This window comes from Streptomyces sp. DSM 106670 (assembly GCF_055792845.1).
In genome coordinates, this window is the sequence record NZ_CM147704.1 from 6,083,401 (window position 1) to 6,140,197 (window position 56,797).

The window sequence follows — 56,797 nt, forward strand, 5'->3', positions numbered from 1 at the left end:
CACACCGTCGCGCGCGAAGGCCCCGCCGTCGTACAGGGGCATGGCGGCGGAACCGTTCCGCAGGGAGCCTCCGTGGATCCACACCAGCACCGGCAGAGGTCCCAAAGCCCTCTCGGGCGCCCAGACGTTGAGGTTGAGGCACTCGTCCCCGGGAACGTCCACCTCGGGAATCAGCCGGTCCAGCGGTGGCCGGTAGGGGCGCTGCGGCGCGGTCGGCCCGAACTCCAGCGCGTCGCGCACCCCCTCCCAGGGCTCGACGGGTGCGGGGGCGCGGAACCGGTGGACCCCATAGGGCGCGGCGGCGTACGGGATTCCCCGGTAGGAGGCGATGCCCCGGCCGACGCGGCCGCGTACCTTCCCGTGGCGCGTCGTCGCGATGATGTCCATGCCGGTCCGATCGGTCGAGGCGGGTTACGCAGTGGTGGCCGGGAGGCCCAGGGCCAGGCTGTTCCGGCGGACGTCGGACCAGGTGGCGGTGTCGGCGCAGATGCCGCAGCCGGGTCCGAAGAACTGCGCACGCGCCTCCTGGTCGCCCATGAGATGGGCACGGAACCAGGCGGTGGTCGGCGCCGCGAACGGGCCGGGGTCGCCGACGACCGTGAAGTGGTCGGCGCCGCGCAACTCGCCGTAGAGGGCCGGAATATGGTCGGCGGCGTTGTAGAACGCCCGGACGAGGGCGGGGAAGACGATGCTGTCCTTCTGGCCGGCCAGCAGCAGCGCGGGCACGTGCACCGCGTTGATGTCGGCCAGCGGACCTGGCTGGATCGGCAGGATGGTGTCGATACGGGGATCCGCGCCGACGACGATGGCGGCCGCGCCGCCCTGCGAATGACCCGAGGTGCCGATGTGCTCCAGGTCGACGCGGTCGAAGAAGGCGCTGCCCGGGTCGGCGTTCCGGCCGGTGAGCAGGTCGATGCCCGCGCGCATGGAGATGCCGAGGTTGGACTGCGGGGTGTTCGCGGCGGCGACGATGAAGCCCTGCCCGGCCCAGTGGAGCAGCAGCTCCCGGTAGACGAGGGGGACGCCGCCGGTGCCGTTGCCCCACACGATCACCGGGTGGCGGCGGTCGCTGTCGGCGATGTCGCGCGGGTAGTACAGGGTGGTGACCGCCCCGACCTCCACCGCGGTGGCGTACGGGCCGGGGGCGCCGAAGTCGGCGGCGGCCGAAGCGGTGGGCGCGGTGGCGGCCACGGTGGTGTCCGGGGCCGCCACCGCCGTGCCCGCGCCGGTCGACGCGGTCAGGGCCAGGGCGAGCGCGGCCAACGGGACGAGCAGATTCCTTCTCCACAGCACGGCGACTCCTGACGTCGGGGTGGACCGGGTGACGCGTCCGGATCACATCGGTGTCCGACCGCACATCCTGGGCGAGCGACCGGTGGCCGTCTCTGCGCAATCGCGGCAATCACCGACGGCGGAGTTTGTGCAACCTGCCGAGAGACCGCCCCCGCCGACCGCGGCCGCGCCGACGGCCCCCGGAGTTCCTGCCGCTGTCCTGGAGTGTTCGCACACCCGTCGCATAGCCTCCTGACCATGACTGCGACGACTGCCGATGTGTGGCTGCCCTTCCCGGCCGAGGAGATCGACGGGCTGCCCGATGGCCTCAACTACCTCTTCTGGGACGGCGAACCGGACTACCCCGCGGACCCGGCCCACTGCGCCTACTACGTCGTGCCCTACATGAAGGGCCCCGAGATCGCGGTGCGCCCGCTCGCCGAGATGGGCGCCGTCCAGGTGGTGCAGACGCTCTCCGCCGGCATCGACCATGTGGAGCCGGGCCTCGGCCTGCTGCCCGCCGGCGTACGCCTCTGCAACGCCAAGGGGGTCCACGAGGCGTCCACCGCCGAGCTGACGATCGCGCTCGTCCTCGCCTCCCTGCGCGGCTTCCCCGGGTTCGTCCACGGACAGGACAAGGAGGAGTGGCGGTCCGGCTTCTACCCCGCGCTCGCCGACAAGTCCGTTCTCATCGTGGGCTACGGCTCCATCGGATCGGCCATCGAGGACCGGCTCGTCCCGTTCGAGTGCGCGCGGGTGGCGCGCGTCGCGCGCTCCGCGCGGACCACCGCACGCGGCCCCGTACACACGCTCGACGATCTGTCCGCCCTGCTGCCCGAGGCGGACATCGTGATCCTCTCCACCCCGCTGAACCCGTCCACGCAGGGGCTGGTGGACGCCGACTTCCTCGCCGCGATGCCCGACGGCGCGCTCCTCGTCAACGTCGCACGCGGCGGAGTCGTCGACACCAAGGCCCTGTTGTCCGAACTGGAATCCGGCCGGCTGCGGGCCGCACTCGATGTGACCGACCCGGAACCCCTGCCCGCGGGCCATCCTCTCTGGCATGCTCCGCATGTCTTGATCACGCCCCATGTGGGCGGCAGCACCTCGGCGTTCGAACCGCGCGCCAAGCGGCTGCTGGCCGCGCAGCTCACCCGGTTCGCCGCCGGAGAGCCCGTGCATAACGTGGTCCGCACCACCGGCTGAGCCGCCGAGGCGGCCACGCTACGGGGTGGTTCGGATGCACGCGGTGCCGCTCACCTCGCCTTTCGTTACGGAGCGTAGAGAATCTATGGCCCTGAGTGACGGATCTGGTGTATCGTCCGATCCGGGGGGCTGCGCCGTGGAAGGGACGGCGCGGGGGGAGCACCGGAACGCGAGGGGGCGACGGGCGATGTGCTGGCCATGGAGAGACGATCCGAAGCGGACGGACGGACGGTCGCTGCCGTCCACGACGACGGACCACAGCACCCGCGGATGGCCGGATTCCTGCCCCGGACCGGCATCGCCGACGCCGCCCGGGCCGAGCCGGAGCGAGCGGCGCCCCGGGCGCCCCGCGAGGCGCCGGACGCCGGGCCGCACCTGCCCGGCGGGCCCGGGGCGGGGAGCCCTCCGGTGAGCGCGCTGGGGGCCCTGCTCGCCCCGCGGTCCGCCTCCGGCTCCACGGGGATGCGGTCCCGGATCCTGCTGGGCTTCGTCTGCGCGGCGTATTCGGTGGGCGCCGCCGTGGGCTGGGGCTCGCCGCAGGTCGCCGTCTTCATGGGGGACTTCGGTCTCGCGGCGGCGGCGCTGATCGCCGCGGTCTCCTGCTTCCTCTACGCACGGACGGGCGCGGGCCGACTGCGGCCCGCCTGGCTGCTGTTCTCGCTCTCCTCCGCCATGGCGGCCTGCGGAAACGCCGTCTGGGGCTGGTACGAGGTGATCCTCGGCGTCCCCGTGCCCACGCCCTCCCTCGCCGACGTCTTCTTCCTCTGCTTCGCGCCGCCCGCCATCGTCGGGCTGCTGGTGCTCGCCAAACGGCCCGTCACCCGCGCCGGCTGGGTGTGTCTGGCCCTGGACGCCTGGCTGATCGGCGGCTCGCTGCTGACGCTCGCCTGGAGCCTGGCCCTCGCGCACACCACGCACCTGGCGGGCTTCCAGGACACCAGCGTGGCGCCCGCGGCCCTCTCGCTGGCCTACCCGCTGCTCGACATCGTGCTGGTCTCGATGGTGCTCGCCCTGCACTTCCGCCGGGCCGGGGTGAACCGCTCCGCGGTCAACACCGCCATCGCCGCCCTGGCCCTCACCGTGCTCAGCGACGCGGTGTTCACCTCGCCGCTGCTGCGCTCCACCTACCACTCGGGCCAACTCCTCGACGCCGGCTGGTTCGCCGGGTCGCTGCTCCTCGCCTACGCCCCGTGGGGCGCCCGGCGCGCGGCCCGGCCGGCCGCCCGCCCCGGGCCCCCGCGCGCCATCGCCAGCCGGCCCATCGCCGGCTCGCTGGCCGCGCTGACCCCGTATCTCGCCGCCGCCGTCTGCACGTTGGGCATCCTGTACAACGTGGTCGAGGGCCGCCGGGTGGACCGGGTCGTCATCTTCACCGGCTGCACCGTCGTCCTGGCGCTGGTCGTCCGGCAGGGCATCATGCTCCTCGACAACATCTCCCTCACCCAGGAACTGGCCCAGAAGGAGAACCACTTCCGCTCCCTGGTGCAGGGGTCCAGCGACGTCATCATGATCGCCGCGCCCAACGGCACCCTGCGCTACGTCAGCCCCGCCGCCGCCGGGGTCTACGGGCGCGAGGCGGAGGATCTCGTCGGCTCCGAGCTGTCCTCGATCATCCACCCCGAGGATCTGGGCCGGTTCGTCCACGAGGTGCGCCGTTTCCTCGCCGCCCCGCCGCACGAGGAGCCCACCACCCGGATCGAGTGCCGCTTCCGCTCCGGCACGGGCGACTGGCTCAACGTCGAGTCCACCGTCAACCGCCACCAGGGCGGCCTCCTCCTCAACAGCCGGGACGTCACGGAACGGGTCCGACTCCAGGCCCAGTTGCAGCACAACGCCGAGCACGACCCGCTCACCGACCTGCCCAACCGGGCCCTGTTCACCGCCCGGGTCCGCCAGGCGCTCGGCGGCCGCCGCTCGGGCGACCCCGGCACCGCCGTCCTCTTCATCGACCTCGACGGCTTCAAGCAGGTCAACGACACCATCGGCCACCAGGCGGGCGACGAACTGCTCGTCCAGGCGGGCCGCCGCCTCCAGGACTCCGTCCGGGCCGGCGACACCGCCGCCCGGCTCGGCGGCGACGAGTTCGCCGCGCTCATCGTGGGCGACGGCACCCGCGACCAGGGCGCCCGCGAATACCAGGTCCACGAGATCGCCGACCGGCTGCGGCTCACCCTCTCCCAGCCCTACCGGATCGGCCCCAGCGAGGTCCGGGTGGCCGCCTCCATCGGGGTGGCCTTCGCGGAGCCCGCCATCAGCCCCACCGACCTCATGCGCAACGCCGACCTCGCGATGTACCGCGCCAAGGCCGGCGGCAAGGACCGGGTCGAGCTCTACGCCCCGCAGATGCAGGCCGACGTCGTACGCCGCTCCGAGCTGGCCACCCGGCTGCGCACCGCCCTGCGCGACGGCGAGTTCGCCCTGCTCCACCAGCCCGTCGTCCACCTCGCCAGCGGCTCCGTCGCCGCCGTCGCCGCCCAGGCCCGCTGGCGCTCCGCCCAGGGCATCCTGTTCACCCCCGCGGAGTTCCTGCGGGTCACCGGCGACGACGACCGCACCGCCGAGCTCGGCCGCTGGCTCCTGGAGGAGGCCGTGAAACAGGCCGCCGACCGGGCCAGGGCCGGCCACCCCGTCGCCGTCTCCGTCCGGCTCTCCGCCGCCCGGCTGCTGGACGCCGGCCCGCCGCCCGGCTCCATCGAGGCGCTGCTGACCCGCCACGGGCTGCCCTCGGGCGCCCTGATGATCGAGGTGGCCGACAGCGACCCCCGGGTCTCCTTCGACGCCCTGGAGCAGCGCCTGGTGGCCCTGCGCCGGCTCGGCGTACGGATCGCGCTCGACGGCTTCGGCAGCGGCTTCGCGGCGATCAACGCCCTGCGCCGGCTCCCCATCGACGTACTGAAGCTCGACCGGAATCTGGTCGAGGGCGTCGTCGAGTCGGCCCGGCTGCACAAGATCACCAGCGGCCTCCTGCGGATCGCCTGCGACCTCGGCCTCCAGTCCGTCGCCGACGGCGTCGACGTGCCCGAGCAGGTCCTCGCCCTGCGCGCCATGGGGTGTACCCACGGCCAGGGGATGGCCTTCTCCGGACCGCTCGACGAGTACCGGCTGCGACGCGCCCTGGTCCGCGGGGAGTTCCCCGTACCGGGCATTCCGAGCCCCCGGCCGGTGATGGCGGGCGGCTCGATCCCGCTGCTCACCGGATCACATACTGAGACGCCCGTCCCACCCACTTGACACGTCATGCGTGCCGGAGAGAGGGTCAATGCCATGCGCACCCGAATTCTCGTACTTGGAAAGCGCGTCGGCTGAAGCAGAGTCACTCCACGACACTCTGCGGACCGCACCCGGCGCGCTCCCCTCGCTTGCCTCACGGCACGAGGGGTTTTTTGTTGCACTGACACCGCTCAAAACGCTGCAAAACACCCGCGAAAACCCTCAGCTTCGAGAAGAGAATGCCGATGACCGAGCAGGCCACCGGGGCCCACCACCCGCAGCCGCGCGCCCGTACCGGCGGACAGCCGTCCGTCACCGTTGAGCACGTCACGGGCGCGCAGTCCCTCATCCGTTCTCTCGAGGAAGTCGGCGCCGACACGGTATTCGGCATTCCCGGCGGTGCGATCCTCCCCGCCTACGACCCGATGATGGACTCCACCCGGGTCCGCCACGTCCTGGTCCGCCACGAGCAGGGCGCCGGTCACGCCGCCACCGGGTACGCGCAGGCCACCGGCAAGGTCGGCGTCTGCATGGCCACCTCGGGCCCCGGCGCCACCAACCTGGTCACCCCGATCGCCGACGCGCACATGGACTCCGTGCCGCTCGTCGCGATCACCGGCCAGGTCGCCTCCAAGGCGATCGGCACCGACGCCTTCCAGGAAGCCGACATCTGCGGCATCACGATGCCGATCACCAAGCACAACTTCCTGGTCACCAAGGCCGAGGACATCCCGCACACCATCGCCGAGGCCTTCCACATCGCCTCCACCGGCCGCCCCGGACCGGTCCTCGTCGACATCGCCAAGGACGCCCTCCAGGCGAAGACCACCTTCAGCTGGCCGCCCACCCAGGACCTGCCCGGCTACCGCCCGGTGACCAAGCCGCACGCCAAGCAGATCCGCGAGGCCGCCAAGCTGATCACCCAGTCCAAGCGGCCCGTGCTGTACGTCGGCGGCGGCGTTCTGAAGGCCGGCGCCACCGCCGAGCTGAAGGTCCTCGCGGAGCTGACCGGAGCGCCCGTCACCACCACCCTGATGGCGCTCGGCGCCTTCCCCGACAGCCACCCGCTGCACGTGGGAATGCCGGGCATGCACGGTGCGGTCACCGCCGTCACCGCGCTGCAGAAGGCCGACCTGATCGTCGCCCTCGGAGCCCGCTTCGACGACCGCGTCACCGGCAAGCTGGACAGCTTCGCCCCGTACGCCAAGATCGTCCACGCCGACATCGACCCGGCCGAGATCGGCAAGAACCGCACGGCCGACGTCCCGATCGTCGGCGACGCCCGCGAGGTCCTGGCCGATCTGGTCCAGGCCGTCCAGGCCGAGCACACCGAGGGCAACACCGGCGACTACAGCTCTTGGTGGAAGGACCTCAACCGCTGGCGCGACACCTACCCGCTGGGCTACGACCTGCCCGAGGACGGCAGCCTCTCCCCGCAGCAGGTCATCCAGCGCATCGGCAAGCTCGCCCCCGAGGGCACGATCTTCGCCGCGGGCGTCGGCCAGCACCAGATGTGGGCCTCCCACTTCATCGACTACGAGCAGCCCGCCACCTGGCTCAACAGCGGCGGCGCCGGAACGATGGGGTACGCGGTCCCGGCCGCGATGGGCGCCAAGGCCGGCATGCCCGACCGCACGGTCTGGGCCATCGACGGCGACGGCTGCTTCCAGATGACCAACCAGGAACTGACCACCTGCGCGCTCAACAACATCCCGATCAAGGTCGCCGTCATCAACAACGGCGCCCTCGGGATGGTCCGCCAGTGGCAGACCCTCTTCTACAACCAGCGCTACTCCAACACCGTGCTGCACTCCGGCGCGGACACGGACGGCAACGCCGCCAAGGGCACCCGCGTCCCGGACTTCGTCAAGCTGTCCGAGGCCATGGGCTGCTACGCCATCCGCTGCGAGGACCCGGCCGACCTGGACAAGGTCATCGAAGAGGCCAACTCCATCAACGACCGCCCCGTCGTCATCGACTTCATCGTCCACGAGGACGCCATGGTCTGGCCGATGGTCGCCGCCGGCACCTCCAACGACGAGGTCCAGGCCGCCCGCGGCGTCCGCCCCGACTTCGGCGACAACGAAGACGACTGAGAGACAGAGAGAGAACGACTCCCATGTCCGAAAAGCACACGCTCTCCGTCCTGGTCGAGAACAAGCCCGGTGTCCTCGCCCGGATCACCGCCCTGTTCTCCCGACGCGGCTTCAACATCGACTCGCTCGCGGTCGGTACCACCGAGCACCCCGACATCTCCCGCATCACCATCGTCGTGAATGTCGAGGGCCTGCCCCTGGAGCAGGTGACCAAGCAGCTCAACAAGCTGGTCAACGTCCTGAAGATCGTCGAACTCGAGCCGTCCGCCGCGATCCAGCGGGAGCTCGTCCTGGTGAAGGTCCGCGCCGACAGCGAGACCCGCTCCCAGATCGTCGAGATCGTCCAGCTGTTCCGCGCCAAGACCGTCGACGTCTCCCCGGAGGCCGTCACGATCGAGGCGACCGGAGGGGCCGACAAGCTGGAGGCGATGCTCAAGATGCTGGAGCAGTACGGCATCAAGGAGCTCGTCCAGTCCGGCACCATCGCCATAGGGCGCGGCGCGCGCTCGATCACCGACCGGTCCCTGCGCGCCCTCGACCGCTCGGCCTGAGCGGACGGACCCCGGGCGGAGACGCACGCTCCGCTCGCATGGCGAGACCCGACAACGCATACGACGCACCCCGCCGTACGGTGGGACGCAACACCTGCACACCAAGGAGAAGACCCAGTGGCCGAGCTGTTCTACGACGACGATGCCGACCTGTCCATCATCCAGGGCCGCAAGGTCGCGGTTCTCGGTTACGGCAGCCAGGGCCACGCCCACGCGCTGTCGCTCCGCGACTCCGGCGTCGACGTCCGCGTCGGTCTGCACGAGGGCTCGAAGTCCAAGGCCAAGGCCGAGGAGCAGGGCCTGCGCGTGGTGACCCCGTCCGAGGCCGCCGCCGAGGCCGACGTCATCATGATCCTCGTCCCGGACCCGATCCAGGCGCAGGTCTACGAGGAGTCCGTCAAGGACAACCTCAAGGACGGCGACGCGCTGTTCTTCGGCCACGGCCTGAACATCCGCTTCGGCTTCATCAAGCCGCCGGCCAACGTCGACGTCTGCATGGTCGCCCCCAAGGGCCCGGGCCACCTGGTCCGCCGCCAGTACGAGGAGGGCCGCGGCGTTCCCTGCATCGTGGCCGTCGAGCAGGACGCCTCGGGCAAGGGCCTGGAGCTCGCCCTCTCGTACGCCAAGGGCATCGGCGGCACCCGCGCCGGCGTCATCAAGACCACCTTCACCGAGGAGACCGAGACCGACCTGTTCGGTGAGCAGGCCGTCCTCTGCGGTGGCACCGCCGCCCTGGTCAAGGCCGGTTTCGAGACGCTGACCGAGGCCGGCTACCAGCCGGAGATCGCGTACTTCGAGTGCCTGCACGAGCTGAAGCTCATCGTCGACCTCATGTACGAGGGCGGCCTGGAGAAGATGCGCTGGTCCATCTCGGAGACCGCCGAGTGGGGCGACTACGTCACCGGCCCGCGGATCATCACCGACGCCACCAAGGCCGAGATGAAGAAGGTCCTCGCCGAGATCCAGGACGGCACCTTCGCCAAGAACTGGATGGCCGAGTACCACAACGGTCTGCCCAAGTACAACGAGTACAAGAAGGCCGACAGCGACCATCTGCTGGAGACCACGGGCCGTGAGCTGCGCAAGCTCATGAGCTGGGTGAACGACGAAGAGGCCTAGGCCTCGGGGGAGCGGGGCGGGTCCTGGCCACAGGATCCGCCCCGCTCCGCAGCACCGGAGGAGTCGCTCCGTACGGGGGTCCGGAGGGGCTGTTCCGTACGGGTGTACACGACGTCCACCCTCGTGCGGGTGATCCTTCCACCGGGGCGCAGTACGAAGCCCGTCGCATGACTACACTTCTCAACACATACACGCGTCAGGGCCCACAGTGTCGTGCGTCTACCACGCGGCTAGCCCCTCCACCGCCTGCGGCCGTCGGGACGGCCGTCCGCACTGGACTTGTGAGGACTCACGTGAGCTCGAAGCCTGTCGTACTCATCGCTGAAGAGCTGTCGCCCGCCACGGTCGACGCTCTGGGTCCGGATTTCGAGATCCGGCACTGCAACGGCGCGGACCGCGCCGAGCTGATCCCCGCCATCGCCGATGTCGACGCGATCCTGGTGCGCTCCGCCACCAAGGTCGACGCCGAGGCGATCGCCGCCGCCAGGAAACTCCGGGTCGTGGCCCGCGCGGGCGTCGGTCTGGACAACGTCGACGTCTCCTCGGCCACCAAGGCCGGCGTGATGGTCGTCAACGCCCCGACCTCCAACATCGTCACCGCCGCCGAGCTGGCCTGCGGTCTGCTGGTCGCCACCGCGCGCAACATCCCGCAGGCCAACACCGCGCTCAAGAACGGTGAGTGGAAGCGCTCCAAGTACACCGGCGTCGAGCTCAGCGAGAAGGTCCTCGGCGTCGTCGGCCTCGGCCGCATCGGCGTCCTGGTCGCCCAGCGCATGTCGGCCTTCGGCATGAAGATCGTCGCCTACGACCCCTACGTCCAGCCGGCCCGCGCCGCGCAGATGGGCGTCAAGCTCCTCAGCCTGGACGAGCTGCTGGAGGTCGCCGACTTCATCACGGTGCACCTGCCCAAGACCCCCGAGACCCTCGGTCTCATCGGCGACGACGCGCTGCACAAGGTGAAGCCCTCGGTGCGCATCGTCAACGCCGCGCGCGGCGGGATCGTCGACGAGGAGGCGCTGTACTCCGCACTGAAGGAGGGCCGCGTCGCCGGCGCCGGCCTCGATGTGTACGCGAAGGAGCCCTGCACGGACTCCCCGCTGTTCCAGTTCGACCAGGTCGTCTGCACCCCGCACCTCGGCGCCTCCACCGACGAGGCGCAGGAGAAGGCGGGCATCGCGGTCGCCAAGTCGGTGCGCCTCGCGCTCGCCGGTGAGCTGGTCCCGGACGCGGTCAACGTCCAGGGCGGCGTCATCGCCGAGGACGTACGCCCCGGTCTGCCGCTCGCCGAGAAGCTCGGCCGGATCTTCACCGCGCTCGCGGGCGAGGTCGCGGCCCGGCTCGACGTCGAGGTGTACGGCGAGATCACCCAGCACGACGTCAAGGTGCTGGAGCTCTCGGCCCTCAAGGGCGTCTTCGAGGACGTCGTCGACGAGACCGTCTCCTACGTCAACGCCCCGCTGTTCGCGCAGGAGCGCGGTGTCGAGGTCCGCCTCACCACCAGCTCCGAGTCGCCCGACCACCGCAATGTGGTCACCGTGCGCGGCACCCTCTCCGACGGCCAGGAGGTCGCGGTCTCCGGCACGCTGGCCGGCCCGAAGAACCTCCAGAAGATCGTCGCGATCGGTGAGCACGACGTCGATCTGGCGCTCGCCGACCACATGGTCGTCCTGCGCTACCAGGACCGTCCCGGTGTGGTGGGCGCGGTCGGCAAGATCCTCGGCGAGGCCGGGCTGAACATCGCGGGCATGCAGGTGTCCCGGGCCGCGGAGGGCGGCGAGGCGCTGGTCGTCCTCACCGTCGACGAGACGGTCCCGCAGCCGGTGCTGACCGAGATCGCCGAGGAGATCGGCGCGTCCTCGGCCCGCTCGGTGAACCTCACCGACTGACCCACCCCGCACGACCCCGGCTGCCGGGCGCCCCTTCACCGGGGGCGCCCGGCAGCCGTTTTTTCTGCGGCTCAACCCGCCCGGATGGGCCCGGGGTTGGGTCCTGGGGCCCACGACGTGAAGGGGCGCCCGACTCTAGGGTGACCGGTTGTCATGTCACTCATGGGCACCGGGGGTCGGATCACGTATGTCTGCTGTCGGTGGCATACCCGTAGCGGGAGGACCGGCCCCGGCCGTCGCCCCGCGGCGTGACCTCCCGGGCCCGCTCACCGCGGTCCGGGTGGCTCTCCTCGTCCTGTTCGGCGCCACGGTGCTGGGCGCGATCGGCCTGTCCGGCTCGGCGCTCGCGGTGGACGCGATGGGCGCCGAGGTGCTCGGCATCCTGCTGTACGCCTCCGCGCCCGGGGTGCTCGCGGCACTGCTGGCCCGGCATGTCAGGACCGGTGGCGCACGGGTGCGGTGGGGCATCGTCGCCGTCCAGATCTGGCTGATACTCGGCGGTCTCGCCAACCTCGGCGACGGCTCGCCGGACGGGCTGACCCAGCTGGTCCTGCCGGTCCTGATCCTCGTCCTGGTCAACCGCCGGGGAAGCCGGGAGTGGTTCCGGCTGCCGCCCGGCGAGCGCGGGCAGCCGCCGAAGTTCTCGCTCCCGCACATGATCACCTGGAAGCGGGACCGGGGCCAGACCGCGCTGGAGTACCTGGGCCTGGTCCTGATCGTCGTCGCGCTGATCGCGGCCCTGACGGTGGGCGGCCTCGGCGGCCGGATCACCGAGGGCCTCCAGTCCGCGATCTGCTCGCTGACCGGCAGCTCCTGCCCGGTCTCGCCGGGCAGCGGATCGGTCGAGGCGGGCGAACAGCCGGGCGGCGGCACGGACGGTGGCGGCACGGACGGCGGGGGAGCGGACGGCGGTACGTCGGGGAGCGCGGACGGCGCTACGGACGGGGGAGCCGACGGCGGCTCGACGACGACGGGCGGCACCACCGGCGGCACGACCGGCGGCGACGCCACGGGCGGCACGGGCGGCACGGGAGGGTCAGGCGGCACCGGCGGATCCGGCGGATCGGAAGGCACCGGCGGCACGACCGGCGGCGACGCCACCGGAGGCGAGAGCTCCGGCGGCCCCGGCTCCACCACGACGAGCGGCGGCACCGGCGGACCCGACGACGCCGACCGCCCCGGCACCGGCGAGGACACCTTCCCCGAGGACAACGAGGAGCCCGAGGCCGCCTACGACGTACAGGCGTCCGACGACGGCGACGGCGAGGGCGGCGAGCAGGCCGAGGAGAAGGAGGACTGCGGCGGCTGGGGCTTCTTCGGCTGCGCCTGGGACCGTACGACGCAGGTCTTCAAGGGCCTCGTGGTCGACGGGATCTGGGGCGACATCTCCGGGATCATCGACCTGTTCAAGCCGGAGACCTGGTCGGGTCTGGTCGACTACGGAAAGCAGCTCGGCGACCAGTGGGTCAAGGACTCCTCGGGCGCGGGCGACAAGTGGGCCGACGGCGACTACCTGGGCGCGCTCTGGGAGTGGGGCGGGGCCTCCGTCAACACCGTGGTCTCCGTGGGCGACGACATCTTCGTCGGGGACGAGGTCCGCGAGCGCTGGAACAACGGCGAGAAGACCCGGGCCGTCACCGATGTGATCTGGAACGTCGGATCGATCTTCATCCCCGGCTACAACGTCGGGAAGGTCGTCGGCAAGGTCGGCAAGCTCGGGGTGCTGGGCAAGGTCGCCGGAGCCGTCGGCCGCGCCGCCGACGACGCGGGCGCGGCGGCCCGCCGGGCCCGTAAGGCCGCGGAGGCCGGCGACCTCGACGGCGTACGGAAAGCGGCGAAGGAGGCCGACGAGGCGGCGGACACCGCCGAGGACGCGGCGCGCCGGACCGGCTGCGCCATCGCGGGCGGGCCGGCCCTCGTCCCGTACGGCGGAGGCGGTGGACACAGTTCCGGCGGCTCCGGCGGTGTGCCGGGCGCGGGCACCGGTGTGCTGGCGGCCGGTTCCGCGACCCGGGTGATCCTCGCCGAGGGCGGCTGCGACGAGGCGGCCAAGGCGGCCGCCGCCGAGGCGCGGGCGGCGGAGCGGGCCGCCCACCTGGAGCAGAAGCGGCTGGAGGAGCCGGAGCGGGCGCGCAAGGCGGAACTGGACAAGAAGAAGTACCCCGAGGCGCAGCGCAACGACACCTCCGACCCGCGCAACTACAACAAGCCGTCCTGGGCCGACGACCTCAAGGACCGTACGCTCGGGGACGCCGACGCGGGCGACGGCTACTGGGCGAGCCGGGACCGCAACCCCGCGCCGAACTGGAAGAACGAGTCCTGGCTCCGCTACCAGGAGCAGATCACCGGTACCAACCGGGGCCAGGAGTACGTCGTCCCGCATCCGCGCGAGGGCAAGCCCGCGGTGGAGTACGACGGATGGGACTCCTCCCGGCAGACGTTCCTGGAGGCCAAGAACGGCTACGGCAGCTATCTGTCCAAGACCGACAGCGGCACCCTCACCCCGTCCGGCAAGGACAAGTTCGTCACCGAGGCCCGCGCCCAGGTGGAGGCGTCCGGCGGCCGGACCGTGGAGTGGCACTTCTCCGACCCGGACGTGGCCAAGGCCGCGCGCAAGGCGTTCCGTGACGAGGGGCTGCCCATCAAGGTGGTCCACAGCCCGACGAAGCCGAACGACAGCACGAGGAAACCGGGAGCCTTCGACGAGTAGCAGAGTAGCCTGCAACGCGTGGTGATCCCGGCCGCCGTCCGGCCGGGGGACCGCGGGTGCCAGCGGGCCGGGCGACGGAGGAGAGACGAGCATGCGACGTGTAGTGCGGGGCTTCTGGGGTCCCAGGCCGGAGCCGGCCGAGGCGCTGGCCGACCGGTGGCGGCGGACCCTCGACGGACTCGCCGAACTGGTCCCGCAGGCGGCCGACGTCTGGAGCCAGGTCCACGGGAACGGGCCCGCCACCGCGTTCACCGCCGACGGCGACACCCTGCTCGCGGCGCTCCGCACCGCCCAGAGCGCGGCCGACTGGTCGGATCTGACCGGCACCGGGCTGCGGCTCGTCGGCACCGGGGCGCGCGGCTGGCAGGCGGAGGTCAGCGGACTGGCCGGGGGAGCACCGGAGTTCCTGCTCCAGTCGCTCGCGATCATCCTGCACGCCCCGGACGAGGCCGTGGTGCCCGAGGAGGCGCTGCTGTCCCTCGTCGCCCGGGTGTGGGAACCGGACTTCGGCGATGTGAGCGACGACGACGTGCTGGACGCGCTGGAGGACGACGCCGGGTACTCCGTCGGCGACCCGGTCGTCGGCCGGACCGGCTATCTCTCCCCGGCCCGCGCCGCCCTGGTCCCCGGCGATCTGGAGACGGTCCGCGAACCCCTGCCCGGCGGCGGGGAGTTGCTGAGCATCGCGGCCCCGGGCGACAGTGCGACGGTGGTACGGGTGTACGAGCGGCTGCGCGAGGCGGGGGCGCTGGCCCCGCTGCCCCGCCCGATGGACCGGCCCGTCCTGTGACCGCCCGGGCGGGCGAGGCCTTCGACGCGGAGCGGGCGGCCGCCGAGGTCGGGGCGCTCCTCGCCGCTCCCGTACCGGCCGGAGGACCCACCACCGCCGAGGGCGACCCGGCCACCGGCGAGTGGACGGTCACCGTCGGGGCGGGCTTCCGGATCGTGCCGCTCTGGGAGGGCGACCCGCTCACCGGTGTGTACGCCCCCGAGTGGAACGACGCCGAGGAGGCCGCCGAGGCCCATCTGACGGCGCTGGCCGAGGAGTTGGACCGCCACTGGGGCGCGCACCGCACGGTGCGGCTGCATGTGCCGCTGATGCGGTGGCAGACCGGTTCGCCCGTGGAGCCGCTGTTCGCCGCGCTGTTCGCCGAGGACCTGTACGGGGACCTGGAGGTCTGGGGCCCGGTGGACCCCGGCGGGCGGTGGATCGCCCTGGCGCTGGGCCACAGCGACGGCGACGCGCCGCTGGTGCTGGCCGCCCTGGTCAGCGACCGCCCGGTCACCGAACCGCCGGACGGCGACAGCCCGTTGTGAGCCCCGCCGCCGGCCCGGCAGGAGCCGGCCGGAGCCGCTGATAAGGTCCTTCGACATCAGCCGTCCCGTGTTGGAGAGGGTTCATGAAGCTGCTCCCCCTGTTCCTCCGACGGCCGATCGAAGCGGTGTACGAGCGGCGGCTCGCCGCCACCCTGGTGGGCCTGCCGCGCCCCCAGCACGTCGGGATCATGGTCGACGGCAACCGGCGCTGGGCCCGCAAGGCCGGGCACGCGGACGTCCGGGAGGGCTACCGGGCGGGCGGCGCCAAGGTGACCACGTTCCTGGGCTGGTGCACGGCCGCCGGGATCGAGCACGTGACCCTCTTCATGCTCTCCGACGACAATCTGGGCCGCCCCGCCGAGGAGCTCGGCCCGCTGATCGAGGTCATCGAGGAGACCGTCCGGGACATCACCGCCGAGGGCCGGGACTGGGAGGTCCGGGCGATCGGCTCGCTGGACATGCTGCCCGGCACCAGCGCCCGGGTGCTCAAGGAGGCCACCGCCGCCACGACCGGCCGCGGCGGCCTCAAGGTGGACGTGGCGGTCGGCTACGGCGGCCGGCGCGAGATCGTCGACGCCGTGAAGAGCGCCTTCGAGGAGCACATCGCGGCCGGCGGCGACCCGGCCGAGCTGGTCGCCCGGTTCGGGATCGACGACATCTCCCGGCACCTCTACTCACCCGTGGCCGACCACACCGACTTCATCATCCGCACTTCAGGCGAGCAGCGGCTGTCCGGCTTCCTGCTCTGGCAGTCCGCGTACGCCGAGATGCACTGGGTCGACTGCTACTGGCCGGCCTTCCGGCACGTGGACTTCCTGCGCGCGCTGCGCTCGTACGCCAACCGGGAACGCCGCTTCGGCAAGTGAGCGCCGCCGGACCGGCTACAGCCGGGCCCGCTTCACCGCCATGTGCAGCAGCAGCCGGTCCTCGCCGTCGTTGAGATCCAGGCCGGTGATCTGCTGGATCCGGGAGAGCCGGTAGTAGAGCGTCTGGCGGTGGATGCCCAGCGCGGCGGCCGTCCGGCTCGCCTGGCCCGCGCAGTCCAGGAACACCTCGGCGGTGTGCGCCAGCTCCCGGTGCAGCGGGGTCAGCAGCGAGGCGACCGCCGGGTCCCCGGGGTCGTTGCCGGTGCCCGGGAGGGCGGTCAGCAGGCGGTACGGGCCGATCGCCGACCAGCGGGCGACCGGGCCGAAGCGGGTCTCGGCGCGGGCCGCGCGCGCCGCGGCCGTGGCCTCGCGCCAGGAGACCGTCAGCTCGTCCAGACCCCGGCGCGGCGCGGCGATCCCCCCGGTGGCGGCCGGTCCGGCGCCGGTGCGCAGCCGGTCCGCGGCGCTCAGGGCCGGGTCCAGCCGGTCCGGTGAGCGCAGCCGGACGAGCGCGGCCAGCGACCGGGGCCCGGCGGCCCCCGGCGCGGTGACCGTCGCCAGCGCGGCCGCCGAGGCCACTCCTCGTACCGAAGGCGTGTCGTCCGCCCACGGGGTCACGCACACCACCGTGTGCAGCCCCTCCGCGTCCCGCCCCAGCGCCTCGCCCAGCGCGGCGACGGCGGTGTCGCGCTGCCGGCCGGGCCCCGCCGTGAGCACCGCGCCGAACTCCCGCGAGAGGTCCGCGCCCGCCCGTGCCTCGTCGGAGAGCAGCGCCCCGATCCGGGCGGCGACCTCCATCGCGGCGGCCAGCTGATCGTCGGTGGGGCCCGGGTCCGCGTCGAGCAGCCAGACGTAACCGAGGACGACACCCCGATGGCGTACCGGAAGGCAGATGCGGTCCCGGAACACCCCGGCCTCCGGGGCGGCGGGAATCCGGACCGGGCCGGTCGCCCGGGTGATGCCGAACCCCTCGAACCAGGCGCGCACGGCGGGCGTGGAACGCCGGGTCAGGATCGAGCGGGTGCGGACCGGGTCCATCGCGGTGTCGTCGTCGCTGTCGTGGGCTCCGAAGGCGACCAGGCCGAAGTCCCGGTTCTCCAGGGTGGCCGGAGCGTCGAGGAGGGCCGAGATCTCGTCGACCAGTTCCTGGTAATCGCCTGTCACTCCGCCATTCTGCACCCGTTCGCGGTCTTCTTCAGACAGATGTCTGAGATGGCGGCCACGGATGCGTGACAGGTGTCGATGGCACAGGATCGGACCGGTCCCTAGATTTCACGGTGGTTATCCGTGCCGTACCGGTCCGTTCACGTTCGTACCGTTACGGCCCTTCGTCCGTACATTCGTGGAGGTGCCCCGTGCTGGGTCCCGTGATTCTCGCCGCATCGCGCAGCGACAGGATGCGCCGGTTCGTCTCGGCCGCGCCCGGCACCAAGCAGGTCGTCGACCGCTTCATCGCCGGGGAGACCGTCGACGAGGTCGTGCCGATCGTCGAGGACGCCGCGGACCAGGGCCTGGAGGTCACGCTCGACGTCGTCGGCGAGGACATCACCACCCCCGCGCAGGCCGAGGCCGCCCGCGACGCCTACCTGGAGCTCATCGAGCGCCTGAGCGCCCTGGACCTGGGCACCCGCGCCGAGATGTCCGTGAAGCTGTCCATGTTCGGCCAAGCGCTGGAGGGCGGCCACGAGCTGGCCCTCGCCAATGTCCGCCCGGTCGTCGAGGCGGCCGCCGCCATCGGCACCACGGTCACCCTGGACGCCGAGGACCACACCACCCTCGACTCGATGTTCGCCATCCACGAGGAGCTGCGGAAGGACTTCCCGCAGACCGGCTGTGTCATCCAGTCCTATCTGTTCCGCACCGAGGACGACGCCCGCCGCCTGGCCGCCGCCGGCAGCCGCGTACGCATCGTGAAGGGCGCCTACAAGGAGCCCGCCTCCGTCGCCTACCAGGACAAGGCCGAGATCGACAAGGCGTACGTCCGGATCACCAGGATCCTGATGGAGGGCGAGGGCTACCCGATGATCGGGTCGCACGATCCCCGTCTCATCGCCATCGCCCAGGAGCTGGGCCGCCAGGCCGGGCGCAAACTGGACGAGTACGAGTTCCAGATGCTGTACGGCATCCGCAGCGACGAGCACATCCGGCTCGCGGCCGAGGGCCACCGGATGCGCGTCTACACGGCGTACGGCACCGACTGGTACGGATACTTCATGCGCCGCCTCGCGGAGAAGCCGGCCAACCTGCTGTTCTTCGGCCGCTCGATCCTCACCAAGGGCTGAGCAGCCCCCGGGCTGACCCACACCCCCGCCGACACCAAGGAGACAAGGCAATCATGGACGCCGTCACCCAGGTCCCCGCGCCGGTCAACGAGCCGGTCCACTCCTACGCCCCGGGCTCCCCGGAGCGCGCCCGCCTGGAGGTGAAGCTCAAGGAGCTCGCCGACAATCCGATCGACCTGCCGATGACCATCGGCGGCGAGAAGCGGATGGGTGGCGGCGAGCGGGTCAACGTCGTACAGCCGCACAACCACAAGGCTGTCATCGGCACCTTCGCCGGCGCCACCGAGCAGGACGCCCAGGACGCCATCGACGCGGCCCTCGCCGCCGCTCCGGCCTGGCGCGCGATGTCCTTCGACGACCGTGCCGCGATCATCCTGCGCGCCGCCGAGCTGCTGTCGGGCCCCTGGCGCGAGACGCTGGCCGCCTCCACCATGCTCGGCCAGTCCAAGACCGCCCAGCAGGCCGAGATCGACACCCCCTGCGAGCTCATCGACTTCTGGCGCTTCAACGTGCACTACGCGCGCCAGATCCTCGCCGAGCAGCCCCCGGCGAACTCCCCGGGCGTGTGGAACCGCATGGACCACCGCCCGCTGGAGGGCTTCGTCTACGCGATCACGCCGTTCAACTTCACGGCCATCGCGGGCAACCTCCCCACCGCCCCGGCCCTCATGGGCAACGTCGTGGTGTGGAAGCCGTCCCCGACCCAGACCCACGCCGCCGTGCTGCTGATGCAGCTCCTGGAGGAGGCCGGGCTGCCCAAGGGCGTCATCAACCTGGTCACCGGCGACGGCATCGCCGTCTCCGAGGTGGCGCTGAACCACCGCGACCTGGCGGGCATCCACTTCACCGGCTCGACCCCCACCTTCCAGCACCTGTGGAAGACGGTCGGCAACAACATCGCCAACTACCGCACCTACCCGCGGCTCGTCGGCGAGACCGGCGGCAAGGACTTCGTCGTCGCGCACCCCAGCGCCGACCGCGCGATCCTGAAGACCGCGCTGACCCGCGGCTCCTTCGAGTTCCAGGGCCAGAAGTGCTCGGCGTCCTCGCGGGCGTACGTCCCGGCCTCCATCTGGAACTCCGGTTTCCAGGAGGAGTTCGCGGCCGAGGTCGACTCCATCACGATGGGCGACGTCACCGACCTGTCGAACTTCATCGGGGCCGTCATCGACGAGCGCTCGTTCGCCAAGAACAAGGCCGCGATCGACCGCGCCAAGTCCGACCCGAGCTGCACCATCATCGCGGGCGGCACCTACGACGACTCGGTGGGCTACTTCGTCCGCCCGACCGTCATCGTCTGCTCCGACCCCGAGAACGAGGTCTTCACGACCGAGTACTTCGGTCCGATCCTCGCGATCCACGTGTACGAGGACGAGACGTACGACGCCATGCTGGAGCAGATGGAGTCCGTCTCCGACTACGCGCTGACCGGCTCGGTCATCGCGGGCGACCGTGCGGCCGCCGCGTACACGATGGACAAGCTCCGCTACGCCGCGGGCAACTTCTACATCAACGACAAGTCGACCGGCGCCGTCGTCGGCCAGCAGCCTTTCGGCGGCGGCCGTGCCTCCGGCACCAACGACAAGGCGGGCGCCCCGCAGAACCTCCAGCGCTGGACCCTGACCCGGGCCATCAAGGAGACGCTGGTCCCGCCGACCGACTACACCTACCCCCACCAGGGCTGACGCCCTCCCGGGGCGCCGCAGCACGACGCCCCGGACCCGGGGTCTCCGCTGCGGAGCCCCCTCAGAGCACCGCCCCCCGACCGGCCCCCCTGCCGGCCGGGGGGCGGTTTCCATGTGCGCACCTGTACGGGGCCCTCGGCGCGGTCCCGGGTCACGCGGTCTTGTGGTTTAGGTAATGGGCATGTCAAATTCCTTCTCGGTACGTCCCCACACGTCACCCCAGAAGGAGCTCCCCCATGAGACGCAACTCCCGCGCGCGCCTGGGCGTTTCCCTGCTGCTCGTCGCCGGCGCCCTCGGCCTCGGAGCCACCCCCTCCACCGCCGCCGACACTCCCGCCGCCGCACCCTCGGCGATCCCCGCCCCGTCCGCGTACGCGCTCGACGCCGCCGTCGAACGACAGCTCGGGGCCGCCACCGCCGGAACCTACCTCGACGCGAAGACCGGGAAGCTGGTCGTCACCGTCACCACCGACCGGGCCGAGGAGCAGGCCCGCGCCGCCGGAGCCACGGTCCGCCGGGTGGCCCGCAGCGCCGCCCAGCTCGACGCCGCGATGGCGACCCTGGAGGCCGAGGCGAAGATCACCGGCACCTCCTGGGGCATCGACCCGCGCACCAACCGGGTCGCTGTCGAGGCCGACTCCTCCGTCTCCGCGCGGGACCTGGCCCGCCTCGAAGCCGTCGCCGAACGGCTCGACGGCGCGGTCGACATCAAGCGCGTCCCCGGTGAGTTCCGCCGCGAGGTGCTGGGCGGCGGAGCGATCTACGGCGGCGGCAGCCGCTGCTCGGCCGCCTTCAACGTCACCAAGGGCGGGGCCCGTTACTTCGTGACCGCCGGACACTGCACCAACATCTCCGCCAACTGGTCGGCCAGCTCCGGCGGTTCGGTCATCGGCGTCCGGGAGGGCACCAGCTTCCCGACCAACGACTACGGCATCGTCCGCTACACCGACGGCTCCTCGCCCGCCGGAACGGTCGACCTCTACAACGGCTCCACCCGGGACATCACCTCCGCCGCCAACGCCGTCGTCGGCCAGGCGATCCAGAAGAGCGGCTCCACCACCAAGGTGACCAGCGGCACCGTCACCGCCGTCAACGTGACCGTCAACTACGGCGACGGGCCCGTCTACAACATGGTCCGCACCACCGCCTGCTCGGCCGGCGGCGACAGCGGCGGCGCCCACTTCGCCGGATCCGTCGCCCTCGGCATCCACTCCGGCAGCTCCGGCTGCTCGGGCACCGCGGGCTCGGCCATCCACCAGCCGGTCACCGAGGCGCTCTCGGCGTACGGCGTGACGGTGTACTGACCTGCGGGCAGCTGAGGCAGCCGCACGAGCCCGACGCCCGCCCGGACCACCGCGCACACGGTCCGGGCGGGCCTCGGCGCACGCGGGCGCCGGTCACCGGCCGGCCTCAGTCGGCGATCTTGATCAGCATCTTTCCGGTGTTCTCGCCCCGCAGCATGCCGAAGAACCCGTCCACCGTCCGCTCGAAGCCGTCCACGACGGTGACGTCCGGCGCGATCAGACCGCTCTGCAGATGCGGCACCAGAAGCGCTTCCAACTCCGCCTGCGCGTACCCGTAGTCGCGCACCAGCACCCCTTCCAGCCGCAGGCTCTTCCCCACGATGTCGAACAGGTTGCGCGGAGCGGCGGGCGGCTCGTGGGCGGAGTGGTACTGCGAGATCGCGCCGACCCAGGCGATCCGGCCGTGGTCGCGGAGGACCGAGATCGCGCCCTCCAGATGGTCCCCGCCGACGTTGTCGACATAGGCGTCGATGCCGTCCGGGGCGGCCTTCGCCAGCAGTTCGCCGACCGGCCCGTCGTGGTAGTCGAAGGCCGCGTCGAAGCCGAGCTCCCCGGTCAGCCGGGCGACCTTGGCGGGCGTGCCCGCGCTGCCGATCAGACGACCGGCGCCGAGCAGCCGCGCGATCCGCGCCACCGCCGTGCCGACCCCGCCCGCCGCCGCCGAGACGAAGAGGTCCTGACCGGCCCGGAACTCCAGCGTCCGGGTGAGCGCCACATAGGCGGTGAGCCCGGTGCCGCCGAGGATCGAGAGATGGGCGGCGAGCGGGACCCCGTCGTACGAGGGCACCGTCCGCACGCCGCCCTCACCGGGCGTCACCACGGCGTGGGTCCGCCAGCCCGCACGGTGGAAGACGAGGTCGCCCTCCGTGAGGCCGGGGGCGCGCGAGGCCGTCACCCGGCCGATGGCGCGGCCCTCCAGCGGGACGCCCAGCTCCCAGCCGCCCTCGTCCATCAACTCGCGGTGGTACGGGTCCACCGAGAGGTAGACGTTCTCCACCACGGCCGTGCCGGGAGCCGGTTCCGGTACGGGTGATTCCGCGACGGTGAAGAGGTCCGCGGTCGGGAAACCGTGCGGGCGGGCGGCGAGTTGGAAGGCGCGTGCGGTGCGCTGTGTCGTCATGCCGACGACGGTAGGAGGGAACGCGACGGCCGGACAGGGGGCGTCGTCGATGGAACAATCCTTTCCATGAACAGCATTCATGCGGGGGGCCCGGGGGCGGGATCACATGAGGTACGGGGCACGGGTCGGGCGGAGCGGTGACCGATCTCCTGCCGCAGGAACTCCGTGTCATCGCCGCCGTCGCCGACGCCCGTGGATTCTCCGCCGCCGCCCGGGCCCTCGGCATGACGCAGTCCGCCGTCTCCCACTCCGTACGCGCCAGTGAGCGCAAGGTCGGCGCGGTGCTCTTCGAGCGCGGACGCCTCGGCGCCGCGCCCACCGCCGCCGGTGACGTGGTCGCCGGGCACGCCCGGCGCATCCTCAGGCTGCTCGATGTGCTGGGCGCCGAGGCCCGGGGGGTGTCCGCCGGATCCGGCGGCGCGGACACGGTGAGCGGTCCGCTGCGGATCGCCGCCTTCCGCAGCGCCGCCCTGTATCTGCTGCCGCCGGCGCTGGAGCGTCTCACCGCCCGCCATCCGGGGATCGAACCGGTGGTCCGGATGGTCCGCGAGGTGGGCCGGGGCACGGCCGGCGAGGTGCTGGACGGGCGGGCGGACCTGGCCGTCGCGACGCTCGGGACCACCTCGCCGGTGCCGCAGGGGCTGGTCGGCGGCGTACTGCTGGAGGAGGAGTACTCCCTGGTGCACCCGGCCGGACACGCGGCGCCCCGCACTCTGCCGCTGGTCGACTGGGTCGAGAACTGCACCTCGTACACCCGCGACTGGTGGGCGGCCCAGGAGTGGATCCCCCGGGCGACGGTCGAGGCCGAGGACGACGGGGCGGTGCTCTCGATGGTCTCCCGTGGCCTCGGCATGGCGATCATGCCCGGTCTGTCCCTGTACGGAGCACCCGCCGGAACGGAGATCACCGCTCTCGGCCCCGACCGTCCCACCCGCTCGATCGGCTATGTCACCACCCCTGAGCAGGCACGATCGCTCGCGGTGCGGGCGCTGATCCGGGAGCTGCGGGCAGAACGCGTGGAGGCGGCCGTCTCAGATAGTAGGAAGTCCGACTAACTGTGGAGACAGAGCGGCCCGACTGTCCTAGCTTTGTAGGAGCCGAACGAATCGCTCGATCGAGCGACTGTGGCGGTTGCGGGCGCGCGCCCCGAAGCAGGTAACCCCTGCGGCGTACGCTCCCCGCTCCTTCCGGCACCTCGAAATCCGATCCTGATCCCTCGGCACCGTGACGCGCCGTGTCCCTGGCGCCCGGTCCCGACATCCACGCGATCTCAAGGAGTCGATCCATCATGGCCACCTCCACCGCACGCCGCGTCCGCCACACTCCCCGTCAGTCGGAGTCGGACCGCAAGAACGCCGCCGCCGCTCTCCAGCGCGCCCTCGACCGCCGCGACAACGGCGGCTCGACCGGCCACTGAACCGCCGCCCTCCCACCCCACGCTCCGCCCGCCCGTACACCGAACACCCTTGCGTCCTGTCCGAATGGTGGACGTAGGATGTCATGGGGTGGGACGCACCGTTAGGCTTCCGGCATGTCTCGCAGCATCGATCTCGCAGTGATCCCCGGTGACGGAATCGGCCAGGAAGTCGTGGCCCAGGGCCTCAAGGTCCTCAACGCTGTCCTCCCGCAGGATGTGAAGCTGGAGACCAAGGAGTACGACCTCGGCGCCCAGCGCTGGCACCGCACCGGCGACACCCTCCCGGACGCCGAGCTGGAAGCTCTCAAGAACCACGACGCCATCCTCCTCGGCGCGATCGGCGACCCGTCCGTGCCGTCCGGCGTCCTGGAGCGCGGGCTGCTGCTGAAGCTGCGTTTCGCCTTCGACCACTTCATCAACCTGCGCCCCTCCAAGCTGTTCCCGAACACCGCGACCCCGCTCGCCGGCCGCCCCGACATCGACTTCGTCGTCGTGCGCGAGGGCACCGAGGGCCCGTACACCGGCAACGGCGGCTCGCTGCGCACCGGCACCCCCGCCGAGGTCGCCACCGAGGTCAGCGTCAACACGGCGTACGGCGTCGAGCGCGTGGTCCGGGACGCCTTCGAGCGCGCGGCCGCCCGGCCCCGCAAGAAGCTGACGCTGGTCCACAAGAACAACGTCCTCGTCTACGCCGGCCACCTCTGGAAGAACACCTTCGACAAGGTCGCCGCCGAGTACCCGCAGGTCTCCACCGACTATCTGCACGTCGACGCCGCGACGATCTTCTTCGTCACCCAGCCGGAGCGCTTCGACGTCATCGTCACCGACAACCTCTTCGGCGACATCCTCACCGACCTCGCCGCCGCCGTCACCGGCGGAATCGGCCTGGCCGCCTCCGGCAACATCAACCCGACGGGCGCGTTCCCGTCGATGTTCGAGCCGGTCCACGGCTCCGCCCCCGACATCGCGGGGCAGGGCAAGGCCGACCCGACCGCCACGGTCCTCTCCGTCGCCCTCCTGCTGCGCCACCTCGGCTACGAGGCCGAGGCCGCGCGCATCGAGGACGCCGTCTCCGCCGATCTCGCGGAGCGCGACGGGGCCACTGCGCGTACGACCGACGAGATCGGCGACGCCCTCGCGGTACGCGTAGCGAGCTGACCCGACGACTCCACTTCGAAGCCGCCGGGTCGCATCAGCGCCCGGCGGCTTCACCTCTGCGGCCCCCGGGTGCCACCATCGACCCCTGGACCGCATTCACCCCATTTCGTGCACGGCCCCCCGCAAGTGATAATCGAACGCGGGGCCGTGGCTCGCGGTAAAGCTCGGACGTCCTAGGACCTGACCGAAAACGTCGGGCGGAAACGGGCGTGAGCGCGGTCCATCACACACAAGACCGGTGAAGGACACGCACTCATGACGACGCCCACGATCGAGCTCAAGCCCTCCTCGAACCCGCTGTCCGACGCGGAGCGCGAGGCGATCCTGGCCAACCCCGGATTCGGCCGGCACTTCACCGATCACATGGTGACCATCCGCTGGACCGAGGGCCGCGGCTGGCACGACGCCGAGCTGGTCCCCTACGGCCCGCTGTCGCTGGACCCGGCCAACATGACCCTGCACTACGCGCAGGAGATCTTCGAGGGGCTGAAGGCCTACCGCCAGCCCGACGGCACGGTCGCCTCCTTCCGCCCCGACGCCAACGCCCGCCGCTTCCAGCGCTCGGCCGCCCGCCTCGCCATGCCCGAGCTGCCCGTCGAGACGTTCATCGCGGCCTGCGACGCGCTGGTCCAGCAGGACAAGGCGTGGGTCCCGGCGCACGGCGGCGAGGAGTCGCTCTACCTGCGCCCGTTCATGATCGCCACCGAGGTCGGCCTCGGTGTGAAGCCGGCCAACGAATACCTCTTCCTGGTCATCGCCTCGCCCGCCGGCGCCTACTTCCCCGGCGGCGTGAAGCCCGTCTCCATCTGGCTCTCGGAGAACCGCGTCCGCGCCGTCCCCGGCGGCATGGGCGACGCCAAGACCGGCGGCAACTACGCCGCCTCCCTCCTCGCCCAGGCCGAGGCCGCCGAGCACGGCTGCGCCCAGGTCGCCTACCTCGACGCGGTCGAGCACAAGTGGGTCGAGGAGCTCGGCGGCATGAACCTCTACTTCGTGTACGCCCAGGAGGACGGCTCCAAGAAGATCGTCACCCCGGCCCTCACCGGCTCCCTCCTCGCCGGAGTCACCCGTGACTCCCTCCTCAAGGTCGCCCGCGACCTCGGTTACGGCTCCGAGGAGGGCCGGGTCTCCATCGACCAGTGGCGCGACGACACCGCCAAGGGCACCCTCGTCGAGGTCTTCGCCTGCGGCACGGCCGCCGTCATCACCCCCGTCGGCCTGGTGAAGTCCGCGGGCGGCGAGTGGACCCAGAGCGGCGGCGAGCCCGGCGAGGTCACCATGAAGCTGCGGGAGCGCCTTCTCGACATCCAGCGCGGCGTCGCCGAGGACACCCACGGCTGGATGCACCCGCTCGGCTAGGCAGCCCCGAGGGTTTCCGGCCCCGGACAAGGCCGCACCCGGCCGCTCGCCGGTGCGGCCTTTTCCGTACGCGGAGATTAGAGCGCTGCTCGAACCGAGCCGGAAAACCTTTCGCCCTGCTCAGTCGCATGGTTAGAGTGGCACTCTAACCACCTCGATCAGGAGCCCCCATGCCGCCCACCCCCGCCCCCTTCCGCATGCCCCCCGAGTGGGCCCCGCACGAGCGCACCTGGATGGCGTGGCCCGGGCCCAGCCCCACCTTCGCCTCCGACGCCGAGCTGGCCGAGGCTCGTCGGGCCTGGGCTGCCGTCGCCCGGGCCGTGCGTCGGTTCGAGCCGGTCACGATGGTGGTCGGGCCCGGTCAGGAGGAAGGGGCCCGCGCGTTGCTCGGGCCGGACGTGGAGCTGGTCGTGCGGCCGCTCGACGATGCCTGGATGCGGGACATCGGGCCCACCTTCGTCACCGACGGCCGCACGCTGGCCGCCGTCGACTGGACGTTCAACGGCTGGGGCGCCCAGGACTGGGCCCGCTGGGAGCACGACCAGCACATCGCCCGGGCCGTCGCCGAGCTGACCGGCACCCCCGTCCACAGCTCCCCGCTCGTCAACGAGGGCGGCGCGATCCACGTCGACGGCGAAGGCACCGTCCTGCTCACCGAGACCGTCCAGCTCGGCGCGGAGCGCAACCCCGGCTGGAGCAAGGAGCAGGTGGAGGCGGAGATCCACGCCCGCCTCGGCACCGAGAAGGCCATCTGGCTGCCGCGCGGGCTGACCGGCGACTACGGGACGTACGGCACGCTCGGCCATGTCGACATCGTCGCCGCCTTCGCCCGCCCGGGCACCGTCCTCGCCCACGTCCAGCCCGACCCGGCCCACCCCGACCACGAGGTCACCCGGGAGCTGCTGGCCGTGCTGCGCGCCGCCACCGACGCCCGGGGCCGCGCCCTGGAGGTCGTCGAGGTGCCCGCGCCCACCGTGCTGCGCGACGAGGACGGCGAGTGGGTCGACCACTCCTACATCAACCACTACCTCTGCAACGACGGCGTGGTCCTCTGCGCCTTCGACGACCCGCGCGACGAGGAGGCCGCCGCGATCTTCCGGGGCCTGTTCCCGGACCGTACGGTGACCCTCGTCGACGCCCGTACGATCTTCGCCGGCGGTGGAGGCATCCACTGCATCACCCAGCAGCAGCCGAAGGTACGAACGAACCCATGACCCCCGCCCCCCGCCGCACCCACCACGCCGCCCCGCCCCGCGAGGACGTCCTCGCCGCCGCCATGGCCACCATCGCCGAGCGCGGGCTCGACGGGCTGACCATGGCCGGGCTCGGGCGCGAGGTGGGGATGAGCAGCGGACACCTCCTCTACTACTTCCGGACCAAGGACGAACTGCTGCTCCGGACTCTGGAGTGGAGCGAGGACCGCCTCGGGGCCGAGCGGCGTGCCCTCCTCGCCGGGCCACGGTCCGGATCCGCCCGGGAGCGGCTGGACGCGTACATCGACCTCTATCTGCCCGCCGGCCACCGCGACCCGCACTGGACGCTCTGGCTGGAGGTCTGGGGCCGTTCGCAGAACGCCGACGAGGACGCCCGCGCCCGGCAGGCCGCGATCGAGGGGGCCTGGCACCGCGACCTGGTGGCGCTGCTCGCCGAGGGCATGTCGCGCGGCGCGTTCCGGCCGGTGGACGCCGACCGGTTCGCCGCCCGGCTGCGGGCGCTGCTCGACGGGTTCAGCATCCACGTCACGGTCGGGATCCCGGGAACGGGCCGCGCGCAGGTGCTGGCGCAGGTGGCGGAGTTCCTCGACGAGACGCTGACGCCCCCCGGCCCCGCGCGGACCACCGCGTGACCCACCGCGCGGCCGGGGGCCAGATGCGACCGGCGTCACGACCGCATCCTGAGACGCCCGGCGTCACGGACGCGTCACTGTGCGAGACTTCTACCGTGTCCTCGTTCGTCATGATTATTGGCAGCAGGCGCGCCGGTCCGCAGTGACCGTCCCGTACCACCCCGTACGGCACGGCCACCGTGCCCCAGACCCGCGCGCAGACCTCTCGCACCCGCGAGGGGTTTTTTCGTTTTCCGGCCCGCACCCGGGCCGGACGGAGCGCGCGGGATGATGGGGGCAAGTGGAACCCGATCGTCCGGATCCACTCATCCGACAGGAGCCAGATCAGCATGACCACCAAGGCCAACGCCACCGACGACAGTTTCCATGTCTTCGACACCACACTGCGCGACGGTGCTCAGCGTGAGGGCATCAACCTGACGGTCGCCGACAAGCTGACCATCGCCCGTCATCTGGACACCTTCGGTGTGGGGTACATCGAGGGCGGCTGGCCGGGGGCCAACCCGCGTGACACCGAGTTCTTCGCCCGTGCCCAGCAGGAGATCACGTTCGAGAACGCCCAGCTCGTGGCGTTCGGCGCGACCCGCAGAGCCGGTGGCAGCGCGGCCGAGGACCCCCAGGTCAAGGCGCTCCTGACCTCCGGCGCCCCGGTGATCACCCTGGTGGCCAAGGCGCACGACCGCCATGTCGAGCTCGCCCTGCGCACCACCCTGGACGAGAACCTGGAGATGGTCCGCGACACCGTCGCCCACCTGCGCGAACAGGGCCGCCGCGTCTTCGTGGACTGCGAGCACTTCTTCGACGGCTACCGCGCCAACGCCGAGTACGCGAAATCCGTGGTCCGTACCGCGTACGAGGCGGGCGCCGAGGTCGTCATCCTCTGCGACACCAACGGCGGCATGCTCCCCGCCCAGGTCCAGGCCGTCGTCTCCACCGTCCTCGCCGACACCGGCGCCCGGCTCGGCATCCACGCCCAGGACGACACCGGCTGCGCCGTCGCCAACACCCTGGCCGCCGTGGACGCCGGCGCCACCCACGTCCAGTGCACGGCCAACGGCTACGGCGAGCGGGTCGGCAACGCCAACCTCTTCCCCGTCGTCGCCGCCCTGGAACTCAAGTACGGCATGAAGGTGCTGCCCGAGGGCGCGCTCGCCGAGATGACCCGGATCTCGCACGCCATCGCCGAGGTCGTCAACCTCACCCCCTCCACCCACCAGCCGTACGTGGGCGTCTCCGCCTTCGCCCACAAGGCCGGGCTCCACGCCTCCGCGATCAAGGTCGACCCCGACCTCTACCAGCACATCGACCCGGAACTGGTCGGCAACACCATGCGGATGCTGGTCTCCGACATGGCCGGCCGCGCCTCCATCGAGCTGAAGGGCAAGGAGCTGGGCGTCGACCTCGGCGACGACCGCGCCCTGGTCGGCCGGGTCGTCGAGCGGGTCAAGGAACGCGAACTGAAGGGCTACACCTACGAGGCCGCCGACGCCTCCTTCGAACTGCTGCTGCGCGGCGAGGTCGAGGGCCGGGCCCGGCGCTACTTCCGTACGGAGTCCTGGCGGGCGATCGTCGAGGACCGCCCCGACGGCACCCACGCCAACGAGGCCACCGTGAAGCTCTGGGCCAAGGGCGAGCGGATCGTCGCGACCGCCGAGGGCAACGGCCCGGTCAACGCCCTGGACCGGGCGCTGCGCGTCGCCCTGGAGCGGATCTACCCGCAGCTCGCCAAGCTGGAACTGGTCGACTACAAGGTCCGCATCCTGGAGGGCCGCACCGGCACCGAGTCCACCACCCGGGTGCTCATCACCACCGGCGACGGCACCGGCGACTGGGCGACCGTGGGGGTCGCCGAGAACGTCATCGCCGCCTCCTGGCAGGCGCTGGAGGATGCGTACACCTACGGACTGCTGCGCGCGGGCGTGGAGCCCACCGAATAGCCCGCCGGCACCGCAGCACGCGAGAGCCGCCGCCCGTCATGGGCGGCGGCTCTTCCGCGTTCAAGAGATGAATGCACAATGCGTCCTGCCTGGTGGGCCGATGGGTACGGACCAATCTCGACGTGAAGTATTGACGGCCCCGTATCGGCGCGGTTAACTCCAGCCGCAACGCCGGTACCGGTTCCGGAACCGGTACCGAACGCGTCGGCCGATAGGTCACCACGCTGTCCGCCGCGCTGCCCCACCCTGCTCGCACCCTGCTCCCACCTGCTTGTTCCTTGCCCTTGCCTGGTCCAACGGAGGCCCAGATGCGTGTCACCATCGCCGATGTCGCCCGCGAGGCCGGCGTCAGCAAGACGACCGTGTCACGGGTCATCAACACCAAGGGCGAGGTGGACCGTTCCACGGCCGCCCGTGTTCGTGAAGTGATCGCACAGCTCGGTTACGTACCCAGCTCCGGAGCCGTCGGTCTCGCCCGTGGCTCCAGCCGTACGGTCGGCATGCTCGTGCCCTCGCTGACCTGGCCGTGGATGGGCGAACTGCTCCAGGGCGTCGTCGACACCGTCGAGGCCGCCGACTACGGGCTGCTGCTCTTCACCTGCAACCGGGGGGCCGAGTCCGTCCAGCGCTTCACCAGCCAGGTGTCCGCGCGCGCCTTCGACGGGCTCGTCGTCGTGGAGCCCGAGAACACCCTCGGCCACCTCACCGAACTGCACCGCGACGGCCTGCCGATCGTGCTCATCGACGATCGGGGCCACCACCCCGAATTCCCCTCCGTCGTGACCACCAACCACGAGGGAGGCGCGTCCGCGGCCCGCCACCTGCACGCCGCCGGACGCTCCCGGCCCCTGATCCTGACCGGCCCCCAGCACTTCGGCTGTGTACGGGACCGGACAGCCGGATTCCGTTCGGTCCTGCCCACCGACCTGGTCGTCGAAGGCGACTTCACCGAACGCGGCGGCCGGCTCGCCGTCGAGGAACTCCTCGCACGGGGCGTCGCGTTCGACTCCGTCTTCGCGCACAACGACATCAGCGCGGCCGGTGTGCTCCGCTCCCTGCGGGCCGCCGGACGCCGGGTCCCGGACGACATCGCCGTCGTCGGCTTCGACGACATCCCGATGGCCGAACACACCGAACCGCCCCTCACCACCGTGCGCCAGCCCACCCGCCGGATGGGCGAGACGGCGGCCCGGATGCTGCTCTCCCACCTCGGCGGCACGCCCGTACCGGACGGACCGGCCGTGCTGCCCACCGAACTGGTCGTGCGCCACTCGGCGCCCTGACGGACCCGGCCGCACGGCCGCGCCCCGCTCGCTTCGCACCCTTCCGCCCGCCGGGCTCTCCCGACCCCGGCAGCCCCTTCCTGGAGACGCCATGTCCGTACGCCGTCGCACCACCCTCAGAGCGGTCGCCGCAGCCACCGTCGTGGTGGCGCTCGCCGCTGGTTGCTCGAACGCCAACTCGGGCGCCAACAAGGGGGGCGGCGCCGCGAGCGGCGTGCTGACCCTGGGCAAGCCGGACGGACCGCAGACGAACAACAGCAACCCGTTCCTCAACACCTCGGCGGGCGCGGTCCTCGGCTACCGCTACATGATCTACGAGCCGCTGGCCATGACGAACATGATCAAGCCCACCGAGAAGGCCGACCCCTGGCTCGCCACCGAATGGGCCTGGGAGGACAACTTCACCCAGGTCACCTTCACCCTCGACGAGCGGGCGAAGTGGGCCGACGGCAAGCCCCTGACCGCCGCCGACGTGGAGTACACCTTCAACCTCCTGAAGAAGCACCCGGCGCTCAACGGGAACGGCATCCCCTTCGACGGGATCGCCGTGGAGGGCAAGAAGGTCGTCCTGACCTTCAAGGAGTCCCAGTTCGTCAACCAGAACAAGATCATCCAGACCTTCATCGTGCCCAAGCACATCTGGGAGAAGGTCGACAACCCGGAGACCTGGCCCAACCGCACCCCGGTCGGCTCCGGACCGTACAAGCTCAAGACGTTCACCCCGCAGACCACCACCCTGACCGCCACGCCGAGCTACTGGAACGGCACCACCAAGGTCAAGGAGCTGCGCTACACCGCGTACAACGACAACAGCGCCGCCACCACCGCGCTGGCCACCGGCAAGGTCGAGTGGTCCTTCGTCTTCATGCCGAACCACAAGCAGCTGTTCATCGACAAGGACCCCAAGAACCACCAGCTCTGGTTCCCCTCCGGCCTAGGCATCCACGGCCTCTGGTTCAACACCGCCCGCAAGCCCTTCGACAACCCGGCGCTGCGCAAGGCGATGGCGATGGTCGTCGACCGCAAGGCCATCCACATCCAGGCCCAGGCCACGCTCTACCCGGAGATCACCAACCCGACCGGCATCCCGCTGCCCGCCGGTGAGCCCTTCCTCGCGCCCGAATACCAGGACGCCACCACCAAGCCCGATGTCGCCGGAGCCAAGAAGGTGCTCAGCGAGGCCGGGTTCACCCTCAGCAGCGGGGTGCTCAAGGACCCGTCCGGCAAGCCCGTGGAGCTGACCTTCACCGACCCGGCCGGCTGGAACGACTACATCACCGGGCTCGCGATCATCAAGGACAACATCAAGGAACTCGGCATCGAGGCCAAGGTCAAGACGCAGACCGCCGAGGCCTGGGGCGCGGACGTCGCCAACGGCAACTTCGACGCCACCCTGCACTGGACCAACAGCGGCGCGACCCCCTACGACATGTACCAGAACATCATGGACGGGGCGATCCTCCAGCCCATCGGCAAGAGCTCGCAGACGGGCAACTTCGGGCGCTTCAAGAGCCCCGAGGCCACCGCCGCGCTCAAGGAGTACGCCAACGCCACCGGGGACGCGGACCGCACCAAGGCGCTCAACACCCTCCAGAAGATCTTCGTCGAGGAGGCCCCGGTCATCCCGACGGCCGCCGCGCCCATCGGAGCCGAGTACTCCACGAAGAACTGGATCGGCTGGCCCACCGAGGCCAACCCGTACGCCCCGCCGCAGCACACCCAGCCCACCGCCCTGGAGATCGTGCTCAACCTCAAGCCCGCCTCCAAGTAGGCAGGGGAAAGACGGGAAGGACGGGAAGAACCGGCCATGGCCATGAGCGATCAGCCCGAGCCCGCGCGGAACGGCACCGATGTGGTGCTCGAAGCGCGCGGAGTCACCAAACACTTTCCCCTGCGCCGCACCGCCCGCGACCTGTTCGCCCGCGAGCGCCGCAGCGTCCACGCCGTCGACGATGTCTCGCTCCGGCTAAGACGCGGCACCGTCACGGCCCTGGTGGGGGAGTCCGGCTCGGGCAAGTCCACCGTCGCCCGGCTGCTGGCCCAGCTCTATCCGCTCACCTCGGGCGAGATACGGCTGGGCGGCGAGCCGGTGGTGGCCGGTCGCGGCCGGTCCTTCCGCCGTTACGTACGCCGGGTCCAGCTGATCTTCCAGGACCCCTTCGCCTCGCTGAACCCGGTGCACACCGTGCGCTACCACCTCACCCGCGCCCTGAAGATCCACGGCCGGGCGGGCAAGGGCGAGGCAGAGCTGGAGCAGAACCTGTCCGCCCTGCTGGACCGGGTCCAACTGACCCCGCCCCAGCAGTTCCTGGACAAGTTCCCGCACGAGCTCTCCGGCGGGCAGCGCCAGCGCGTCGCCATCGCTCGGGCGCTCGGCGCGGACCCGCAGGTCCTCCTCGCCGACGAACCCGTCTCCATGCTCGACGTGTCGATCCGGCTCGGCGTCCTCAACCTGCTCCGCGACCTCAAGGAACGCCTCCACCTGGCGATCCTCTACATCACCCACGACATCGCCTCCGCCCGCTACTTCGCCGACACCACCCTCGTGATGTACGCGGGCCGGATCGTCGAGGGCGGCGACAGCGAGACGGTCACCCAGCACCCCGCCCACCCCTACACCCAGCTCCTCATCGCCTCCGCACCCGACCCGGACCGGATCGCCGCCGAGGCGGAACAGGAGGAGACCGGCACCGGCGAACCGCCCTCGCTGATCACCCCGCCCGCCGGCTGCCGCTTCCACCCCCGCTGCCCCCAGGCGATGGAGCGCTGCCGCACCGAACTGCCGCCGCGCTTCGACCTGCCCGACGGACAGTGGGCGGCCTGCTGGCTCTACGAGGGCACGGACCCCCGGGCCACGGCAGGCGCGGACACCCGGGCCGCGGCGGGCGCGAGCGCCGAGGAGGTCTCCCGGTGAAGTACCTCCTCCAGCGCCTCGCCTTCTACGCCGTCACCGCGTGGGCCGCGATCACCATCAACTTCCTCATCCCGCGGCTGATGCCCGGCGACCCGGTCCAGGCCCTGCTCAGCCGCTACCAGGGACAGCTCGACACCAAGGCCATCGACTCGCTCAAGGCGCTGTTCGGCCTCGACAAGCAGCAGTCGATGTGGCAGCAGTACACCGACTACTGGGCCCACCTCCTCGACGGCGACCTGGGCCTCTCCTTCACCTTCTTCCCCACCCCGGTCAGCGAGGTCATCGGCCAGTCGCTGCCCTGGACCCTGGCCCTGGTCGGCACGACCACCCTGATCAGCTTCGTCCTCGGCACCGGCATCGGCGTCTACAGCGGCTGGAAGCGTGGCTCCTGGCTGGACGGACTGCTGCCGGTCACCACCTTCATCTCCTCCATCCCGTACTTCTGGCTGGGCCTCGTCGCCATCGCGGTCTTCGCCGAGAAGTGGTCGCTGTTCCCGAACTCCGGCGGCTACGACAACGCGCTCGTCCCGGCCTTCGACTGGCCGTTCATCTCCAGCGCCCTCTACCACGCGGTCCTGCCCGGCGTGACGATCGTCCTCAGCGCGGTGGCCGGCTGGATCCTCGGCATGCGCAACATGATGGTCACCGTCTCCTCCGAGGACTACGTGATGGTCGCGCAGGCCAAGGGCCTGTCCGAGCGGCGCGTGATGTTCGGCTACGCGGCCCGCAACGCGGTCCTCCCCAACATCTCCGGCTTCGCCCTCTCCCTCGGCTTCATCGTCGGCGGCACCCTCCTCGTCGAGATGGTCTTCACCTACCCGGGCATCGGCTTCCAGCTGCTCCAGGCCGTCGGCGGCAAGGACTACCCCCTGATGCAGGGCGTCTTCCTGATCATCACGCTCTCCGTCCTCGCCGCGAACCTGCTCGCCGACCTCGTCTACGCCGCCCTCGACCCCCGCACCCGGAAGGAGGCATAGGGCATGTCCATCACCGCCACCGACGTCGCCGTCCTCGACGGCGCGCCCCCGCCCGCGGCCCCCACCCGCCGGGCCAGGCTCCGGTTCCTGCGCGGCGGGAAGACCCGCACCGGCCTGATCCTGCTGGCGTTCTTCGTCCTGCTGGCCGTCGCAGGCCCCTGGCTCGCCCCGTACGACCCCGACGCCATGAGCGACCAGCTGCTCCAGCCGCCCTCCGGCGACCACTGGTTCGGCACCACGCACACAGGGCAGGACGTCTTCTCGCAGATCCTCGTCGGCACCCGGGGCGTCCTCGTCGTCGGACTGCTCGCCGCCGTCATCGCGACCGTCCTGTCCGTCCTGATCGGGGTCAGCGCCGGATTCCTCGGCGGGGCCGTCGACGAGATCCTCTCCGCGCTCTCCAACATCTTCCTGGTGCTGCCCGGACTCCCGCTGATCATCATCGTCGCGAGCTTCGTCCCCGACACCGGCGACATCGTCATCGCCGTCGCCATCGCCCTGACCTCCTGGGCCTGGGGATCGCGGATCCTGCGCGCCCAGACCCTGTCGCTGCGCCGCCGCGACTACGTGGAGGCCGCCCGCGCCACCGGCGAGTCCACCCCGCGCATCATCCTCTTCGAGATCCTGCCGAACCTCACCGCCGTCATCGCCTCCGGCTTCGTCGGCACGGTCATCTTCGCGGTCCTCACCGAGATCACCCTCGCCTTCATCGGCGTCGCCGACATCTCCCACTGGAACTGGGGCACCGTGCTCTTCTGGGCCCAGTCCAACCAGGCGCTCGCCCAGGGAGCCTGGTGGTGGTTCGTCCCGGCCGGCCTCTGCATCGCCCTGCTGGGCACCGCGCTCGCCCTCATCAACTTCGGCATCGACGAGTTCGTCAACCCCCGCCTGCGCACCGCCACCGGATCCTCCCGGAAGGTGAAGATGCGCGTCGGCTTCACCCCCGTGGCCCGGAAGACCCCCGGCACGGGCCACCCCGGGCAGAGCAGCAAGGAGCCGCGCCCATGAGCGCCGAGCCGGTCCTGACCATCAGCGGACTCAACGTCGACTACGGCACCGACGCGAGCGCCGTCCACGCCCTGCGCGACATCGACCTCACCCTCCACCGCGGCGAAGTCCTCGGCCTGGCAGGGGAGTCGGGCTCGGGCAAGTCGACCCTCGCCTACGCGGTGACCCGGCTGCTGTCCCCGCCCGGCGTCATCACCGGGGGAGAGGTCCACTACCACCGGCCCGGCGGCGACCGGATCGACATCCTCTCCCTCGAACCGGACCAGCTGCGCGCCTTCCGCTGGCAGGAGCTGTCCATCGTCTTCCAGGGGGCGATGAACTCCCTCAACCCGGTGCACACCGTCCACAGCCAGCTCACCGACGTACTCGCCGCCCACCGCCCCGAGCTGAAGAAGCGCCAACGGACGGCACGGGCCCAGGAGTTGCTGGAGCTCGTCGGTATCAGCGCCGACCGGCTCGCCGCCTACCCGCATCAGCTCTCCGGCGGGATGCGGCAGCGCGTGATGATCGCGATGGCGCTCGCCCTGGAACCCGAGATCGTCATCATGGACGAGCCGACCACCGCGCTGGACGTGGTGATGCAGCGACAGATCCTGCGACGGCTCGTCCAGTTGAGGGAACAGCTCAACTTCTCGGTCGTGTTCATCACCCACGACATCTCGCTCCTGATCGAATTCTCGGACCGGATCGCGATCATGTACGGAGGCCGCATCGTGGAGCAGGCGGGCGCGGCGGAGATCTACCGCGACCCCCGCCACCCGTACAGCGACGGGCTCCTGCACTCCTTCCCCGCGCTCCACGGCCCACGCCGCGAACTGACCGGCATCCCCGGCTCCCCGCCCCACCTCTCCGCGATGCCCACCGGCTGCGCCTTCCACCCGCGCTGCGGCAAGGCCTTCGCCCCGTGCGCCGCCGAGGTCCCGCGGCCGGCCCCGCCCACCGGCGAAACCGGCCGCGAGGTCGCCTGCCATCTGCACGCCTGACCAGGTCCCTCCCCTCCAACGTACGGAGACCGATGAACCTCGCCCCCACCCCGCAGCGACTCCTCCGTCCCGCCCCGGTGCGAGGACTCCCGGCCGACTTCCGCTGGGGCGTCGCGACCTCCTCGTACCAGATCGAGGGCGCCGCCGCCGAGGACGGCCGCACCCCGTCCATCTGGGACACCTTCTGCCGGGTGCCCGGGGCCGTGGAGGGCGGTGAACACGGCGATGTGGCCTGCGACCACTACCACCGGATGCCCGAGGACGTGGAGCTGATCGCGGGCCTCGGCGTCGACACGTACCGCTTCTCGCTCGCCTGGCCGCGCATCCAGCCGGGCGGCCGGGGCCCGGCGAACGAGAAGGGCCTCGACTTCTACAAGCGGCTGGTCGACGAGCTCCAGGGGCGTGGCGTCACCCCGTGGATCACGCTCTACCACTGGGACCTGCCGCAGGAGCTGGAGGACGCGGGCGGCTGGCCCGCGCGGGACACCGCCCTGCGCTTCGCGGAGTACGCCGCTCTCGCCTACGAGGCGCTCGGCGACCGCGTCGAGCACTGGACCACGCTCAACGAGCCCTGGTGCTCGGCGATGCTCGGTTACGCCTACGGGCTGCACGCCCCCGGCCGCCGCGACCTGGGCGACGCCATGGCCGCCGTCCACCATCTGCTCCTGGGCCACGGTCTCGCCGCCCGCGCGCTGCGGGACGCGGCCGGGAGCGACCCGCTGGAGCTGGGCATCACCCTGAACCTCGGCACCGCCACCCCCGAGACCGACAGCGAGGCCGACCGCGAGGCGTGCCGCCGCGCCGACGGCATGGGCACCCGGCTCTATCTGGACCCGCTCGTCCACGGCCGCTACCCCGAGGACATCGTCGCCGACCTGGCCGCCCAGCGCATCGAACTCCCGGTCAGGGAAGGCGATCTGGCCGCCATCGCCGCCCCGCTCGATGTCCTCGGCGTCAACTTCTACCGCGGCATGCAGTTCTCCGGCGTCACCGAGGACGGCTCGCCCACCGACGCCGACGGTCTGCCCGTCACCCGTGTGGTCGAGCGCGAGCTGCCCCGTACCGCGATGGACTGGGAGATCACCCCGGCCGAACTCACCGATCTGCTCCTGCGGTTGGAGCGCGACTACGCCCTCCCGACGGTCATCACGGAGAACGGCGCGGCCTTCGACGACACCGTCGCCGCCGACGGATCGGTCCCCGACGCCGACCGCACGGCCTATCTCGCCGACCACATAGCCGCCGTCGTCGCCGCCCGTGGCCGAGGGGCCGATGTGCGGGGCTACTTCGCCTGGTCGCTGATGGACAACTTCGAGTGGGCCTACGGCTACGACAAGCGGTTCGGCATCGTCCGCGTCGATTACGACACCCAGGTCCGCACGCTGAAGGACAGCGCCAAGTGGTACCGCGACACGATCCGCCTCACCCGCGACGCCGACCCGGCGTAACTCGCCAACACCCTTGATACGCCCGCATGTTCGGCACTCCCGACCCGAGATGAGAGCGCTCTCAGATGACTCGCACCCCGCACCTCCGCCCCCGTAGAGGCAGAGCCAGACCCGCGACGGCCGCCCTCGCCGCCGCGGCCGTGCTCGCCACCCTGCTCGCCGGCTCGGCCACCGGCCCCGCCGTGGCCGCCGACGAACCGGCCCCCGTGCTCGTCGACCGCTTCGAGGGCGAGGTGCCGCTCGGCAACAACCCGCCCGCCGACGCGATCTTCACCTGGGGCGGCGACGCGGACGACCATCCACAGCTGAAGCTGGCCGAGCGCGCCGACGCCCCCGAGGGCGAAAAGGTCCTCGAAGGCTCCTACGACATCAGCGCGTACGGCGGGTTCAGCCACGAGTTCGCCGTGGACACCCCGCCGCAGAACTGGACCGCCCACCAGGGCATCCGCTTCTGGTGGTACGGCCAGAACACCGCGCCCCTGCCGCCCGGCTCCGGCAAAAAGATCAACTTCGAGATCAAGGACGGCGGCGCGAACGGCGGCGCGTCCGAGCTGTGGACCACCTCCTTCACCGACGACTGGGAGGGCTGGCACCTGGTCGAGATCCCGTTCGCGGACTTCGTCTACCGCGCCGACTACCAGCCCGTCGGCGGCATCGACCAGATCCTCGGCCTGAACGAGATGTGGGGCTACGCCCTCACCCTGCCCGGCGGCGGACCGGGTGAATTCGCCCTGGACGCCGTCGAGTTGTATGGCAAGGCGGACCCGGCGCTCACCGCGAGCGTGGTCACCGACACGGCCGTCCGCCCGGTGAAGAACGGCGAGACGGCGCAGCTGACGCTCTCCGTCGCCACCACCGGCTCCGTCCCCACCGAGGAGCCGGTCACCGTCACGTACGCCACCGAGGGCGGCACGGCGGAGGCCGGGAAGGACTACACCCCGGTCACCGGCAGCCACACCTTCCCCGCCGGCACCGCCTCCGGCACCACCCACAAGGTCACCGTCCGCACGGCGAAGGCGTCCAAGCCCGCCGAGGCGAAGACCATCCCGCTGGAGCTGACCGTCACCGGCGCGAAGGCCCCCCGGGAGAACCCGCAGGTCGTCATCGACGCCCATGGACTCCCGTACCAGAACGCGAAGTTGCCGGTGAAGCAGCGCGTCGCGGACCTGCTGGGACGCCTCTCGCTCGCCGAGAAGGCCGGCCAGATGACCCAGGCCGAACGCAACGCGCTCCGCACCCCGGGTGACATCGCCGCCTACGACCTCGGCTCGCTGCTCTCCGGCGGCGGCTCGGTCCCCACGCCGAACACGGCGGCGGCCTGGGCCAAGATGGTCGACGCCTATCAACTGCGCGCCCAGGCCACCCGCTTCCAGATCCCGCTGATCTACGGCGTGGACGCGGTGCACGGCCACAACAACGTCGTCGGCGCGACGATCATGCCGCACAACATCGGCATCGGCGCGGGCCGCGACCCGAAGAGCGCCGAGAGGACCGGCGCGGTCACCGCGAAGGAAGTCCGCGCCACCGGCGTCCCGTGGGACTTCGCGCCGTGCGTCTGCGTCACCCGCGACGAACGCTGGGGCCGCTCCTACGAGGCCTTCGGCGAGGACCCGGCGCTGGTCGAGGCCATGGAGACGGTCATCCAGGGCATGCAGGGCAGCCCCTCCGGCAAGGACCTGCACCGCAACGACAAGGTGCTCGGCAGCGCCAAGCACTTCGTCGGGGACGGCGGCACCGAGTACGGCTCCGCCACCACCGGCTCGTACACGACCGACCAGGGCATCACCAAGGTCACCCGCCAGGAGCTGGAGGCAGTGCATCTGTCGCCGTTCGCGGAGTCGGTCAAGCGGGGCGTCGGCACGGTCATGCCCTCGTACTCCTCGCTCGACATCCTGGGCGACGACCAGGGCCCGGTGAAGATGCACGCCAACGCCGAGATGATCAACGGCGTCCTCAAGGACCGGATGGGCTTCGAGGGCTTCGTCATCAGCGACTGGCAGGCCATCGACCAGATCCCCGGCGACTACCCGAGCGACGTCCGTACGTCGGTCAACGCCGGACTCGACATGATCATGGTCCCGACCGCGTACCAGGAGTTCACCAAGACGCTGAAGGACGAGGTGGCGGCGGGCCGGATCAGCGAGGCCCGGATCGACGACGCGGTCGCCCGCATCCTCACCCAGAAGTTCCGCCTGGGCCTCTTCGAGAAGCCGTACGCGGACACCACCCACCTCGACAAGGTCGGCTCGGCCGAGCACCGCGCGGTCGCCCGTGAGGCGGCCGCGAAGTCGCAGGTGCTCCTCAAGAACGACGGGGCCGTCCTGCCGCTCAAGCCGAACCAGAAGGTGTACGTCGCCGGGTCCAACGCCGACGACATCGGCAACCAGGCCGGCGGCTGGACCATCAGCTGGCAGGGCTCCTCCGGGAAGACCACCACCGGCACGACGATCCTGGAGGGCATGAAGAGGGCGGCGAGGAGCCCGGAGTCCGTCACGTACTCGCGCGACGCCTCCGCCGCCACGGACGGCTACGACGTCGGTGTGGTGGTCGTCGGCGAGACCCCGTACGCCGAAGGCATCGGCGACGTCGGCAACGGCCACGACCTGGAGCTGACGGCGGCCGACAAGGCGGCGGTCGACAAGGTCTGCGCGGCGATGAAGTGCGCGGTGCTCATCGTCTCGGGCCGCCCGCAGCTCATCGGCGACCGGCTCGGGGACATGGATGCCCTGGTGGCCTCCTGGCTGCCGGGCTCCGAGGGCGACGGCGTGGCCGACGTGCTGTACGGCAGGCGCGCCTTCACGGGGCAGCTGCCGGTGACCTGGCCGAAGTCGGAGGCCCAGCTCCCGATCAACGTGGGGGACACGGCGTACGACCCGCAGTTCCCGTACGGCTGGGGCCTGACCACGCTGAAGAAGCCCCCGGCCGGCGGTGAGCTCACCCTCGCGGCGCTCGCCGTCGCCGCCCAGGTCGCCGAGAAGGCGAAGCTGGGGAAGACCCCGGCGGGCAAGGCGATCGTGGACCAGGCCCGGCTGCTGGTCCAGCAGAAGATCGACGGAAAGTTCGGCCAGGCGGTCGCGCGGCCGTTCGCGGAGGCGGACCACCTGCTGCTCAAGGGCGACCTGACGGGCGCGGTGGCCAAGCTGCGCACGGCCTACCGGGCCGCGTAGGCTCCCCGCTCTCCGGACGGGCGACGGCGTTCGTCGCCCGTCTGGAGTAGCGTGAAGTATGAGGAAAAGGCTCTTCCCCGCGCTGCTGGCGGGCCTGCTGCTCATCATCGCAGCGGCGGCTCTCGCCCTGACCTCCCCCGCGTCGGCCGCGCCCGCCGCGACCATCCAGGACGCTGCCCAGGCCCTGCGCGACGACCCGGTCTATGTGGACCCGGGCGCTCGCGATCAGCTCTCCGTCGCTGACGAGAAGGCCCTGGAGAACAAGATCACGGACGCCGACAAGCCGGTGTTCGTGGCCGTCCTCCCCGATACCCCCGCCTTCCCCGAGGAAGGCCTCCTCCAGACCCTGCGCAGCGACACCGGCATCACCGGCGTGTACGCGATACGGCTCGGCGACGGCTTCGACGCGGGCGCGGACCCGCAGGTCATGCCCACCCGAGCGGTGAACAACCTCACCGCTTCGGTGGAGAACCCGGCCACCGCTGCCGACCCGAACACCCAGCTCAACGCCTTCGTCGACCGCGCCGTCGAGCAGGCCCGGGGCACCGCCCCCGCCTCCTGGTCCGGCGGCGGAGGCGCGGCCGACGGGACCGGAGCCCCGGTCGGCGGCCTGATCACGCTCGGCGCGCTGGTCGCGGCGGGCGGCGCGGGCGCGTACGCGATCTCCCGCCGCAACAAGCGCCGCAAGGAGGAAGAGGAGCGCATCGCGCTCGACAAGCTCCGGGTCGTCGTCGACGAGGACATCACGGCGTACGGCGAAACCCTGGAGCGCCTGGACTTCCACCCCGCCGAGAAGGGCGCGGACGACACCATGCGCGCCGACTACGAACGGGCCCTGGACTCCTACGAGACCGCCAAGTCGAGAATGGACAAGGCCACGCACCCCTCGGATGTCCGTGGGGTCACCCAGTCCCTGGAGGACGGCCGCTACTCCCTCGCGGTCCTGGAGGCCCGCCGCACCGGAGCGGAGATACCGGCCCGCCGCCCGCCGTGCTTCTTCGACCCGCGCCACGGCCCCGCGGTCACGGAGGTCGTGTGGACCCCGTCCGGCGGCGCGGCCCGCGAGGTTCCGGTCTGCGGTGCGGACGAGGTCCGGCTGAGCCGGGGCGAGGACCCCATGAGCCGTACGGTCGACGTGGGCGACGGCAACCGCCGCCCGTACTGGGAGGCGGGCCCGGCGTACGGCCCCTGGGCCGGCGGCTACTTCGGCGGCGGCCTGCTCCCCGGCCTCCTGGTCGGCACCATGCTCGGCTCGATGCTCGCCACCCCGGCGTACGCCTCCGAGTACGGCGGCGGTGACTTCGGCGGCGGCGCGGGCGGCGACTGGGGCGGCGGCGACTTCTCCGGCTCCGACTTCGACTCCTCCGGATTCGGCGGGGGCGGCTTCGGCGACGGCGGAGGCTTCGGGGGCGGCGGCTTCGACGGCGGCGGTTTCTGACGGCACCCGCGCCTCCGGCCGGACCGGGACGCGGCGGGTTCTCGGGAATGCCTGCCGGGCAGGGCTGGTTGCGCGAGGCATGAGAGCTGTCGGCGTGTGCGAGTTCGGCGGACCGGAAGCCCTGCGGGTGCTGGATCTGCCCGAACCCCAGGCAGGCCCTGGTGAGGTCCGCATCCGGGTGCACGCGGCCGCGGTGAGCCCCACGGACGTCATGCTGCGTACGGGCGGGCACGCGGTGCGGATGCCCGGCCGGCGGCCTCCGTTCGTACCGGGCATGGACGCCGCCGGGGTGATCGACCAGATCGGGCCCGGGGTCGAGGGGCGGCTCTCCGTGGGCCAACGCGTGGTGGCGCTGGTGCTGTTCACCGGTCCGCACGGGGGCGCCTACGCGGAACAGGTCGTCGTACCGGCCGCGTCGGTCGTGCCGGCGCCGGAAGGGATGGATTTCCCCGAGGCGTCCACGTTGCCGATGAACGCCATGACCGCGCGACTGGCCCTCGACGTGCTGGACCTGCCGCCGGGCGGGACCGTCGCGGTGAGCGGTGCCGCGGGTGCGGTGGGAGGCTACGCGGTCGAGCTGGCCCGGGCGGACGGGCTGACGGTGATCGCCGACGCGGCCAGGCGCGATGTCGCAACAGTGCGTGGCTTCGGGGCGGACCACGTCGTCGAGCGCGGTGCCGGAATCGCCGACCGTATCCGTACGCTCGTGCCGGAAGGCGTGGCCGGTGCGGTGGACGGGTCGGCCCAGACCACCGAGCTGGTGCCCGCGATCGGAGACGGTGGCACGCTCGTCGAGCTGCGGGGGTGGCCGGGGCCGGCCGAGCGGGGCATCAGGGTGTGCCCGGTGATGGTGCCCGAGCGCATCGGCGACACGGCCGGCCTGGACAGACTCTGCCGGCAGGCCGAGGCCGGCGTTCTGACGCCGCGCGTCGCACGGGTGCTGCCCGCCGCCGAGGCTTCCCGGGCGCACCGCCTGTTGGAAGCGGGCGGCCTGCGGGGCCGGGTGGTCCTGGACTTCTCCTGAGCCCGGCAACCGTCCGTGCACATGAGGTCGGCTATGCCGCGTACCAGGCGGCCACGCCACCGAGGACGATGATCACGCACATAGCCGCGTTGCTCTGCCGGTAGTCCACGAGGATCGCGGTGAACTCGCGGAGCATCGCGTTGGGCCAGAAGTAGGCGGCGGTGGGGGAGCCCACCACCTGCCCCCGGATGCCCACCCGTCGTGCGGTGAGCGCGGCACGGAAGGCGTGGTAGTTGTTCGTGACGACGACGCACCGGTAGTCGGGCTTCGCCTTCTCCATGATCGCCCTGCTGAACCGCAGGTTCTCCTCGGTGTTCGTCGACCGGTCCTCCCGCTCTATGAGATGCGCCGGGAACCCCTGCGCGATCAGGTGGTCGGCCATCGCGTGGGACTCCGGCAGGTCCTCGTCGGGCCCCTGCCCGCCCGAGGTGATGAGCACGGGAGACCCACCGCGCCCGGCGAGCCGCGCGTGGACCGCCCGGCCGCGCTTCAGCCGGCCGGCCAGCAGCGGCGGAACGGTGGAACCGCCGATCAGCCCCGAGCCCAGCACCACCACGAAGTCGGCCTTGCGGCGCACCCGCAGCCGCCCGTAGAGGAACGCGTAACAGACGAAGCACAGGAACAGGAACGCGAAATAGAGCGCCAGTCCGCCGGCCGCCGTCGCCAGCCCGATCAGCACCGGAGTCCGCACGACGGCGGCGGTGGCCAGCAGGGCGACGACGCCGAGAATCGCCAGGGCCGCCAGCAGGGAGAGCAGGTTCGACGGGCTGCGGCCCTCCTTGCGCAGCATGCGTACGCCGTTGAGGAACAGGAAGCACACCAGCACGAGCAGGGCCACCGCCCCCAGGGCCACCAGCGCCCCGACGACGTAGGGCACCGAGGGCGACCCCGAGCGGGCCAAGCGGTACAGCAGGGCGCCCAGTGCGCAGAGCACGGCGAGTCCCAGGATCACGGCGTTGCTGAACCTGCGGCGCTCGCGCAGCACGCTCACGCAGAAGACGAGGAAGAGGAGCGCCGCGGGGGCGTAGGCCGGCATGCGCACAGACTAGGCAGCGTCCCGGCGGCCGTCGACGGCGAGGGCGGGGGCGGTGCCCCCACGGACCCGGTGTGACGGGGTCCGTGTGCATGTCCGCGACAGTGATCGCCGATCGGGGCGTGCCCTTTGCGGGGTCTCGGGCGTTGAACCCGGCATGAAGAAGCGAAGCGTACTCGCCGTTGTCACCCTCGCCGCCGGAGCGGTCATCGCCGCGATCAGCCCGCCCCCGGGAGGCGGCGACGCGGCGCACGCCGCCGAACCGCCCGTCAGCCTCGGCGCGCTGGACGACGTCGGCGACCTCGGCAAGCTGGTCGACGGCGCGGCCGGGGCGACCACCTCCACCGCCGGTACGGTCACCAGCACGGTGGAGGACGCCCGGTTCAGCTGAGCCGGCCGTCGAAGACGCCAAGGGCGGCAGAGGAGGCGGATCGCCTCCTCTGCCGCCCTTCCTTCTGTTCGGTCAGGCCAGGGCCACGCGTGCGGCGGCACCTCGCGGCTCGCCGGTCACCCTCGCACGCTGCGGACAGCTTTCGGCCCTGGCGGAGCTGATGGCGAAGCCCGCGCGCTGCTGAAATATGCGGCAAGACACAGGTTTACGGCCATGGGGCATATGCAACGCCTTATTGGTCCAGACCTATTGTGCGGGCGTGCCCGGCTCGCTAGCTTTCTCCTGGCGGCGCGCGCTGTTCGGATCGGCCCGACTCATTCATTCACTGACGCACAGTCATGTGCGTTGACTGAAAACGGAGTTACCGACATGCACAGACGTATTGCCGCTCTCGCCGTGACCGTGGCGACCGCCGGAGCGATGCTCCTCGGCACCGCCTCGACCGCCTCCGCCACGGGCCCCGGCTTCTGGCTCCGCAGCCATCACGCCAGCTTGGCGGAGTGCCAGGCGGTGGGGAACGCCGGCGCCGACAACGCCCTCTGGAGCCGTGTCTTCATCTGCAACCCGTTCGCGGGCAATCCGAGCGTGTACGAGTTGTGGGTGCGCTACTGAGGTAGCGGGCGGACAGCGAACCGCCCCGGCCGCGGCGGCGGCCGGGGCGGTGCCGGGCGCTCAGAGGGAGGCGCTGCTGCCGTGGACGAAGGCGCTCCAGGGGCTGCCTCTACGCAGTCTCCGCCCTGGTCGCCGCTGTAGCTCGACTTGAACCAGTGGAGGGCGGCAGAACGAGAGGCCGGGTGTGCTGTGGGGTCTTTCCGAGCAGTGCGTCCAGTAGCCGGGTGCTCTCCTGGACGGTGAGCGCCTGTGAACGCAGCATCCCGTACCTCTGCACAAGTGCGCTGACGTCGGCCGGCTCGTCGAAAACGCTCGCGTGCAGATGGCCGCTGACATAGGCGAACTGGCCGTGGTCGGAGGTCTCCAGCAAGAGAAGTGGGCCCCCGAGCCCGGCGTGCCCAGGGGCGGTGCGGGGCATGATCTGAAGGGTGACGAACGGGAGATCCATGCAGCGCCGTAGATGGAGAAGCTGATCCCGCATCACCTCGGGCACGCCCAGCTGTGTGTGCAGGATGTTCTCCTCCAGGATGAAGTGGAGGACGGGCCGGGGCTTGCGCTCCAGGATCTTCTGGCGGCCGAGGCGCTCCGCCACCCGCATCTCGATCACGTCCTCGTCCACCGGTGGGTAGTTGCAGCCGAAGACGAAGCGGGCGTACGCCTCGGTCTGGAGCAATCCTGGAATGAGCTGGGTCTCGTACGCGAGCACACTCACGGCGTCCTGCTCGTACTGGAAGAAGTCCTTGGCCAGTGCCTTGTAGCGCTCTTCCCGCGGGATCTTCTCCACCGCGACTTGTAACGCGCCCCCGGTGTCCAATAGTTCGTCGATCCGGATCGCCAAGTCCAGTAGCAGGGACCGTCGTCCTTGCTCGATGGAGGCGATGGCTTCCTCGCCGACCGCGAGCCGCGCGGCCAGAGCGGCCTGTGTCAGGCCGGCCCGCTTGCGGAAGTGGCGCACTTGGGCCCCGACCAGATGCCACGAAGTGACCCGCCTGATACTGCTCTGCTTTCCCGGGCGCATGGGATGGCTACCTCCCCGTACCTCTCCGTTGTCGTTCCACCGGAACTCGTACAGATGCGTTTGTACGTGCTTCCGCTCTGCTCCAGCCTAGTAACGCCGTGTGAGCGTGGAAGCATGAACGAGACAACTCAACTCCCGTACTACCGCGCCGCCTTCTACTGCCGTGAGCGCAGGTCGATCCCGGTCGTACGGAAGTTCACCCGTAAGGCGCTGGTCGAGTGGGAGTGCGAAGCGCGCGCGGACGACGTGCTGCTCTGCGTAACCGAGCTGGCGACCAACGCCCTCCGGCACGGTGTGCCGCCGGGGCGTGGCTTCAAGGTCCACATCTACCTGGAGCGGGTCGAGAACATGATCCGCGTCGAGCTGCACGACAGCGGCGACGGTGAGGTGCGGCCGGCGGACGGGGTGCCGGGGGCCGACGACGAAGGCGGGCGTGGGCTGCTGCTCGTCGCCGCGGTGGCCGACAAGTGGGGCGTGGCCGAGCGGAACCCCGGCAAGATCGTGTGGTGCGAGTTCAGCATCGAATGAGTTGCCGTTTCGGCAAGGATGTTTGTCGTTTTGGCCGCACGGGCGCACTCTCGTCATCGAGCGGCGGCGGGTCCGGATGATCCGCAGCCACCTGATGAAGGAGGAGCGACATGCAGCAGCAGCGGTACGACGTGGTGATCGTGGGCGGCGGCGCGGCCGGTCTCAGCGGGGCGCTGACCCTGGCGCGGGCCCGGCGCTCGGTTCTGGTGATCGACGCGGGCGAGCCCCGTAACGCGCCCGCCTCGCACGTGCACAACTACCTGGGCCGCGAGTCGACCCCGCCCGGCGAGCTGCTGGCGATCGGGCGGGGCGAGGCGGCCGGGTACGGGGCGGAGATCGTCGATGGCCGGGTGGCCTCGGCCGAGCGGCTGCCCGGGGACGGGGAGCGGGGCTTCCGGGTGGTGACGGAGGACGGCCGGAGCGTCGAGGCGCGGCGGCTGCTGGTGACGACGGGGCTCGTCGACGAGCTGCCGCCCGTGCCGGGGCTGGCGGAGCGCTGGGGGCGCGAGGTGCTGCACTGCCCGTACTGCCACGGGCACGAGGTGGCGGACCGCCCGATCGGTGTGCTGGCCACCGGTCCCCTCGCCGTACATCAGGCGCTGATGTGGCGGCAGTGGAGCGAGGACGTGACCCTCTTCCTCCACACGGGTCCCGAGCCGTCGGAGGAGGAGTACGAGCAGCTGGCGGCCCGCGGCGTCGCGGTCGTGGACGGCGAGGTGGCGGGCCTGGAGGTCGCGGACGACCGGTTCACCGGCGTACGGCTGGCGTCCGGCCGGGTGATCGCGCGCGAGGCACTGGTGGTGCAGGCCCGGTTCGCCGCTCGCTCGGCGGTCCTGGAGTCGCTGGGTCTTGAGCCCGTGGCGCAGGAGATGGGCGGGGTGGTGATCGGTACGTACATCCCGGCCGACCCGACCGGGGCGACGGAGGTGCCCGGGGTCTGGGCGGCGGGCAACGTCACCCGCCTCACCGACCAGGTCATCGGTGCCGCCGCCGCGGGCCTCATGGCGGGCGGGGCGGTCAACGGCGACCTGATCGCCGAGGACACCCGGCTGGCGGTGGCGGCCCGGCGAGGGTGAGGGGGTGCGGTTACGAGTGCTGCGAGAGCTACGAGAACAGGGCGCCGAGGAGGTCCCGCGCCCACCCGAAGAACGTATGGATGAGCACCGCCAGGAGCACGAATATCCCGATGATCACGGCGGTGACCCAGGAGCAGCCGCCCCCGTCCCCCGCCTCGGGCTCGTCCCGTCCGCCCAGCTCAGCATCGAACAGATCCACGACCGCTCCTGTCCCGCCCCATCACCCGCCTCGCAGGGCCGGTGACCGGAGCCCCCCGGCTCCATGGGGTGAACACTCCCACGGCCGGGTGCGGCCGGCGGAGGCGGTGTCGTACTCAGAGGGGTAGGGGCAGGTACTCAGTCCCGTTTCCCGTCCGGCGTAACGCGGGCGCGCGGATGGCCGGGCCGCGGAGCGAGGCCGGGGGTCCGGGGCGCGGCCCATGTGTGAGCTTCCGTGACGGGGATACGCGAAGGGCCCCGGAAAGCCGGGAGCGAGGGCTTTCTCGACGAGTGGATTCGTCCGCGTTTGCCTACATTGGCAGGGGGTCAGTAGGGCAGTCGTGGTGGGAGCCATCGCCGACGCGTCTGCGGAAGACAAACAAGAGGAAACGACGACATGACCGACACCTCGCGCAAGCCGACCACCTCCGACTCCGGCGCCCCGGTGGAGAGCGACGAGCATTCGCTCACCGTCGGCCCGGGCGGGCCGATCCTGCTCCAGGACTCCTACCTGATCGAGCAGATGGCCCAGTTCAACCGCGAACGCATCCCCGAACGCCAGCCGCACGCCAAGGGCAGCGGCGCGTTCGGGAAGTTCGAGGTGACCGCGGACGTGTCCGCGTACACGAAGGCCGCGCTCTTCCAGCCGGGCGTCACCACCGACCTGGTGATCCGGTTCTCCACCGTGGCGGGGGAGCGGGGCAGCCCGGACACCTGGCGGGACCCGCGCGGCTTCGCGGTGAAGTTCTACACCAGCGAAGGCAACTACGACATGGTGGGCAACAACACCCCCGTGTTCTTCGTGAAGGACCCGATGAAGTTCCAGCACTTCATCCGGTCGCAGAAACGCCGGGCGGACAACAACCTCCGCGACCACGACATGCAGTGGGACTTCTGGACGCTCTCGCCGGAGTCGGCCCACCAGGTCACCTGGCTGATGGGCGACCGGGGCATCCCGCGCAGCTGGCGCCACATGAACGGCTACACCTCGCACACGTACATGTGGATCAACGCGCAGGGGCAGCGGTTCTGGGTGAAGTACCACTTCAAGACCGACCAGGGCGTCGAGACGTTCACGCAGCACGAGGCCGACCAGATGGCCGCCGTGGACACCGACTACCACACGCGTGATCTCTTCGAGCACATCCGCGACGGCGACTTCCCGAGCTGGACGCTGAAGGTCCAGGTCATGCCGTACGAGGATGCCAAGGACTACCGGTTCAACCCGTTCGACCTGACCAAGGTGTGGCCGCACGGCGACTACCCGCTGATCGAGGTCGGCCGGATGACGCTGGACCGCAACCCCACGGACAACCACGCGGAGATCGAGCAGGCGGCGTTCCAGCCGAACAACTTCGTCCCCGGCATCGGCCCGAGCCCGGACCGGATGCTGCTGGCGCGGCTGTTCAGTTACGCGGACGCGCACCGCCACCGCATCGGCGGCAACTACCAGCAGCTGCCGGTCAACGCCCCCGTCGCGCCGGTGAACACGTACTCCAAGGACGGGGCGATGGCGTACCGCAAGACCAGCGACCCGGTCTACGCCCCGAACTCCAAGGGCGGCCCGGAGGCGGACACGGCACGCTACGGCACCCCGCCGAGCTGGTACGCCGACGGTGACATCACCCGGGCGGCGTACGTCGACCACGCCGAGGACGACGACTGGGGCCAGGCGGGCACCATGGTCCGCGAGGTCCTGGACGACGCGGCGCGGGACCGGCTGGTGGACAACGTGGTGGGCCACCTGCTGAACGGGGTGACCGAGCCGGTCCTCCAGCGGGCGTTCCAGTACTGGTCGAACGTCGACGGCACGCTCGGCAAGCGCATCGAGCAGGGGGTGCGCGCGAAGGCGGGCGAGAAGGACCCGAAGGCGGCGGAGCAGGCCAACCCGGCACGCTCGTCGATGCAGCACAAGGCCTGAGGCCCGGGCCGCTGCCCGCTTCCGGGCGTACGACATGCAGGCCCTCACTCGTCGGCTTCGTCGGCCGCCGGGTGAGGGCCTGCGGCGCGTTCCTCGTCCGGTCGCCCGCGTACCGGGGGCCGGGGGAGGCCGTCCCGGTCGCCGGTTCTAGGCTGGCCGCGATCCCAGGGGGGGGCGGCGATGCAGCGATACGACTGGTACGGCGGCGAGGAGTCCGAGCGGAACCCGGACGCCGAGGCCGAGGCGCTCAAGGCGAAGGTGCACGCCGGTATCGCGGGAGGCTGCGGACTGACGGTGCTGCTGGCGGTCGTGGCGGGCACGATCCTGCTGGGCGTGGTGGTGGCGGTGGCCTGGGCCTGGATATCCAGCCGCCACTGATCCGGCCCGGGGCGGTGATTCCGTGGCACGCGCCACCGCCGCCCGGTCCTCCTCAGTGCTGGATCAGGCCGCCGACCGGGACGGGGCCGACGTGCCCGGAGGGCGGAAGCGTCCGCGCGAGATCGAGCCCGATGTCCACCAGCGAGGACCGGCGCAGGCGGCCGACGTCGGACAGCGGGGTCCACACCGACCCGGCGGTGTCGCCGTTCGGCTCGGGCCGGAGCCGGCCGCCGGTGACGCGGACGCGGTAGAAGACGCCGACGTTCTGCAGCTCGGGCGCCCCGGGCCGGCGGCGCTCGCCCGCCGGAATCACCCGTGAGTCCACGCCGAGCAGCCGCTCGACCACGGCCTCCAGACCGGTTTCCTCGGCGACCTCCCGGATCACCGCGTCGAACGGGTCCTCCGCGTGCTCGACTCCGCCGCCCGGAAGGGTCCAGGTGCGGTCGCCGTCCGGGCCCACGGCCAACGCGAGCAGCACCCGGCCGTCCTCGATGCACACCGCGTACGCGGCCAGTCGTCGATCCATCGCGCGAGGCTATACGCGGGGCGCGGAGAGCGGGCACCCCGCTCACCGCTCAAGATCATCAACGTGCAGAATGACCTGTATGTCGATATCGAACACGCCTCAGGCGGCCACGCTCGACGATGCCGCGTCGATCAGCGGCACGCTGGCCCGCGCCTTCCAGGACGACCCGATGATGGAGTGGTTCTTCCCCGGCGGCGCCTCGCGCGAGCCGGACCTGGTCCGCTACTTCACCACGATCTTCACCCGGCAGTACGGCCGCCACGGGGTGTGCGAGCGCACCGCGTCGGCGGCCGCGTTCTGGGTGGCGCCGGAGGGGCAGGAGAAGACCGTTCCCGACGCGGAGACGGTCGCGGAGCTGGAGGAGATCCTCGGCGACCGGGCGCCGCTGTTCCGGGACGCGGTCGCGGCCGCCGCCGAGCAGGGCCCCAAGGAGCCGCACTGGTACCTGGCGGTCATCGGCGCGGACCCGGCCGCCCGGGGCCAGGGGCACGGGGCGGCGCTGCTGCGTTCCGGACTGGCCAAGGCCGACGCGGCGGGCCTGCCGGTCTATCTGGAGTCCTCCAAGCCGGACAACCTGCCGTTCTACGAGCACTTCGGCTTCACGGTGCTCGGCGAGGCGCAACTGCCGGGAGGCGGGCCGGTGCTGTGGGTCATGCGGCGCGAGCCGCGGGCCGTCGACGCTTCGTAGAGGGGCACCGGCGCCGGCGGACCGCTGTGCTGCTCCGCGAACGTCCGCGGAGCAGCACAGGCGCGCGCGTTCGGCCGCTATGTGCACCAGGCCTCGGCGACTCCCGGTGCGTACGCACGCAGAAAATTCTCGATGTGCGTACGTCGTTCCTCGACCTTTCCGGAGTCCTCCACCTTCCCGGTGCGGATTTCCAGGGCCACATGGTCGAACTTTCCGGACCTGGTCTCCGGCATCTCGTACTGAGGCTGGTGCGGCTTAGGCAGGCAGGCCATCCAGGCGACGGCTCCGTCATCGCCCACCGCCGCACTGCTGACACCTCGGCCGAGCGAGATCCGTTGCAGGTCGGTGTACTTGTCGGCGGCCTCTCTCGCGATGTCGAGCTCTCCGGTCTGACGGGAGAAGGAGACCGACAGATCGATGCCTTTGTCGACCACCACGCCACAATTGACATGTTCGCCGGAGCGCTGGCGTATCTCTCGGAACGACTCCTTGACGGACTTTCCAGGAGGTAGCAGCGGTTTCATGTTCGATGGCTGGACGTCGATGCCGCAGACCTTCTCGGGGATCGAGTAATCGTATTCTGTCTGCTTTCCTGAACACCCGAGGAGCAGCAGCGCGGAGGCCGCTCCGAACACTGCAAGTTTCGCGTAGCGCACTATGACCCCTTGCTCCCGAGCCGGCGTGCAGCGGTACCGCTCCCATCGCTCCTGCGCCACACGGCCTCCTGTGTTTCATCACCACACCGGTGATCATCCTAGGTGGTGCAGGAAAGGTTCTGTCGACAACTATGCGCATTCTCAAGGCCCTTGCGCCAGGACGAGAATGGCGCACGCGCACTTATGGCGAAGGGCGCGTGCGGCGCGACGGTGACCGTGCGGGTCGCGATCGAAGACCGGGCGAACGCTTCCTCGTGTGCTCGGCGGAGGGTGTTGTGCGGGATGCTCTCCGACGCCGAAGGGGCAGGAGGCTCCGACGTGGGCACGGCTCACCGGCCGCAGTGCGGACCACCAGAAGAAAGAAACGTTTCTCTCGGGAGGCGCTGGTCAGGGAGGGCGGTCAGAAGCGCCGGTCACAGACGCGGCTGGTGGGGAGGCGTGGCCGGGTCGTGGGGGAGCGCAGCGGAGAATGGTTTCTCCTCGCCTCGTGCGTGCTCGTCCGACGAACGTCGGGCGCCGGTCCAGATGGCCTCCAGCCCGAGCGTGCGGTGCGTGTCCGGGCTTCTCCACGGCTGGTTGATGTCGGTCACCTCGTGAGGATGGTCATACGGCGGTGACTCCGGCGATGCGTCGCGCTCAAGGCTGTCCAGTCGCCGTTCGAAGTCCGCCTGGAGACGATTCATCGTGGCGAGGAAGTCCCTGAGCAGGATGTGTTCTTCAGTCATGGGGTGCCGCGTTCCTCCGAGAGACTTCTGCTGTCACATCCCGACAACGACATGGCCGGGTCGAGGGAACGTGGCGTTCGAGTGAGCGCACGGAGGCGCGCCAGGGCGCGTGGACACCCGGTGCGAGCTGCCCGTGCGGCCGCGGTCCTAGGGCGAGCGGCCGATGCGCGCATGATCGCTCACTCCCTAAGCTCCCTGGACGAGCGGCCGTCCACGGCCGGCCGATCCATGCCGACCAGGAGGTAGCGCGATGCCGGCAGACGCCACGGCTCACGTGCGCATCGCCCGCCCGTCCCGTGACCTCGCGGCGGCGGAACGCTTCTGGGTCGCGGGGCTCGGCCTCGACGTCCAGTACCGCCACGAGGCGGACGGCACGCCGGGCCACCACTCGCTGCTCATGGTCGGCTGGCCCGGCGCCGCCTGGCACCTGGAACTCGTCCACGACCCGGCGGCCCCCGTGGAACCGCGCCCGACGCCCGAGGACCTGCTTGTGGTCTACCTCGGCGAAGAGGTGCCGGACGCTCTCGTGGGCCGGCTCGAACAGCACGGCGGCACGCGGGTGCCCGCGCACAACCCGTACTGGGATACCTGGGGCGTCACGCTCCGGGACCCGGACGGCTATCTGCTGGTGCTGTCCACCCGGACGTGGTCGTGACCCGCCTGCCGAGGGCAGTACGCGCCCGCCTCGTACCGGATTCCGCACAGCGGCCGGCCGGGCCACCTGCGACCTGATCGTCCCGCTGTCAGCCGGTCCACGGCGGGGCGCGTCCCGCTGAGGGGCGTGGTTCAGGACGGGTTCGCCTCCGGGATGTCCACGTAGCCGATCACGTGCCGTGTCCGGCCGGGCCCGGGGCCGGCATCGGCGTACCGGCTGACGGCTCGGGTGATCTCGGCGGCCAGCGCCGCGTGTTCATCGGCGTCGAGCCAGACCGCGGCCTGCCGGTAGGCGAGCCCGTCGGCTTCGGGGTCGGTGTCCGGTGCGGCGAGATACCGCTCGAAGTCCGCCATGAGCGCCCCGGTGAAGACGGAGAAGGCCACCTGGTGGTCCTCCTGCGTCAGATGGCCCGACCGCATGAGCAGGTCGGTGGTCCGCAGACGGTAGCAGCGCTCCGTCGCCCCGCGTACGCGCTCCTCCCGCGCCACTTCGAGCACGTCGGCCTCGTGGAGGGCGGCGATGTGCCGGTACAGCGTCGCGGGGGCGATGTCGGGCATCCTCTCGCGCAACTGAGCGGTGGTGAACTCGTTGCCGAGCAGCGCCTGGATGATCCGGAGCCTGACGGGATGAAGGGTGGGGTTCGCGGCAGCCATGGGGTTATATTCTCACATCTGAGATTGTTATCGAATGTGAGAATGATGGAGGCGGCGCCATGCGTGAGACCACGGTCACCGTTCACACCGGGGACGGCACCCCGCTGGGAGGCACCCTGACCCTCCCCGAAGGGGACGGTCCCTTCCCCGCCGCGCTCATCCTGCACGGCTCGGGCCCGCTCGACCGCGACGGCAACACCCCCCGGCTGAAGGCGAACCTGGGCCCCGCGCTCGCCTCCGCCCTCGCCGATCACGGCGTGGCCTCCCTCCGCTACGACCGGCGAGGCACCGGCTCCACCCCCGGCGACTGGCAGGCAGCCGGATACTCCGACAACCGGCAGGACGCGGCAGCGGCAGTGCGAATGCTGAAGAGCCGCGCCGACATCGATCCGGACGGTGTCGGCGTGGTCGGCCACAGCGAAGGGGCCCTGCACGCCATGGCCCTGGCCGCCGACGGCGATGTCGCGGCCGCCGCCGTCCTGGCCGGATACGCCCGCACCGGAGAATCCGCGCTCGCCTGGCAGGCCCGCTCCGTCCTGGAGTCGATGCCCGCCCTCGTCCGGCTGCCGGGGCGCCTCATCGCCTCCGGTGGACTGCCCTCCCGGCTGCTGAACCGGATCAAGGCCGGCTCCGCCGACAAGGAGCGCATCGGGGGAAGGTGGGTGAACGCCCGCTGGATGCGCGAGATGCTCGCCCATGACACCCGGGAGGACCTCGCCGCGATACGCGTGCCCGTCCTGGCCGTCACCGGCGACAAGGATCTGCAGGTCGATCCCGACGACCTCGACCGGATGGCCGGCCTTGTCCGGGGCGAGGTCGAGACCCGCCGGCCCGCCGACCTCACCCACCTTCTGCGCCGCACCCCCGCCAAGCCCTCGCTCCTCGCCTATCGCCGTCTGCTGCGTGAGCCCGTCGACCCCGAAATCCTCACCCTCGTCGCCGACTGGCTGCGCCCCTGCCTGACCGGAGCTCGGTGAGCGGCGTCATCCGCCCGAGCGGCGTCCGGCGTCCGGCTGTGGGCGGTACGTATAAACCGCACGTATACACCACGTGTATAGACCCTGTGTATAGTCAGGGCATGGCTGCTACCGATGCGATCACTTCACCCCGCCTGCGCTTGAAGAATGCCCCGAGCGCGTCTGTTCTGTGCTTCGGC

At 71.2% G+C, this 56,797-nt stretch carries 51 protein-coding genes and 1 pseudogene (2 of these 52 running past the window's edge); 40 read left to right on the plus strand and 12 right to left on the minus strand.

Annotation, left to right across the window (positions count from 1 at the left end):
• Positions 1-387, minus strand: the 5' portion of a protein-coding gene (locus ACSMXR_RS27065) for a carboxylesterase/lipase family protein (protein WP_473170110.1). It extends 1,104 nt beyond the left edge of the window; only the first 387 of its 1,491 coding nucleotides appear in the window; the start codon lies at positions 385-387; its stop codon lies beyond the left edge, outside the window.
• 24 nt (positions 388-411) lie between these two features.
• A complete protein-coding gene (locus ACSMXR_RS27070) occupies positions 412-1,293 on the minus strand; it encodes an alpha/beta hydrolase family protein (protein WP_473170111.1) in 882 nt (293 codons plus the stop codon).
• Positions 1,294-1,530: 237 nt separating this feature from the next.
• On the opposite strand from ACSMXR_RS27070, the gene ACSMXR_RS27075 reads away from it, so the two are divergent.
• The 10 genes from ACSMXR_RS27075 to ACSMXR_RS27120 all read left to right on the plus strand — a co-directional run bounded on the left by ACSMXR_RS27075 (position 1,531) and on the right by ACSMXR_RS27120 (position 16,233).
• Complete coding sequence (locus tag ACSMXR_RS27075; RefSeq protein ID WP_473170112.1) at positions 1,531-2,478, plus strand: 2-hydroxyacid dehydrogenase; 948 nt, start codon at positions 1,531-1,533, stop codon at positions 2,476-2,478.
• A gap of 408 nt (positions 2,479-2,886) precedes the next feature.
• On the plus strand, positions 2,887-5,709 hold the full coding sequence (locus tag ACSMXR_RS27080) for a putative bifunctional diguanylate cyclase/phosphodiesterase (RefSeq protein ID WP_137234612.1): 2,823 nt from the start codon (positions 2,887-2,889) through the stop codon (positions 5,707-5,709).
• Positions 5,710-5,927: 218 nt separating this feature from the next.
• Complete coding sequence (locus ACSMXR_RS27085) at positions 5,928-7,784, plus strand: acetolactate synthase large subunit (RefSeq protein ID WP_137234559.1); 1,857 nt, start codon at positions 5,928-5,930, stop codon at positions 7,782-7,784.
• Positions 7,785-7,807: 23 nt separating this feature from the next.
• On the plus strand, positions 7,808-8,335 hold the full coding sequence (ilvN, locus tag ACSMXR_RS27090; protein WP_006127785.1) for an acetolactate synthase small subunit: 528 nt from the start codon (positions 7,808-7,810) through the stop codon (positions 8,333-8,335).
• A gap of 117 nt (positions 8,336-8,452) precedes the next feature.
• Positions 8,453-9,454: a ketol-acid reductoisomerase gene (ilvC, locus tag ACSMXR_RS27095; RefSeq protein ID WP_030078942.1), complete on the plus strand. Its 1,002-nt coding sequence runs from the start codon at positions 8,453-8,455 to the stop codon at positions 9,452-9,454.
• A 293-nt stretch (positions 9,455-9,747) separates the two neighbouring features.
• A complete protein-coding gene (gene serA, locus ACSMXR_RS27100; RefSeq protein WP_218524643.1) occupies positions 9,748-11,340 on the plus strand; it encodes a phosphoglycerate dehydrogenase in 1,593 nt (530 codons plus the stop codon).
• Between the two features lie 187 nt (positions 11,341-11,527).
• The gene (locus tag ACSMXR_RS27105) at positions 11,528-14,050 is read left to right on the plus strand and encodes a Tox-REase-5 domain-containing protein (protein WP_473170113.1); all 2,523 of its coding nucleotides are present in this window, start codon (positions 11,528-11,530) and stop codon (positions 14,048-14,050) included.
• A gap of 91 nt (positions 14,051-14,141) precedes the next feature.
• Complete coding sequence (locus ACSMXR_RS27110) at positions 14,142-14,840, plus strand: hypothetical protein (protein WP_137234561.1); 699 nt, start codon at positions 14,142-14,144, stop codon at positions 14,838-14,840.
• Positions 14,837-15,367 carry a hypothetical protein gene (locus ACSMXR_RS27115; protein ID WP_473170114.1) on the plus strand — a complete coding sequence of 177 codons (531 nt, stop codon included), beginning with the start codon at positions 14,837-14,839 and terminating at the stop codon, positions 15,365-15,367. The genes ACSMXR_RS27110 and ACSMXR_RS27115 overlap by 4 nt, the downstream gene beginning before the upstream one ends.
• A gap of 83 nt (positions 15,368-15,450) precedes the next feature.
• Positions 15,451-16,233: an isoprenyl transferase gene (locus tag ACSMXR_RS27120; protein ID WP_103507244.1), complete on the plus strand. Its 783-nt coding sequence runs from the start codon at positions 15,451-15,453 to the stop codon at positions 16,231-16,233.
• Between the two features lie 15 nt (positions 16,234-16,248).
• Here the strand turns inward: ACSMXR_RS27120 and ACSMXR_RS27125 are convergent, their stop codons facing one another.
• Positions 16,249-17,397, minus strand: coding sequence for a PucR family transcriptional regulator (locus ACSMXR_RS27125; RefSeq protein WP_137234563.1), 1,149 nt, complete (start codon positions 17,395-17,397; stop codon positions 16,249-16,251).
• A gap of 191 nt (positions 17,398-17,588) precedes the next feature.
• Here ACSMXR_RS27125 and ACSMXR_RS27130 point away from each other — a divergent pair, with 191 nt between their 5' ends.
• The 3 genes from ACSMXR_RS27130 (at position 17,589) to ACSMXR_RS27140 (ending at position 21,504) form a co-directional block, all read left to right on the plus strand.
• Complete coding sequence (locus tag ACSMXR_RS27130) at positions 17,589-18,515, plus strand: proline dehydrogenase family protein (RefSeq protein WP_218524639.1); 927 nt, start codon at positions 17,589-17,591, stop codon at positions 18,513-18,515.
• 53 nt (positions 18,516-18,568) lie between these two features.
• Entirely contained in the window at positions 18,569-20,200 is a 1,632-nt protein-coding gene (gene pruA / locus ACSMXR_RS27135) for an L-glutamate gamma-semialdehyde dehydrogenase (RefSeq protein ID WP_218524638.1), read from the plus strand.
• A 236-nt stretch (positions 20,201-20,436) separates the two neighbouring features.
• On the plus strand, positions 20,437-21,504 hold the full coding sequence (locus ACSMXR_RS27140) for a S1 family peptidase (RefSeq protein ID WP_473170115.1): 1,068 nt from the start codon (positions 20,437-20,439) through the stop codon (positions 21,502-21,504).
• A gap of 106 nt (positions 21,505-21,610) precedes the next feature.
• Here the strand turns inward: ACSMXR_RS27140 and ACSMXR_RS27145 are convergent, their stop codons facing one another.
• Complete coding sequence (locus ACSMXR_RS27145; protein WP_473170116.1) at positions 21,611-22,624, minus strand: NADP-dependent oxidoreductase; 1,014 nt, start codon at positions 22,622-22,624, stop codon at positions 21,611-21,613.
• Positions 22,625-22,761: 137 nt separating this feature from the next.
• Here ACSMXR_RS27145 and ACSMXR_RS27150 point away from each other — a divergent pair, with 137 nt between their 5' ends.
• The 17 genes from ACSMXR_RS27150 (at position 22,762) to ACSMXR_RS27230 (ending at position 44,583) form a co-directional block, all read left to right on the plus strand.
• The gene (locus ACSMXR_RS27150; RefSeq protein ID WP_218524635.1) at positions 22,762-23,679 is read left to right on the plus strand and encodes a LysR family transcriptional regulator; all 918 of its coding nucleotides are present in this window, start codon (positions 22,762-22,764) and stop codon (positions 23,677-23,679) included.
• Between the two features lie 233 nt (positions 23,680-23,912).
• Positions 23,913-24,041, plus strand: a complete 129-nt coding sequence (locus tag ACSMXR_RS27155; protein WP_256341920.1) for a hypothetical protein — start codon at positions 23,913-23,915, stop codon at positions 24,039-24,041.
• Between the two features lie 114 nt (positions 24,042-24,155).
• Positions 24,156-25,199: a 3-isopropylmalate dehydrogenase gene (locus tag ACSMXR_RS27160; protein ID WP_473170117.1), complete on the plus strand. Its 1,044-nt coding sequence runs from the start codon at positions 24,156-24,158 to the stop codon at positions 25,197-25,199.
• A gap of 255 nt (positions 25,200-25,454) precedes the next feature.
• On the plus strand, positions 25,455-26,558 hold the full coding sequence (locus ACSMXR_RS27165) for a branched-chain amino acid aminotransferase (RefSeq protein WP_137234569.1): 1,104 nt from the start codon (positions 25,455-25,457) through the stop codon (positions 26,556-26,558).
• 170 nt (positions 26,559-26,728) lie between these two features.
• The gene (locus tag ACSMXR_RS27170; RefSeq protein WP_473170118.1) at positions 26,729-27,772 is read left to right on the plus strand and encodes an agmatine deiminase family protein; all 1,044 of its coding nucleotides are present in this window, start codon (positions 26,729-26,731) and stop codon (positions 27,770-27,772) included.
• The gene (locus tag ACSMXR_RS27175) at positions 27,769-28,404 is read left to right on the plus strand and encodes a TetR/AcrR family transcriptional regulator (protein ID WP_137234576.1); all 636 of its coding nucleotides are present in this window, start codon (positions 27,769-27,771) and stop codon (positions 28,402-28,404) included. Before ACSMXR_RS27170 ends, ACSMXR_RS27175 begins: the two co-directional genes overlap by 4 nt.
• Positions 28,405-28,733: 329 nt before the next feature.
• A complete protein-coding gene (cimA, locus tag ACSMXR_RS27180; protein ID WP_137234577.1) occupies positions 28,734-30,341 on the plus strand; it encodes a citramalate synthase in 1,608 nt (535 codons plus the stop codon).
• 308 nt (positions 30,342-30,649) lie between these two features.
• Positions 30,650-31,624 (plus strand): LacI family DNA-binding transcriptional regulator, encoded by a 975-nt coding sequence (locus ACSMXR_RS27185; RefSeq protein WP_030078902.1) that lies wholly within the window; start codon positions 30,650-30,652, stop codon positions 31,622-31,624.
• Between the two features lie 91 nt (positions 31,625-31,715).
• Positions 31,716-33,395, plus strand: coding sequence for an ABC transporter substrate-binding protein (locus ACSMXR_RS27190; RefSeq protein WP_137234578.1), 1,680 nt, complete (start codon positions 31,716-31,718; stop codon positions 33,393-33,395).
• Positions 33,396-33,431: 36 nt separating this feature from the next.
• A complete protein-coding gene (locus tag ACSMXR_RS27195) occupies positions 33,432-34,538 on the plus strand; it encodes an ABC transporter ATP-binding protein (RefSeq protein ID WP_473170119.1) in 1,107 nt (368 codons plus the stop codon).
• A complete protein-coding gene (locus tag ACSMXR_RS27200; RefSeq protein ID WP_137234579.1) occupies positions 34,535-35,515 on the plus strand; it encodes an ABC transporter permease in 981 nt (326 codons plus the stop codon). Before ACSMXR_RS27195 ends, ACSMXR_RS27200 begins: the two co-directional genes overlap by 4 nt.
• Before the next feature lie 3 nt (positions 35,516-35,518).
• Positions 35,519-36,523 carry an ABC transporter permease gene (locus tag ACSMXR_RS27205; RefSeq protein WP_137234580.1) on the plus strand — a complete coding sequence of 335 codons (1,005 nt, stop codon included), beginning with the start codon at positions 35,519-35,521 and terminating at the stop codon, positions 36,521-36,523.
• On the plus strand, positions 36,520-37,506 hold the full coding sequence (locus ACSMXR_RS27210) for an ABC transporter ATP-binding protein (RefSeq protein WP_137234581.1): 987 nt from the start codon (positions 36,520-36,522) through the stop codon (positions 37,504-37,506). Before ACSMXR_RS27205 ends, ACSMXR_RS27210 begins: the two co-directional genes overlap by 4 nt.
• Before the next feature lie 32 nt (positions 37,507-37,538).
• Positions 37,539-38,954, plus strand: a complete 1,416-nt coding sequence (locus tag ACSMXR_RS27215) for a GH1 family beta-glucosidase (protein ID WP_473170120.1) — start codon at positions 37,539-37,541, stop codon at positions 38,952-38,954.
• Positions 38,955-39,019: 65 nt separating this feature from the next.
• Positions 39,020-42,121 carry a glycoside hydrolase family 3 protein gene (locus ACSMXR_RS27220; RefSeq protein ID WP_473170121.1) on the plus strand — a complete coding sequence of 1,034 codons (3,102 nt, stop codon included), beginning with the start codon at positions 39,020-39,022 and terminating at the stop codon, positions 42,119-42,121.
• Between the two features lie 58 nt (positions 42,122-42,179).
• A complete protein-coding gene (locus tag ACSMXR_RS27225; RefSeq protein WP_473170122.1) occupies positions 42,180-43,559 on the plus strand; it encodes a hypothetical protein in 1,380 nt (459 codons plus the stop codon).
• A 79-nt stretch (positions 43,560-43,638) separates the two neighbouring features.
• Complete coding sequence (locus ACSMXR_RS27230) at positions 43,639-44,583, plus strand: NADP-dependent oxidoreductase (RefSeq protein WP_473170123.1); 945 nt, start codon at positions 43,639-43,641, stop codon at positions 44,581-44,583.
• A 31-nt stretch (positions 44,584-44,614) separates the two neighbouring features.
• Here ACSMXR_RS27230 and ACSMXR_RS27235 read toward each other — a convergent pair whose 3' ends face one another.
• Positions 44,615-45,619, minus strand: coding sequence for a YdcF family protein (locus tag ACSMXR_RS27235; RefSeq protein ID WP_364885368.1), 1,005 nt, complete (start codon positions 45,617-45,619; stop codon positions 44,615-44,617).
• 154 nt (positions 45,620-45,773) lie between these two features.
• Between ACSMXR_RS27235 and ACSMXR_RS27240 the strand changes: the two genes are divergently transcribed.
• Both ACSMXR_RS27240 and ACSMXR_RS27245 read left to right on the plus strand, forming a co-directional pair.
• The gene (locus ACSMXR_RS27240) at positions 45,774-46,007 is read left to right on the plus strand and encodes a hypothetical protein (RefSeq protein WP_030078880.1); all 234 of its coding nucleotides are present in this window, start codon (positions 45,774-45,776) and stop codon (positions 46,005-46,007) included.
• Positions 46,008-46,376: 369 nt separating this feature from the next.
• Positions 46,377-46,619: a hypothetical protein gene (locus ACSMXR_RS27245; protein ID WP_030078876.1), complete on the plus strand. Its 243-nt coding sequence runs from the start codon at positions 46,377-46,379 to the stop codon at positions 46,617-46,619.
• Here the strand turns inward: ACSMXR_RS27245 and ACSMXR_RS27250 are convergent.
• Together ACSMXR_RS27250 and ACSMXR_RS27255 are read right to left on the minus strand one after the other, a co-directional pair.
• Positions 46,613-46,750: pseudogene (locus ACSMXR_RS27250) on the minus strand (hypothetical protein); the annotation flags it as partial. The gene ACSMXR_RS27245 and the pseudogene ACSMXR_RS27250 sit on opposite strands and share 7 nt — an antisense overlap.
• Complete coding sequence (locus ACSMXR_RS27255) at positions 46,729-47,637, minus strand: helix-turn-helix domain-containing protein (protein ID WP_137234587.1); 909 nt, start codon at positions 47,635-47,637, stop codon at positions 46,729-46,731. The gene ACSMXR_RS27255 and the pseudogene ACSMXR_RS27250, both read right to left, overlap by 22 nt.
• Positions 47,638-47,751: 114 nt before the next feature.
• On the opposite strand from ACSMXR_RS27255, the gene ACSMXR_RS27260 reads away from it, so the two are divergent.
• Positions 47,752-48,165 (plus strand): ATP-binding protein, encoded by a 414-nt coding sequence (locus ACSMXR_RS27260; protein ID WP_473170124.1) that lies wholly within the window; start codon positions 47,752-47,754, stop codon positions 48,163-48,165.
• A 110-nt stretch (positions 48,166-48,275) separates the two neighbouring features.
• Complete coding sequence (locus ACSMXR_RS27265; RefSeq protein WP_473170125.1) at positions 48,276-49,241, plus strand: NAD(P)/FAD-dependent oxidoreductase; 966 nt, start codon at positions 48,276-48,278, stop codon at positions 49,239-49,241.
• Positions 49,242-49,269: 28 nt separating this feature from the next.
• On the opposite strand, the gene ACSMXR_RS27270 is transcribed toward ACSMXR_RS27265, so the two are convergent.
• Entirely contained in the window at positions 49,270-49,440 is a 171-nt protein-coding gene (locus tag ACSMXR_RS27270; protein WP_170994671.1) for a hypothetical protein, read from the minus strand.
• A gap of 396 nt (positions 49,441-49,836) precedes the next feature.
• On the opposite strand from ACSMXR_RS27270, the gene ACSMXR_RS27275 reads away from it, so the two are divergent.
• Positions 49,837-51,360 (plus strand): catalase, encoded by a 1,524-nt coding sequence (locus tag ACSMXR_RS27275; RefSeq protein ID WP_381909532.1) that lies wholly within the window; start codon positions 49,837-49,839, stop codon positions 51,358-51,360.
• A gap of 180 nt (positions 51,361-51,540) precedes the next feature.
• Entirely contained in the window at positions 51,541-51,738 is a 198-nt protein-coding gene (locus ACSMXR_RS27280) for a hypothetical protein (protein ID WP_137234591.1), read from the plus strand.
• A gap of 52 nt (positions 51,739-51,790) precedes the next feature.
• Here ACSMXR_RS27280 and ACSMXR_RS27285 read toward each other — a convergent pair whose 3' ends face one another.
• Positions 51,791-52,264, minus strand: coding sequence for an NUDIX hydrolase (locus tag ACSMXR_RS27285; RefSeq protein WP_137234592.1), 474 nt, complete (start codon positions 52,262-52,264; stop codon positions 51,791-51,793).
• Between the two features lie 70 nt (positions 52,265-52,334).
• Between ACSMXR_RS27285 and ACSMXR_RS27290 the strand changes: the two genes are divergently transcribed.
• Positions 52,335-52,952: a GNAT family N-acetyltransferase gene (locus tag ACSMXR_RS27290; RefSeq protein ID WP_170994672.1), complete on the plus strand. Its 618-nt coding sequence runs from the start codon at positions 52,335-52,337 to the stop codon at positions 52,950-52,952.
• 77 nt (positions 52,953-53,029) lie between these two features.
• On the opposite strand, the gene ACSMXR_RS27295 is transcribed toward ACSMXR_RS27290, so the two are convergent.
• Together ACSMXR_RS27295 and ACSMXR_RS27300 are read right to left on the minus strand one after the other, a co-directional pair.
• Positions 53,030-53,668, minus strand: a complete 639-nt coding sequence (locus ACSMXR_RS27295) for a hypothetical protein (protein WP_473170126.1) — start codon at positions 53,666-53,668, stop codon at positions 53,030-53,032.
• A 353-nt stretch (positions 53,669-54,021) separates the two neighbouring features.
• Positions 54,022-54,333, minus strand: coding sequence for a hypothetical protein (locus tag ACSMXR_RS27300; RefSeq protein ID WP_473170127.1), 312 nt, complete (start codon positions 54,331-54,333; stop codon positions 54,022-54,024).
• Positions 54,334-54,583: 250 nt separating this feature from the next.
• Here ACSMXR_RS27300 and ACSMXR_RS27305 point away from each other — a divergent pair, with 250 nt between their 5' ends.
• The gene (locus tag ACSMXR_RS27305) at positions 54,584-54,988 is read left to right on the plus strand and encodes a VOC family protein (protein WP_473170128.1); all 405 of its coding nucleotides are present in this window, start codon (positions 54,584-54,586) and stop codon (positions 54,986-54,988) included.
• 131 nt (positions 54,989-55,119) lie between these two features.
• On the opposite strand, the gene ACSMXR_RS27310 is transcribed toward ACSMXR_RS27305, so the two are convergent.
• Positions 55,120-55,641: a helix-turn-helix domain-containing protein gene (locus ACSMXR_RS27310; RefSeq protein WP_381909526.1), complete on the minus strand. Its 522-nt coding sequence runs from the start codon at positions 55,639-55,641 to the stop codon at positions 55,120-55,122.
• Between the two features lie 59 nt (positions 55,642-55,700).
• Here ACSMXR_RS27310 and ACSMXR_RS27315 point away from each other — a divergent pair, with 59 nt between their 5' ends.
• Together ACSMXR_RS27315 and ACSMXR_RS27320 are read left to right on the plus strand one after the other, a co-directional pair.
• The gene (locus ACSMXR_RS27315; protein WP_473170129.1) at positions 55,701-56,618 is read left to right on the plus strand and encodes an alpha/beta hydrolase family protein; all 918 of its coding nucleotides are present in this window, start codon (positions 55,701-55,703) and stop codon (positions 56,616-56,618) included.
• A 101-nt stretch (positions 56,619-56,719) separates the two neighbouring features.
• Positions 56,720-56,797 carry the start of a DUF6518 family protein gene (locus tag ACSMXR_RS27320; protein ID WP_473170130.1) on the plus strand. 570 nt of this gene lie beyond the right edge of the window, so only the first 78 of its 648 coding nucleotides appear in the window; it begins with the start codon at positions 56,720-56,722; the stop codon falls past the right edge of the window.

Excerpts from the sequence above, each read along its gene's own strand:
- ACSMXR_RS27275 (WP_381909532.1), top strand. The coding sequence starts at position 49,837 with ATGACCGACACCTCGCGCAAGCCGACCACCTCCGACTCCGGCGCCCCG.
- ACSMXR_RS27145 (WP_473170116.1), bottom strand. The coding sequence starts at position 22,624 with ATGACGACACAGCGCACCGCACGCGCCTTCCAACTCGCCGCCCGCCCG.
- ACSMXR_RS27310 (WP_381909526.1), bottom strand. The coding sequence starts at position 55,641 with ATGGCTGCCGCGAACCCCACCCTTCATCCCGTCAGGCTCCGGATCATC.
- ACSMXR_RS27280 (WP_137234591.1), top strand. The coding sequence starts at position 51,541 with ATGCAGCGATACGACTGGTACGGCGGCGAGGAGTCCGAGCGGAACCCG.
- ACSMXR_RS27265 (WP_473170125.1), top strand. The coding sequence starts at position 48,276 with ATGCAGCAGCAGCGGTACGACGTGGTGATCGTGGGCGGCGGCGCGGCC.
- ACSMXR_RS27190 (WP_137234578.1), top strand. The coding sequence starts at position 31,716 with ATGTCCGTACGCCGTCGCACCACCCTCAGAGCGGTCGCCGCAGCCACC.
- ACSMXR_RS27290 (WP_170994672.1), top strand. The coding sequence starts at position 52,335 with ATGACCTGTATGTCGATATCGAACACGCCTCAGGCGGCCACGCTCGAC.
- ilvN (WP_006127785.1), top strand. The coding sequence starts at position 7,808 with ATGTCCGAAAAGCACACGCTCTCCGTCCTGGTCGAGAACAAGCCCGGT.
- ACSMXR_RS27235 (WP_364885368.1), bottom strand. The coding sequence starts at position 45,619 with ATGCCGGCCTACGCCCCCGCGGCGCTCCTCTTCCTCGTCTTCTGCGTG.
- ACSMXR_RS27110 (WP_137234561.1), top strand. The coding sequence starts at position 14,142 with ATGCGACGTGTAGTGCGGGGCTTCTGGGGTCCCAGGCCGGAGCCGGCC.
- ACSMXR_RS27305 (WP_473170128.1), top strand. The coding sequence starts at position 54,584 with ATGCCGGCAGACGCCACGGCTCACGTGCGCATCGCCCGCCCGTCCCGT.
- ACSMXR_RS27160 (WP_473170117.1), top strand. The coding sequence starts at position 24,156 with ATGTCTCGCAGCATCGATCTCGCAGTGATCCCCGGTGACGGAATCGGC.
- ACSMXR_RS27075 (WP_473170112.1), top strand. The coding sequence starts at position 1,531 with ATGACTGCGACGACTGCCGATGTGTGGCTGCCCTTCCCGGCCGAGGAG.
- cimA (WP_137234577.1), top strand. The coding sequence starts at position 28,734 with ATGACCACCAAGGCCAACGCCACCGACGACAGTTTCCATGTCTTCGAC.
- ACSMXR_RS27240 (WP_030078880.1), top strand. The coding sequence starts at position 45,774 with ATGAAGAAGCGAAGCGTACTCGCCGTTGTCACCCTCGCCGCCGGAGCG.
- pruA (WP_218524638.1), top strand. The coding sequence starts at position 18,569 with ATGGACGCCGTCACCCAGGTCCCCGCGCCGGTCAACGAGCCGGTCCAC.
- ACSMXR_RS27245 (WP_030078876.1), top strand. The coding sequence starts at position 46,377 with ATGCACAGACGTATTGCCGCTCTCGCCGTGACCGTGGCGACCGCCGGA.
- ACSMXR_RS27085 (WP_137234559.1), top strand. The coding sequence starts at position 5,928 with ATGCCGATGACCGAGCAGGCCACCGGGGCCCACCACCCGCAGCCGCGC.
- ACSMXR_RS27195 (WP_473170119.1), top strand. The coding sequence starts at position 33,432 with ATGGCCATGAGCGATCAGCCCGAGCCCGCGCGGAACGGCACCGATGTG.
- ACSMXR_RS27260 (WP_473170124.1), top strand. The coding sequence starts at position 47,752 with ATGAACGAGACAACTCAACTCCCGTACTACCGCGCCGCCTTCTACTGC.
- ACSMXR_RS27120 (WP_103507244.1), top strand. The coding sequence starts at position 15,451 with ATGAAGCTGCTCCCCCTGTTCCTCCGACGGCCGATCGAAGCGGTGTAC.
- ACSMXR_RS27165 (WP_137234569.1), top strand. The coding sequence starts at position 25,455 with ATGACGACGCCCACGATCGAGCTCAAGCCCTCCTCGAACCCGCTGTCC.
- ACSMXR_RS27155 (WP_256341920.1), top strand. The coding sequence starts at position 23,913 with ATGGCCACCTCCACCGCACGCCGCGTCCGCCACACTCCCCGTCAGTCG.
- ACSMXR_RS27175 (WP_137234576.1), top strand. The coding sequence starts at position 27,769 with ATGACCCCCGCCCCCCGCCGCACCCACCACGCCGCCCCGCCCCGCGAG.
- ACSMXR_RS27220 (WP_473170121.1), top strand. The coding sequence starts at position 39,020 with ATGACTCGCACCCCGCACCTCCGCCCCCGTAGAGGCAGAGCCAGACCC.
- ACSMXR_RS27230 (WP_473170123.1), top strand. The coding sequence starts at position 43,639 with ATGAGAGCTGTCGGCGTGTGCGAGTTCGGCGGACCGGAAGCCCTGCGG.
- ACSMXR_RS27170 (WP_473170118.1), top strand. The coding sequence starts at position 26,729 with ATGCCGCCCACCCCCGCCCCCTTCCGCATGCCCCCCGAGTGGGCCCCG.
- ACSMXR_RS27210 (WP_137234581.1), top strand. The coding sequence starts at position 36,520 with ATGAGCGCCGAGCCGGTCCTGACCATCAGCGGACTCAACGTCGACTAC.
- ACSMXR_RS27105 (WP_473170113.1), top strand. The coding sequence starts at position 11,528 with ATGTCTGCTGTCGGTGGCATACCCGTAGCGGGAGGACCGGCCCCGGCC.
- ACSMXR_RS27225 (WP_473170122.1), top strand. The coding sequence starts at position 42,180 with ATGAGGAAAAGGCTCTTCCCCGCGCTGCTGGCGGGCCTGCTGCTCATC.
- ACSMXR_RS27205 (WP_137234580.1), top strand. The coding sequence starts at position 35,519 with ATGTCCATCACCGCCACCGACGTCGCCGTCCTCGACGGCGCGCCCCCG.
- ACSMXR_RS27285 (WP_137234592.1), bottom strand. The coding sequence starts at position 52,264 with ATGGATCGACGACTGGCCGCGTACGCGGTGTGCATCGAGGACGGCCGG.
- ACSMXR_RS27140 (WP_473170115.1), top strand. The coding sequence starts at position 20,437 with ATGAGACGCAACTCCCGCGCGCGCCTGGGCGTTTCCCTGCTGCTCGTC.
- ACSMXR_RS27315 (WP_473170129.1), top strand. The coding sequence starts at position 55,701 with ATGCGTGAGACCACGGTCACCGTTCACACCGGGGACGGCACCCCGCTG.
- ACSMXR_RS27255 (WP_137234587.1), bottom strand. The coding sequence starts at position 47,637 with ATGCGCCCGGGAAAGCAGAGCAGTATCAGGCGGGTCACTTCGTGGCAT.
- ACSMXR_RS27185 (WP_030078902.1), top strand. The coding sequence starts at position 30,650 with ATGCGTGTCACCATCGCCGATGTCGCCCGCGAGGCCGGCGTCAGCAAG.
- ACSMXR_RS27215 (WP_473170120.1), top strand. The coding sequence starts at position 37,539 with ATGAACCTCGCCCCCACCCCGCAGCGACTCCTCCGTCCCGCCCCGGTG.
- ACSMXR_RS27300 (WP_473170127.1), bottom strand. The coding sequence starts at position 54,333 with ATGACTGAAGAACACATCCTGCTCAGGGACTTCCTCGCCACGATGAAT.